At 44.5% G+C, this 57,671-nt stretch carries 48 protein-coding genes (2 of these 48 only partly in view); 15 read left to right on the forward strand and 33 right to left on the reverse strand.

All coding sequences use genetic code 11. The features are described from left to right. From pgmB to ACN6KS_RS29030, 5 genes are all read right to left on the reverse strand, one after another. On the reverse strand, positions 1–70 hold the 5' portion of the coding sequence (gene pgmB, locus ACN6KS_RS29010; protein WP_440960995.1) for a beta-phosphoglucomutase. The gene continues 2,936 nt to the left of window position 1, outside the view; the window shows 70 of its 3,006 coding nt (coding positions 1–70); the start codon lies at positions 68–70; the stop codon falls past the left edge of the window. A gap of 35 nt (positions 71–105) precedes the next feature. After that, positions 106–1,197 (reverse strand): carbohydrate ABC transporter permease, encoded by a 1,092-nt coding sequence (locus ACN6KS_RS29015; protein WP_094868352.1) that lies wholly within the window; start codon positions 1,195–1,197, stop codon positions 106–108. After that, positions 1,197–2,315 (reverse strand): carbohydrate ABC transporter permease, encoded by a 1,119-nt coding sequence (locus ACN6KS_RS29020; protein ID WP_094868353.1) that lies wholly within the window; start codon positions 2,313–2,315, stop codon positions 1,197–1,199. Before ACN6KS_RS29020 ends, ACN6KS_RS29015 begins: the two co-directional genes overlap by 1 nt. 106 nt (positions 2,316–2,421) lie before the next feature. Next, complete coding sequence (locus tag ACN6KS_RS29025; RefSeq protein ID WP_094868491.1) at positions 2,422–3,846, reverse strand: ABC transporter substrate-binding protein; 1,425 nt, start codon at positions 3,844–3,846, stop codon at positions 2,422–2,424. Positions 3,847–4,178: 332 nt separating this feature from the next. Next, positions 4,179–5,183: a LacI family DNA-binding transcriptional regulator gene (locus ACN6KS_RS29030; RefSeq protein ID WP_440960996.1), complete on the reverse strand. Its 1,005-nt coding sequence runs from the start codon at positions 5,181–5,183 to the stop codon at positions 4,179–4,181. A 255-nt stretch (positions 5,184–5,438) separates the two neighbouring features. On the opposite strand from ACN6KS_RS29030, the gene ACN6KS_RS29035 reads away from it, so the two are divergent. The 4 genes from ACN6KS_RS29035 to pepT all read left to right on the forward strand — a co-directional run bounded on the left by ACN6KS_RS29035 (position 5,439) and on the right by pepT (position 9,988). Further along, a complete protein-coding gene (locus ACN6KS_RS29035; protein ID WP_094868355.1) occupies positions 5,439–6,452 on the forward strand; it encodes an LLM class flavin-dependent oxidoreductase in 1,014 nt (337 codons plus the stop codon). A 473-nt stretch (positions 6,453–6,925) separates the two neighbouring features. Next, positions 6,926–7,975, forward strand: a complete 1,050-nt coding sequence (locus tag ACN6KS_RS29040; protein WP_440960997.1) for a hypothetical protein — start codon at positions 6,926–6,928, stop codon at positions 7,973–7,975. 31 nt (positions 7,976–8,006) lie between these two features. Then, positions 8,007–8,660 carry a sortase gene (locus ACN6KS_RS29045; RefSeq protein WP_440960998.1) on the forward strand — a complete coding sequence of 218 codons (654 nt, stop codon included), beginning with the start codon at positions 8,007–8,009 and terminating at the stop codon, positions 8,658–8,660. A gap of 95 nt (positions 8,661–8,755) precedes the next feature. Beyond that, positions 8,756–9,988: a peptidase T gene (gene pepT / locus ACN6KS_RS29050; protein WP_094878634.1), complete on the forward strand. Its 1,233-nt coding sequence runs from the start codon at positions 8,756–8,758 to the stop codon at positions 9,986–9,988. 93 nt (positions 9,989–10,081) lie between these two features. Here the strand turns inward: pepT and ACN6KS_RS29055 are convergent, their stop codons facing one another. The 3 genes from ACN6KS_RS29055 to hxlA form a co-directional block, all read right to left on the reverse strand. Further along, complete coding sequence (locus ACN6KS_RS29055; RefSeq protein ID WP_094878633.1) at positions 10,082–10,459, reverse strand: winged helix-turn-helix transcriptional regulator; 378 nt, start codon at positions 10,457–10,459, stop codon at positions 10,082–10,084. A gap of 148 nt (positions 10,460–10,607) precedes the next feature. Beyond that, positions 10,608–11,165 carry a 6-phospho-3-hexuloisomerase gene (gene hxlB, locus ACN6KS_RS29060; protein WP_440960999.1) on the reverse strand — a complete coding sequence of 186 codons (558 nt, stop codon included), beginning with the start codon at positions 11,163–11,165 and terminating at the stop codon, positions 10,608–10,610. 7 nt (positions 11,166–11,172) lie between these two features. Beyond that, a complete protein-coding gene (hxlA, locus tag ACN6KS_RS29065) occupies positions 11,173–11,805 on the reverse strand; it encodes a 3-hexulose-6-phosphate synthase (protein ID WP_094868359.1) in 633 nt (210 codons plus the stop codon). A gap of 263 nt (positions 11,806–12,068) precedes the next feature. Between hxlA and ACN6KS_RS29070 the strand changes: the two genes are divergently transcribed. The 6 genes from ACN6KS_RS29070 (at position 12,069) to ACN6KS_RS29095 (ending at position 17,681) form a co-directional block, all read left to right on the forward strand. Beyond that, a complete protein-coding gene (locus ACN6KS_RS29070) occupies positions 12,069–13,460 on the forward strand; it encodes an MATE family efflux transporter (RefSeq protein ID WP_094868360.1) in 1,392 nt (463 codons plus the stop codon). Positions 13,461–13,608: 148 nt separating this feature from the next. Next, positions 13,609–15,285, forward strand: a complete 1,677-nt coding sequence (locus tag ACN6KS_RS29075; protein ID WP_341135943.1) for a GAF domain-containing sensor histidine kinase — start codon at positions 13,609–13,611, stop codon at positions 15,283–15,285. Between the two features lie 16 nt (positions 15,286–15,301). Beyond that, a complete protein-coding gene (locus tag ACN6KS_RS29080) occupies positions 15,302–15,994 on the forward strand; it encodes a response regulator (RefSeq protein ID WP_256989662.1) in 693 nt (230 codons plus the stop codon). Positions 15,995–16,147: 153 nt separating this feature from the next. Continuing rightward, on the forward strand, positions 16,148–16,711 hold the full coding sequence (locus ACN6KS_RS29085) for an NADPH-dependent FMN reductase (protein WP_341135944.1): 564 nt from the start codon (positions 16,148–16,150) through the stop codon (positions 16,709–16,711). Then, a complete protein-coding gene (locus ACN6KS_RS29090) occupies positions 16,708–17,175 on the forward strand; it encodes a VOC family protein (RefSeq protein ID WP_094878629.1) in 468 nt (155 codons plus the stop codon). Before ACN6KS_RS29085 ends, ACN6KS_RS29090 begins: the two co-directional genes overlap by 4 nt. A gap of 44 nt (positions 17,176–17,219) precedes the next feature. Then, a complete protein-coding gene (locus ACN6KS_RS29095; RefSeq protein WP_094878628.1) occupies positions 17,220–17,681 on the forward strand; it encodes a VOC family protein in 462 nt (153 codons plus the stop codon). Positions 17,682–17,785: 104 nt separating this feature from the next. Here the strand turns inward: ACN6KS_RS29095 and ACN6KS_RS29100 are convergent, their stop codons facing one another. The 3 genes from ACN6KS_RS29100 to ACN6KS_RS29110 all read right to left on the reverse strand — a co-directional run bounded on the left by ACN6KS_RS29100 (position 17,786) and on the right by ACN6KS_RS29110 (position 18,871). Then, positions 17,786–18,016 carry a cold-shock protein gene (locus ACN6KS_RS29100; RefSeq protein ID WP_042131520.1) on the reverse strand — a complete coding sequence of 77 codons (231 nt, stop codon included), beginning with the start codon at positions 18,014–18,016 and terminating at the stop codon, positions 17,786–17,788. 117 nt (positions 18,017–18,133) lie between these two features. Beyond that, the gene (locus tag ACN6KS_RS29105) at positions 18,134–18,334 is read right to left on the reverse strand and encodes a cold-shock protein (protein WP_019914790.1); all 201 of its coding nucleotides are present in this window, start codon (positions 18,332–18,334) and stop codon (positions 18,134–18,136) included. A gap of 258 nt (positions 18,335–18,592) precedes the next feature. Further along, entirely contained in the window at positions 18,593–18,871 is a 279-nt protein-coding gene (locus tag ACN6KS_RS29110) for a hypothetical protein (RefSeq protein WP_094868365.1), read from the reverse strand. A gap of 239 nt (positions 18,872–19,110) precedes the next feature. Between ACN6KS_RS29110 and gdhA the strand changes: the two genes are divergently transcribed. After that, the gene (gdhA, locus tag ACN6KS_RS29115; RefSeq protein ID WP_094868366.1) at positions 19,111–20,496 is read left to right on the forward strand and encodes an NADP-specific glutamate dehydrogenase; all 1,386 of its coding nucleotides are present in this window, start codon (positions 19,111–19,113) and stop codon (positions 20,494–20,496) included. A gap of 102 nt (positions 20,497–20,598) precedes the next feature. Here the strand turns inward: gdhA and ACN6KS_RS29120 are convergent, their stop codons facing one another. Then, the gene (locus ACN6KS_RS29120) at positions 20,599–23,166 is read right to left on the reverse strand and encodes a DUF2339 domain-containing protein (protein ID WP_440961000.1); all 2,568 of its coding nucleotides are present in this window, start codon (positions 23,164–23,166) and stop codon (positions 20,599–20,601) included. Between the two features lie 192 nt (positions 23,167–23,358). Here ACN6KS_RS29120 and ACN6KS_RS29125 point away from each other — a divergent pair, with 192 nt between their 5' ends. After that, positions 23,359–24,399 carry a stalk domain-containing protein gene (locus ACN6KS_RS29125; RefSeq protein WP_440961001.1) on the forward strand — a complete coding sequence of 347 codons (1,041 nt, stop codon included), beginning with the start codon at positions 23,359–23,361 and terminating at the stop codon, positions 24,397–24,399. A gap of 100 nt (positions 24,400–24,499) precedes the next feature. On the opposite strand, the gene ACN6KS_RS29130 is transcribed toward ACN6KS_RS29125, so the two are convergent. From ACN6KS_RS29130 to ACN6KS_RS29225, 20 genes are all read right to left on the reverse strand, one after another. After that, on the reverse strand, positions 24,500–27,220 hold the full coding sequence (locus tag ACN6KS_RS29130; protein WP_440961002.1) for a CHASE3 domain-containing protein: 2,721 nt from the start codon (positions 27,218–27,220) through the stop codon (positions 24,500–24,502). Positions 27,221–27,465: 245 nt separating this feature from the next. After that, positions 27,466–28,173: a DNA alkylation repair protein gene (locus tag ACN6KS_RS29135; RefSeq protein WP_094868493.1), complete on the reverse strand. Its 708-nt coding sequence runs from the start codon at positions 28,171–28,173 to the stop codon at positions 27,466–27,468. Positions 28,174–28,191: 18 nt separating this feature from the next. Further along, positions 28,192–29,766, reverse strand: a complete 1,575-nt coding sequence (locus tag ACN6KS_RS29140; protein WP_440961003.1) for a diguanylate cyclase — start codon at positions 29,764–29,766, stop codon at positions 28,192–28,194. A 92-nt stretch (positions 29,767–29,858) separates the two neighbouring features. Beyond that, positions 29,859–30,380 carry a YcxB family protein gene (locus ACN6KS_RS29145; RefSeq protein ID WP_094868371.1) on the reverse strand — a complete coding sequence of 174 codons (522 nt, stop codon included), beginning with the start codon at positions 30,378–30,380 and terminating at the stop codon, positions 29,859–29,861. Positions 30,381–30,512: 132 nt separating this feature from the next. After that, positions 30,513–30,761, reverse strand: a complete 249-nt coding sequence (locus tag ACN6KS_RS29150) for a type B 50S ribosomal protein L31 (protein ID WP_094868372.1) — start codon at positions 30,759–30,761, stop codon at positions 30,513–30,515. A gap of 207 nt (positions 30,762–30,968) precedes the next feature. Continuing rightward, positions 30,969–31,823: a diguanylate cyclase domain-containing protein gene (locus ACN6KS_RS29155; protein WP_094868373.1), complete on the reverse strand. Its 855-nt coding sequence runs from the start codon at positions 31,821–31,823 to the stop codon at positions 30,969–30,971. Continuing rightward, the gene (locus ACN6KS_RS29160; protein ID WP_440961004.1) at positions 31,813–33,909 is read right to left on the reverse strand and encodes a cellulose biosynthesis cyclic di-GMP-binding regulatory protein BcsB; all 2,097 of its coding nucleotides are present in this window, start codon (positions 33,907–33,909) and stop codon (positions 31,813–31,815) included. Before ACN6KS_RS29160 ends, ACN6KS_RS29155 begins: the two co-directional genes overlap by 11 nt. A 52-nt stretch (positions 33,910–33,961) precedes the next feature. Beyond that, entirely contained in the window at positions 33,962–35,212 is a 1,251-nt protein-coding gene (locus ACN6KS_RS29165; RefSeq protein WP_094868374.1) for a glycosyltransferase family 2 protein, read from the reverse strand. A gap of 28 nt (positions 35,213–35,240) precedes the next feature. Then, positions 35,241–36,797, reverse strand: a complete 1,557-nt coding sequence (locus ACN6KS_RS29170; RefSeq protein ID WP_094868375.1) for a hypothetical protein — start codon at positions 36,795–36,797, stop codon at positions 35,241–35,243. Further along, on the reverse strand, positions 36,794–38,344 hold the full coding sequence (gene wsfD / locus ACN6KS_RS29175; RefSeq protein ID WP_440961005.1) for a glycan biosynthesis hexose transferase WsfD: 1,551 nt from the start codon (positions 38,342–38,344) through the stop codon (positions 36,794–36,796). The genes ACN6KS_RS29170 and wsfD overlap by 4 nt, the downstream gene beginning before the upstream one ends. Before the next feature lie 31 nt (positions 38,345–38,375). Then, positions 38,376–39,515, reverse strand: coding sequence for a glycosyl hydrolase family 8 (locus ACN6KS_RS29180; RefSeq protein WP_440961006.1), 1,140 nt, complete (start codon positions 39,513–39,515; stop codon positions 38,376–38,378). A 172-nt stretch (positions 39,516–39,687) separates the two neighbouring features. Further along, the gene (locus ACN6KS_RS29185; RefSeq protein ID WP_440961007.1) at positions 39,688–41,736 is read right to left on the reverse strand and encodes a catalase; all 2,049 of its coding nucleotides are present in this window, start codon (positions 41,734–41,736) and stop codon (positions 39,688–39,690) included. A gap of 157 nt (positions 41,737–41,893) precedes the next feature. Next, positions 41,894–46,948 carry an S-layer homology domain-containing protein gene (locus ACN6KS_RS29190; protein WP_440961008.1) on the reverse strand — a complete coding sequence of 1,685 codons (5,055 nt, stop codon included), beginning with the start codon at positions 46,946–46,948 and terminating at the stop codon, positions 41,894–41,896. A 182-nt stretch (positions 46,949–47,130) separates the two neighbouring features. Further along, on the reverse strand, positions 47,131–48,144 hold the full coding sequence (locus ACN6KS_RS29195; RefSeq protein WP_094868378.1) for a potassium channel protein: 1,014 nt from the start codon (positions 48,142–48,144) through the stop codon (positions 47,131–47,133). A 143-nt stretch (positions 48,145–48,287) separates the two neighbouring features. Further along, complete coding sequence (locus tag ACN6KS_RS29200) at positions 48,288–48,680, reverse strand: DUF350 domain-containing protein (RefSeq protein ID WP_042192771.1); 393 nt, start codon at positions 48,678–48,680, stop codon at positions 48,288–48,290. After that, positions 48,677–49,270 carry a hypothetical protein gene (locus tag ACN6KS_RS29205; RefSeq protein WP_179283576.1) on the reverse strand — a complete coding sequence of 198 codons (594 nt, stop codon included), beginning with the start codon at positions 49,268–49,270 and terminating at the stop codon, positions 48,677–48,679. Before ACN6KS_RS29205 ends, ACN6KS_RS29200 begins: the two co-directional genes overlap by 4 nt. 39 nt (positions 49,271–49,309) lie before the next feature. After that, positions 49,310–50,512 carry a glutathionylspermidine synthase family protein gene (locus ACN6KS_RS29210; RefSeq protein ID WP_440961009.1) on the reverse strand — a complete coding sequence of 401 codons (1,203 nt, stop codon included), beginning with the start codon at positions 50,510–50,512 and terminating at the stop codon, positions 49,310–49,312. Then, positions 50,509–51,195: a hypothetical protein gene (locus tag ACN6KS_RS29215; RefSeq protein WP_094868381.1), complete on the reverse strand. Its 687-nt coding sequence runs from the start codon at positions 51,193–51,195 to the stop codon at positions 50,509–50,511. The genes ACN6KS_RS29210 and ACN6KS_RS29215 overlap by 4 nt, the downstream gene beginning before the upstream one ends. 27 nt (positions 51,196–51,222) lie before the next feature. Beyond that, entirely contained in the window at positions 51,223–51,438 is a 216-nt protein-coding gene (locus ACN6KS_RS29220) for a hypothetical protein (protein ID WP_042192779.1), read from the reverse strand. 67 nt (positions 51,439–51,505) lie between these two features. Further along, the gene (locus ACN6KS_RS29225; RefSeq protein WP_440961010.1) at positions 51,506–52,861 is read right to left on the reverse strand and encodes an MFS transporter; all 1,356 of its coding nucleotides are present in this window, start codon (positions 52,859–52,861) and stop codon (positions 51,506–51,508) included. 268 nt (positions 52,862–53,129) lie between these two features. Between ACN6KS_RS29225 and ACN6KS_RS29230 the strand changes: the two genes are divergently transcribed. From ACN6KS_RS29230 to ACN6KS_RS29240, 3 genes are all read left to right on the forward strand, one after another. Continuing rightward, positions 53,130–54,296, forward strand: a complete 1,167-nt coding sequence (locus ACN6KS_RS29230; RefSeq protein ID WP_094868382.1) for a sugar diacid recognition domain-containing protein — start codon at positions 53,130–53,132, stop codon at positions 54,294–54,296. Positions 54,297–54,455: 159 nt separating this feature from the next. Further along, positions 54,456–55,724 carry a GntP family permease gene (locus tag ACN6KS_RS29235; RefSeq protein ID WP_094868383.1) on the forward strand — a complete coding sequence of 423 codons (1,269 nt, stop codon included), beginning with the start codon at positions 54,456–54,458 and terminating at the stop codon, positions 55,722–55,724. Between the two features lie 41 nt (positions 55,725–55,765). Further along, on the forward strand, positions 55,766–56,902 hold the full coding sequence (locus ACN6KS_RS29240) for a glycerate kinase (RefSeq protein ID WP_094875392.1): 1,137 nt from the start codon (positions 55,766–55,768) through the stop codon (positions 56,900–56,902). Positions 56,903–57,074: 172 nt separating this feature from the next. Here ACN6KS_RS29240 and ACN6KS_RS29245 read toward each other — a convergent pair whose 3' ends face one another. Beyond that, positions 57,075–57,671, reverse strand: the final stretch of a protein-coding gene (locus ACN6KS_RS29245) for a nucleobase:cation symporter-2 family protein (RefSeq protein ID WP_094868385.1). 723 nt of this gene lie beyond the right edge of the window; the window shows 597 of its 1,320 coding nt (coding positions 724–1,320); its start codon lies beyond the right edge, outside the window; the stop codon is at positions 57,075–57,077.

Genomic DNA, 57,671 nt, shown 5'->3' on the forward strand with positions numbered 1-57,671 from the left:
TCTCCTCATCAAGACTCCACTCCCGGTAAGGATACACCGCAGCCGGATGTACGTATGGTTTCATCTTCATCTCTCTATGCTCCTCCTGACACAGTTTTGTTCAAATCAACCTTTTATTGATCCACCCATAAGCCCTCTGACGAAATACTTTTGCAGCAGGAAAAAAATCGCGAGCGGCATCAGCATGGAGATAAATGCAGCCGAGGTGAGTAAATGCCAGTCGTTGCCTCGTGAACCTACTAGGTCGGCGATCTTCATCGACATGACCTGCACTGACGGTTGATTGCCGATAAAAATCAGCGAGACTAAATAGTCATTCCACACCCATAGGAATTGAAAGATTCCGATAGAAGCCAGTGCGGGCACAGATAACGGCAGAATCAGCCTACTGAAAATAGTGAAATGGCTCGCCCCATCCATAAAAGCCGACTCAAACAAATCCTTAGGAAGCTGACTGATAAAGTTATACATAAAGTAGGTAACTAGCGGTAATCCAAAGGCCGTATGCGCCAGCCAAATGCCCAAGTAGCTTCCGTTCAGTCCAAGAGCCGTATAATCTTTGAGTACTGGAATAAGTGCAACTTGTATCGGAATAACGAGCATAGCAATAATGATGACAAAAAGTGTGCGGCGCCCAGGAAAACGTAGCCAAGCAAAAGCATAGGCGGCAAAAGAAGCGATCAACACCGGAATTACCGTCGCCGGAACAGCAATCGTCAGTGTATTCCAGAAGGCCTGCGACAATCCGGTACCCTTTTGCACCGTTTCACTGCCATCAGCTTGCTTGAGCTTGTATTCCTTGCCCGAAAGCACGTTATTATAGTTATCCAATGTAAGATCCGGTGTCATTTTCCAGCCTTGTTCTTGTTGATTTATGGTACGCGCTCTACGGTTCTCCCACATCAAACGACTGCCATCGGCCTTCACACCCGCCTTCAGCTGCTCATCGGTATAAGTTTTACCGTTCACCTCGATCGGCTCCCGCAAATCCACATCCTTCGATAGCTGAAGGGTCTCTCCAGCCTTCCACTCCTGATGGGGAAAAGCTTTCCACCATCCAGTCTGCAGAATATCGGCAGCGGGACGGAAGGAGGAAATGAAGAGCCCAAGGGTCGGAAGCAACCAAATGAAACAAATCACACCCAGCACGATATTAACAATCGTCTTGCTGCCTTTTCTCTTCTTTTTCCCGGCCATTAAAATCCCCCTTGCTTACGGAACTGACGTAGATTAATTATGATCACAGGCAACACCGCGATCAGCAGAACAATAGCCAGCGTGGAGCCATAACCGAAATTCCGGTACATAAAGAACTGGCGGTAAAACTGTGTAGCCACTACCTCTGTATCGTATTGACCCCCAGTCATCACCATGACGACGTCAAATATTTTCAACGTAAAGACGATAATGGTTGTTGTCACAGTCAGAATGGTTGCTGAAATGTAGGGAATCATGATTCCAAAGAAAATCTTCACCTCATTTGCACCATCCACTCGCGCAGCTTCCAATATGTCATCAGGAACTCCCTTAATAGCTGCTGAGAATATCACCATCGCAAATCCAGTCTGCATCCAGATCAGAATGATGATGAGGAAAAAGTTATTCCACGGCTGAAGCATACTCGTCCACGCCTGTGGTTCTCCCCCGAAATAAGTAACGATGGCGTTCAAAAGTCCAATTTGTTCATCGCCGGGTTGATAGTAATATACAAACTTCCAAATAACGCCTGCAGCTACAAAAGAAATAGCCATCGGCATAAAGATGATCGATTTGGCTAGCTTCTCATAGCTGCTTCTGTCGGCAAGAATTGCGATCAAGAGCCCAAAAGCTACACATGCCAATGTACCAACGAATACCCAAAGTAAGTTGTTACGCAGTGCCGTTGCCATTAGATGGTCGCTAAAGATCGCTGCATAGTTGCTGAGACCCACAAATTTCTCTGAAGAAGCATTAAAAAAGCTTAAATACAGCGTCCGCAGCGCAGGCAGCACCAGTAGCCACCCCAATATAATCACTGCCGGACCAATAAAAATATAAGGCAATACCTTCCTGCGTACGTAATCAGGATATTGCTCGACTGCCCAGGTAAGTGTGTAATAGATCAGATAAACACCCAGAACCCCCCATAGAACAGCCAGAACCGCCGTTAGTAGCGGATTTAGCGTCGAATCCCGAAAGAATAAAAAGATCGAGCCATTAACAACAACATTGGCTATTAATACTAAAAGAGACAGCAATACCGCTCTAAGACTTACCGTCTGCTTGGCTTTTAATTGTGGCTTCAATTGTGGTTGTAGTTGTGATTGTCCACCCATATTAGCTCCAGCTCCTCCTATACTCGCGCTTTGGAAAACAAAAAGAGGGGCAGAGAACCTTCAAATCCCGCTGCCCCTCTTTTAACTGTGTGCTTTCAATATTAGGTTAGTTGTTCCAGCCAGACTGGATTTGTTCCAACGCCTGATCCAGCGTCGCAGTACCACTTACGTAGTCGGTCATGCCCTTCCAGAAGGTACCTGCGCCCACTTTGCCCGGCATCAGGTCAGAGCCATCAAAGCGCAGCGTGGAAGCATCCTGAACCAGCTTCGCCATCCGGCGATCGGATTCTGAGGTATACCAATCCAGGGAAGCATCGTTCATTGGAGCAATTACGCCGCCCGATTGTACCCAGCTCTTAATGGATTCTCCTGTAGTAAAGAATTCCATAACTGCACGCACTTCAGGACGATCGTTGAACATCGCGTAAATATCGCCAGCAACTAGCACTGGTTTACCATATTGAGGATCAATAGGCGGCAGGTAGAACCAATCATAATCTACATCAACCTTTGCCGTTTCAGGGAAGAAGCTTGTAATAAAGTTGCCGAGCATATTAAACCATGCTTTAGGAGGATTATTGAACATTGGCGCTGGGGCATCCCCGAACGATGTCGTCACGATGGATTTTGCACCACCATAGACATAATCCTTGTTGAGCCATATTTTGGACATGGTTTCAACTGCATTTTTCACTTCTGGAGAGGTAAATGGCAGCTCACCCTTTACCCATTTATCGTAATTCTCAGGTGTGGTCGTACGAAGCATTATATTTTCTACCCAGTCTGTTGCTGGCCAGCCTGTTGCAGCACCACTCTCGATACCAATAGCCCAAGCAGGATCACCGTCTTTCGCAATTTGTTCCGTCAGAGCCATCATCTCATCCCATGTCTCAGGAACCTTGTAGCCCGCTTCGTCAAATTGCTTTTTTGGATACCAGACCAAGCTCTTTACATTACTGCGGTTCCAAATCCCCGCCATGATCTTGCCGTCTTTCCCGTCCATATTAGACATATCAAGCCAGCTCTTGTTGTAATTAGCCGTCAATTTGGCTTGATCCAGCACGTTAGTTAAATCGATAACCTTACCAGTCTTAGCAATTGAGGCTAGGAGTCCCGGCTGCGGGAAATCAGCGATATCCGGAGCATTTCCACCGTCTACTCGAATGTTTATCGTAGCTTCGAACTCTTTTGAGCCCTCGTATTGAATATCAATTCCTGTCTTCTCTTCAAACTCTTTAATACTATTCTCAAATTTCACTTGGTCAGCATCTACAAAAGGACCGAACATCGTTACTTTAGTTCCTTTATAGTCGCCTTTCATGGCTAACTCTAACGGCGATCCCGAAGGTTCGGTGCTAGGAGCTGTTGTTGCTTTTTCGGTGTTATCTGCTGTTGGGCTGGAAGTAGCCGCAGGCGGATCTGTAGCCGCTGCGTTGTTGTTATTGCCTCCGCCGCATGCGCTCAGCATCATAGTGAAGGATAAACACAGTACTAATGCCAATGACTGTTTACGTCCTGAGGTTTTCTTCATCTTTTGTACATCCCCTTTAATGGTTTTAGAGATTGCTTCTGACTCAATCATCCGGTACCCTGGCATGTATAAGCAGCTTGTAGCAGATCACCCCCTTGCAAAGCTTTTCAGAATCTAAGGATTTATACTAAAAAAGAATCGAATCACCAATTCCAATTAATTGTAGCGCTTACATTTGTTATAGTATCACATAAAGTAAGCGTTTCCAATCTGTATTTGAAATGTTTTGGTAAAAATTATTTTGATTGTCCAATCAATTATTCAAATGTTGCCTAAGACGAGCGCCGAATTCTGAAAAGCTTTTCAGAGGGTGGTACAAAAGTGAACTACTCCTATTTTTCTCGTGTAGATTCTCGCACAATCAGCTTATGCTCCATCTTCTCATTCAATACCTGCACTTCACCTGTTGTAAGCAATTCATGCAGCTTCTCGGCCGCACGATACCCTAACTCATAAATCGGCTGTGCAATCGTAGTTAGCTTCGGGATGAACATACCCGACATCCTTAGATTATCAAACCCAATCACGGATACCTGACCTGGAACAAGAATATTGCGATCCTTCAGATAAGAAATCGTCCCCATCGCGAATTCATCTGCAACACAGAAAATAGCAGTTAGCTCAGGGTTATCCGTAAATAGTTCATGTGCAGCTTGATAAGCATGTTCAAACCGATGACTGGCATATTTGCTCTTCACAATATTCTGCTGTAGCCCTGACTCTGTTAGCGCTCTTGCAAATCCCTCATAGCGCGGTGGTCCTGATACGGAATTATCATGGTTAAAACCAATCATACCAATGTCTTTATGACCTAAATCAATCAGGAACTTTACCGCATCATAGGCAGCCGCTTCATCATCCACTTCCACACTCGGAATGTCGAACTCATCGGAATGCGAGGACACTAGCACAAATGGAATTCTACAACCGACCAATTTATCATGATACTCAGGGTAAAGGACATCACTGGCAAATACAATTCCATCCACCTGTTTCTCGTGGAAGTTATCAATATAGGACAGTAGTCGTTCTTTGTCGCGGTCCGTATTGCAGATCATCAGACTATACCCAAGCTTGATGCAAGCATCCTGCATTCCCCGAATCACTCCTGCGAAATACAGGTTCTCAATATCCGGAATAAGCAGGCCCAGTGTAAAGGACTTCTTGTAAATCAAACCACGTGCAAATGAATTAGGTTGATACCGCAATCGTTCTACAGCCTCCATCACTCGATTCCGTTTGCTCTCCACTACCGAATTCGGTGCATTCATAACACGTGACACTGTGCTAATCGACACCTCGGCCATTCTGGCAACATCTCTTATGGTTGGCTTCATAATGATAACTTCCTTTTTTAGGGAACTTTTCGATGTGATTATAGCAAGCCCGATTGGAAATAACAATAGTTTTTTTGAAGCGCTTACATTATTTTAAAAAATTCATCTTTTCCTCCTTTTTCTTACTCGGAAGACAAACAACTTACTTAAAGTGTGTATATAGTTTTATTACATGGTATACTAATCGAGTAGCGATATTCGTAGCTACAAATACTGCTCTATGAGCATAGAGCATTTATTATAGGAGGGATAACATTGAAACAACCTCGTGACATTCGATTCTCCGTACTGGACCTGGCTTCTATTGTGGAAGGAGGGACCGCGGCAGACTCTTTTCATAACTCTCTAGATTTAGCCCGGCACGCTGAGAAGTGGGGCTATCATCGGTATTGGTTCGCTGAACATCATAATATGATCGGCGTTGCCAGCTCTGCTACCTCACTCTTGATCGGACATATTGCTGGTGGCACCCAAAGTATACGTGTTGGCTCTGGCGGCATCATGCTTTCCAACCACGCGCCACTTGTGATTGCCGAACAGTTCGGGACTCTCGAATCTTTATATCCGGGACGGATCGATCTTGGACTGGGCAGAGCACCCGGATCTGATCAACCAGCTTCCCGTGCGCTACGTCGTGGCCTAGGAAGCGACGGTAGTGAATTCCCTGAGCAGCTAAGTGAGTTAAGAGCTTACTTCGACCCTGCAGGAGCAGGATCGCGCCCAGCCGGAGTACGCGCGGTTCCTGGGGAAGGCTTAAATGTTCCCATCTGGCTCTTAGGCTCCAGCGGCTTTAGTGCTGAGCTAGCAGCCAAGCTAGGGTTGCCTTTTGCCTTTGCCAGCCATTTTGCACCTGAGTATTTACTTCAGGCGCTGCACATATACCACAGTAATTTCCGTCCATCAGAAGTACTAGACAAACCTTATGTTATGATCGGACTCGGGGTTACAGCAGCCGATAGTGTAGATGAGGCAAGAAAGCTGGCTACCTCGCAGCAGCAGCAGTTCCTCAATATCATCCGCGGGCGGACAGGCAAGCTACAACCACCCGTTGAGAGTATGGATGGGCTATGGACGGTACAAGAAAAAGCAATCATGCTCGATAAGCAGCGTTATTCCTTCTCTGGCGATAAAGCAGCGATTAAAGAACGACTTCAAGACATTCTGAAAGAGACACAAGCTGATGAATTGATTATCTCCGCAGGGATTTATGATAATGAGGCTCGTCTTCGTTCCTATGAAATTGTAGCTGAGGCTATGAAAGAACTGTAAGATTGCAGTCCTAACAAGGCAGGACGTTATCTGAGTATCGGGAGTTCTCCCGTTTCAGATATCCGTCTTGCCTTTTTTGTTTTGTTTTTGAAACCGTTCTTAATAAAATACTACTTAGAAATGAAAAAACATAAAAATAAAGAGATATAGAGAGAAATCAACAGATAAACGGACTATACTCTTATTATTTAAGCAAATATGATCTAATTAGTTGTAATACATCATTTTTCTTTGGATATCATTTTGATTATACTTTATATATTCGCTATAACGAACGATTTGTATTTTGGATACGCCCTCTCCTTCGTTCTTTCGGAAAGATTCCACCCATAATTGAAAGAGTGGTACTTCACAATACCACTTATTTCGACAATGTATAATGGAATAAGTGTTTAAAACGGAGGATTTTGCCGGAAGCCCGCAGATTTTGTTTTCAACAGCTACAAGCGGCTCAGGAGAAAGGAGCAAAGAAAGTGAAGAAGAAATACCATTCGGTCTTCATAGCTGCTTACGTTCTGATTATTCTGGTAGGAGTAATATGGCACGCTGGAGGGGTAAGCGCTCAGGATACCATTAAACTTACTGTGAATTCTCATACCACGAGCACAGCCACCATGAACAATATGAAGCCCGGTGACGAAATGAGCTCAGAGTACACGATTATTAATGATGGCACAGAAGGCTTCGATTACTTTGTGGACTTTAAATTCATCTCTGGAGACGTAGAGCTGTACAATATTCTCCAAATGACACTCGAAAAAGAGGGAGTAATCATCTATTCGGGAGTGATGAGCGAGGCAGCCGGCAGAGTAACCATCGGTTCACTTGCTGGAGGAGAGAAGAGTGTAATTCAAATGGATGTAACCTTCCCATGGGAAGCCGGCAACGAATATCAAGGAAAGGCTACGACCGTAGCTTTTGAATTCTCTGCTTCCGGAGAACCAGGTCCATCCGCCGAACCTACTTCAACGCCAACGCCAACAGCGACGGTTGCACCTACACCTGATCCATCACCTACAGCAACGCCGGCAGCTACAACTGAACCGACTACAACACCTACGGAAACACCACCAGCTACACCTGAAGCTTCACCAACACCTACGGTTGCACCAACTACGACACCTACGGATTCACCAACGACTACCGCTTCACCTACAGCTGTCGTAACACCTGGTCAATCGGTGCCACCAACTGCTACACCAACACCATCGCCAACACCTACAACTTCACCGCCTGCTGTCGATGAAATAAGCGTTACTGAAGAACCGATTCCAATGGGCGGAAGCAGTAATGAGCCTACACCTGCAGCTTCAACAGGTGCTGGTAGTCAAACCACCAGTGCAACACCTCGGCCAAGCGATGAGGTAGCCTTACCTGACGGCGACATTCCTTTGGGCGCACCAGAGGCAGGCAACGCGCTTCCAAATACCGCCGAGCCTTGGTATAACTTAATTCTTGCCAGCTTAGCTATTGCGGTACTCAGCGTGATCATCATGCGCAGATTGAAATCGAAGAAAGAATAACGTTTAGTAATATAAGTCTGGAGGAGAGAGTATGAAGAAGCGTAATGGTGTCTTATTAACCGTGAAGCTAATCTTCATACTCTCTTTAGTTGTGCTGATTTATTCGATCGTTCAAGTCGTCAAAGCGCCCATCGAGGCCAAGCAGGCCCTAACTGATTGGGCAAAAAAGAGGGAGGAAGCCCTCGCCCTGCCCCTTCCAAATGAAGAGAACCCTCTCCCCAAGGGAATGGTCAGTTCTCCAAAAGAACAACCCTCTTCTTTTCCCTCCTATAAAGAGGGTGAGGTGATTGGAGAAATCCGCTTCCCCACCTTAAATAAGAAGGTGGCTATTCTGGAGGGTACGGAAAGCCCAGAATTAAAAAAAGGAGCTGGACACTATATAGGTAGCGCAACTATCGGTGCAATCGGTAATAGTGTGCTTGCTGGACACCGTGATACCGTATTTCGCAGTATAGGAGAACTTGTCGCAGGAGATCTGATCGAACTGGAAAGCATGGACGGTACGTTCACCTACGAAGTGACCGGCAGCACGATTGTAGACGGGAATGAACGCGGTGCAATAAAACCAAGCGATAAGGCTATTCTTACCTTGATCACCTGTTACCCTTTTTCATACGTAGGGTCAGCACCGGACCGGTATTTACTTTCAGCAAAGCTAGTGAAGCAAGAAACATCACCTCATTAAAGTTAATCTTACTCTTAATCTTCCTCCTCAGGGATGAGACCGGATATGGAAAGTGATACTATATAGATACAACAGTAATGAGGAGATGACCCACAGTGAAAAAAGAGGTTATAGAACGGTTTATTTCGTATGCTCAAATGGATACCCAATCGAACGAGGATAATGAAACTTGTCCGTCCACTCCGGGGCAGATGGTGCTGGCCCACAAGCTGGTCGAAGAGCTCAAGGAGATCGGCATGAATGAAGTGCAGGTGGACGAGCATGGGTATGTCATGGCTACACTCCCAGCCAATACGGAGAAGGATGTTCCAACCATTGGTTTTTTGGCGCATCTCGATACAGCAACTGATTTCACAGGAACGAATGTAAAGCCGCAGATCGTGGAGAACTACGATGGCAAAGATATTCTTTTGAACAAAGAATTAAATGTTGTATTGTCTACAACGAGCTTCCCAGAGCTGGCAGAATATAAAGGCCATACATTAATTACAACCGATGGTACCACCCTGCTTGGCGCAGACAATAAAGCCGGTATTGCCGAGATTATGACTGCCATGCATTATCTCATTCAACATCCAGAAATCAAGCATGGGAAGATTAGAGTCGCCTTCACACCGGACGAAGAAATTGGCCGCGGACCTCATAAATTTGACGTAGCTGCTTTTAATGCTTCTTACGCTTACACTGTGGACGGAGGCCCACTCGGTGAACTAGAATATGAAAGCTTTAATGCTGCATCTGCCAAAATCTCAGTTTACGGAGTCAATGTACATCCTGGTACTGCCAAAGGAAAAATGATTCATTCTGCAAAAATAGCTATGGCGCTCCATCTTAGACTCCCTGCTGAGGAAGCACCTGAGTACACAGATGGTTATGATGGCTTTTATCACCTAAGCTCTATTGAGGGCACACCAGAATTCAGTAAACTCCAATATATTATCCGTGACTTCGACCGTGAGAAATTCGAGGCACGTAAAGCCTATCTTTCTGCCATCGTAGATGAATTCAAGAGCATCCATGGTGAAGAGAACATCGTACTTGAAATGAAAGACCAATATTACAACATGCGCGAAAAAATCGAACCGGTGCGTCATATTGTCGATATTGCCCATGAGGCGATGGAGAATTTGAGCATCACACCGATCATCCGCCCGATTCGCGGGGGAACAGATGGCTCACAGCTCTCCTATATGGGCTTGCCGACACCTAATATATTCACCGGGGGCGAAAATTTCCACGGCAAATTCGAATACGCCTCTGCTGACAACATGGAAAAATCGGTAAACGTAATCGTCGAGATCGCCAAGCTGTTCGAACAAAAAGCCTAAATCATAATTTACATCACTCTATATTAAACACAAAAAATCCCTGAAAAGGTCGATTCAGACCTCTCAGGGATTATTAATGTTCACAGTCTATTATTAGCATCTATCTTCCGGCGGTGTGTCTTTCCAGATCACATTTTCCCCGTAATTCTTACCCCAATCATACATCAATCGAAGGACGGGAAGCAGACTCTGCCCATATGAGGTCAGGGAATACTCAACTTTTGGAGGAACCTCGGCATACACTTTCCGAAGCACCAACTGATCTTCTTCAAGCTCTCGAAGCTGATTAGTCAACATTTTTTGTGTAATATGAGGAATTAACTTCTTCAGCTCACTGAACCGCTTGGTCCCTTCAAGCCCAAGATGCCACAGAATTATCAGCTTCCATTTGCCTCCAATTACCGCAAGCGTCAGTTCCTTCTCGCAGTTAATTTCCTTCAAGTTGATGCGATCTTTAATCTCGGTTGCCATAACTAAAGCGCCTCCTCTCTCCTATTGTCATCCTACACACACCTATTAATTAGCTTGGAACGTTATTATTTCTATGCAGCTTGTAAACTTTTATATTAACACAAAAACGAATAACCTCCTTTCTAGGAAGGCATTCGTTTCTGTACTCTCACTCTAAATTAGCATGTTTGCCGAACATCATCTTAGTCGTCTGCCCCGTTTTCTCCATCATTCGCAGAATAACCGCATCATAGAAGACCAACATCGTCTGTTCAAATAAGGATGCCATCGGCTGGATTGTGTTGTAGCTTCCATTCGCCTGATCTTTTGGAGATCCTGGCAGCTTCACTGTATAGTTCGCTAAACGCCCTACAGTCGAATCTGGCGTGATCGTAACGGCAATAACCTCCGCACCCACTCCTTTGGCCTTCTCGGCCATAGAGATCAGCCCCTTCGTCTCACCTGAACCGGAACCGAGCACAAGCACATCACCAGGCTCGATACCCGGGGTTACCGTTTCTCCCACGACGTACGCTTCTTTACCGACATGCATGAGTCGCATTGCAAAAGCTCGTCCCATTAATCCTGATCTACCAGCCCCGGCCACAAATACCTTATTCGACTGAAGAAGGAGTTCAGCCATTCGCTCAGCCTCTTGATGATCAAGCTGAGAAATGGAGCGCTGAAGCTCCAATATAATTTGCTGCGCATATTTCATTGTGTCCATTGTAATCTTAAGCCTGACTAACTAGGCGTTTCATTTCTGCCGCAGCAGCCTTTTGATCAGTCTCGCCTGTGATGCCGCCACCTACAATTACAAGATCAGGATTCGCTGCGATAACTTCCGGAAGTGTACTTAGCTTGATTCCCCCTGCGATAGCGGTTTTAGCCTGCTTAACCACACTTTTAATTGCATTCAAATCTGCAAAGGAATTTTTACCTTCCGCTTGATGGTCATAGCCAGAGTGTACGCAGACATAGTCTACACCAAGTGCGTCTACTTCAGCCGCTCTAACTTTAATATCCTTCACATTAATCAGGTCAACCAGAATCTCTTTATTGGTTTTTTTCGCTTCCTCCACTGCACCTCTAATGGTAGCATCATCAGAAACACCAAGTACTGTAACAATATCCGCGCCTGCTTCCACAGCCTTCATCACTTCATAACCGCCTGCGTCCATGATTTTCAGGTCAGCCAACACTGTCAAAGAAGGAAAAGCTTCTTTGATAGCCTTCACTGCGTGCAGTCCTTCATTTATAACGATAGGCGTTCCAATTTCAACAATATCTATATATTCAGCAACCTCTGAGACAATCTCTTTCGCTCCCGCAATGTCTACAAGATCTAACGCTAATTGCAATTTCATATTTATGTGCACTCCCTATTTATATATTTTTGTAAGTCATGTACAAATTGTAGAGCCTTACACTCCTTAAGGGAAGTAGGCACTTTATTGTGATGTAGTTACCTGGAGGATACTAATGTACTCCTACTGACTTTATTTCTGCTCTAATCCATAACCTTTTGTCATATTTTTGTAAAAGTACTGCATTTTCATGAAAGCTGTGCTAACATTACAGTTTGTTTATGGAATAACAGGAATTTAATCATGATGTAAGAAGGTGTACAATGAAGCACAATAATCACCAAGAATTTAACCTTGTAAAACTAACTTGGCCGATATTCCTGGAACTGTTCCTATTTATGCTCATGGGCAGTGTGGATACTTTTATGATTAGCTCCGTATCGGACGATGCCGTATCAGGCGTTGGCGCAGCGAATCAGATTATCACAATGGCTATTTTAGTTCTCAGTGTAATTGGTAACGGCGCAGCAATTGTGGTCTCCCAATACCTCGGTTCCAAAAAACCTCTGGAAGCCGCTCAAGTGACCGGCAATGCCATTACCCTAAACCTGTTAGTAGGAATTGTCCTAAGTACGTTTTTGCTAATATTCGGAGGAACTCTACTAACTGCTCTGAATGTAAAAGGGGATATTCTCGTTTACGCTAAATCCTATATACATATTGTCGGGGGCGGTATTTTTCTCCAAGCATTAATCAATGCTCTGGCGACCACAATCCGTACGCACGGTTTCACTAAACAGACCATGGTCGTATCCTTGCTGATGAACATCATTCACGTGGTGGGTAACTACTTACTCATCTATGGTCATTTCGGACTTCCAGCGTTAGGTGTCGAAGGCGCAGCTATCTCAACGGTTGTCAGTCGGTTTATCTGTCTTATTATTTTCTTCTTACTGCTCTACAGAGTGATGGAGGTACGGGTAAAGTTAACCTACTACATTCATCTTTCCAAAAAGTATGTGCAGCAAATTCTCAAAATCGGCATCCCGTCCGCGTTTGAGTCGATTATTTATCAATCTTGTCAGCTCGTATTCACGCTGTATATTACCTATCTGGGCGCCGAGGCTATGGCCACTCGTCAATACGCGCTCAACATTTCCAATTACATTTATTTATTTAGTGTAGCCGTCTCCATGGGAACCTCCATTATCGTAGGACATCTGGTGGGAGCCAGGCGCCCCAAGGAAGCCTATAAGCGTGTATTCACCAGTGTGAAGTGGGCACTTCTGGTCACAGTAGTAATAGATGCTCTTGTGATCGTCTTCCGGGTACCACTATTTGGTCTCTTCACAGACAACGAGAACATTATTCTGATGGGGGCTCAGGTTATACTGCTTAGTTTCTTCCTAGAGACCGGTCGCACAACTAATTTGGTCATCATTAACTCACTACGCGCCTCGGGCGATGCGAAGTTTCCAGTATATATGGGACTGATCTCCATGGTCTGCATGAGCTTACCCCTTGGCTATTTCCTGGTATTCCAGCTTAATCTGGGATTGGCCGGTGTGTGGATTGCCACTGCGGCTGATGAGTGGACAAGAGCTGTCATTATGTATTTCCGTTGGAAGAGTCGAGCTTGGGAGAAACATGGACTGATTCAGCACGATGATGTAGAACATGTCACATCTTCCAATACCCCTGCAGCTGTAAATTAACGAATTTATTTAGGTGGTTCTCTAAGGTCAGACCAGATCTTAAGGGTCCACCTTTTTTAACGCTTCATGATTACATAAATTTTAGAATGAACAAAGCATTCTACGTTACAATAGATAGAACCTAATTAATTTAAAGGGGGAGAACCTCATGCCGGAAGAAACCGGAATCCACGAGTTATTGACGCTCAAGACGATTGCGGAGACCTTAAACAGTTCCAATGAGCTCAAACCGATGCTCGATACAGTTATGGGCAAGCTGTTAGATCTGACAGGAAATACGGCAGGCTGGATCTTCCTGAGTGAAGAGAATATGGAGTATGAATTCGCCGCAGATCGGGGTTTACCGCCAGCTCTGCAACGGGACAATAAACAGCCGATGCAGTGTGGAAGCTGCTGGTGCTTAGATCGCCTATGGGACGGACGGCTAGAGCAGGCTGTTAACATTCTAAACTGCAAGCGGCTCAGTAATGCCAGGCAAAATAACTGGGGTGATACATTAGGGATCACCCACCACGCCACTATCCCGCTGCATTCAGGCAATCGCTACTTAGGACTTATGAATGTAGCTGCACCGGGCAAAGCACATTACCCCGACAGCGAGCTGGCTCTACTGCAATCCGTGGCCTTGCAAATCGGCAGTGCCATTGAACGCATGCAGTTATATAGCACCGAGCAGCGCCGTGCCAATCTGTACGCCAAATTAGGTGAATTCAGCGCCGCTTTGAATCTAACGGCTAGTGAATGTACCTCCCCAAGCATTTTGGCGGAGAAAACCACCGCACTGATTGCCCAATATTTCGATTGGCCTTTTGCAGCGATTATTGGACAGCATGAGGGCAAATTCGAAGTACACGCAGCCGCTCATGCAGCTAATATAACACCTGAACTAGCTCCTTTTGAGCTCTCGGATTCCTTTAAGAATCGTCTAAGGAATATTGCGAAAGGACAGCGCTTCGAGGCATTAACCTCTGACGAAGAACAGGAAATTACGAACTCATGCTGTTCCGAACAGCCTGTTACAGAGCGAGTTATAATGCTTGCCGCCCCCTTTCGGCAGATTACTGCACATGGCTCAGCCATTCTACTTATCACCTCGCCTAAAGCACTCGCCTCCGCTACCGCAGATGGAGAAGTACTCGAAGCGATTGCCGAGCACATTTCAGCTACACTGGAAAGTGTACAGCTCGGAGAAAAGCGCCGCGAAATCGCGCGTCTGGACGAGCGGAATCGACTGGCCCGTGACCTTCACGACTCGGTGAACCAGATTCTGTTCTCCCTCTCGATGACGGCTAAAGGTGTAGAAAGGATACTAAAGCAAGAGCACACCTCCCATCCGGCTGCTGAGGCTGTCCGCGATATTCAAGAGCTCTCTCAATCTGCACTCAAAGAAATGCGCGCTTTAATCATGCAGCTTCGCCCTGCAGGACTGGAAGCCGGGTTATTGACCGCGCTGCAGGCTCATGGTCAGCAACTAGGGCTGTTGATACAGAGTCAACGCAGCGGTGTACTTGAACTTCCCCGCAATGTGGAAGAAGGACTCCTGCGCATTGGTCAAGAAGCACTTAATAATGTACGTAAGCACTCCGGAGCTTCTAAAGCTGAAGTATCTCTACATTTGAACGCTACCGAGGTGATACTGAGCATTTCCGATCAGGGTAAGGGCGGTGCCAAACGGCGCAGTAACACAGACACCAATGAATCTCTCGGCCTACATATTATGAAGGAAAGAGCTGAGGCACTCTACGGCCATATTCATATCCAGAGCGAAGAGCATCAAGGCACAACGGTTGAGGTAACCATCCCTTTCCCCCTCCAATCCACATGAAGTCGGGTGATCACAAATGATAATAGGTTTATTACTGGTTGACGATCATGCAATGGTTCGTCGAGGGCTCCAAGTGTTTCTCTCGACACAACCGGACATTAAGGTTATCGGAGAAGCGTCGAACGGCCGCGAGGCACTAGAGAGAACGGCTGAGCTCCAGCCGGATATCATATTAATGGATTTGCACATGCCCGTTATGAACGGCATCGAGACAGCTAAACAGCTGCGGATCTCCCATCCACAGGTCAAAATCATTGTGTTGACCTCCTTTTCTGATCAAGACCATGTACTCCCTGCTATCCGTGTAGGGATCAAAGGATATTTGCTAAAAGACATAGAACCAGAAGCGCTGGTTGTCGCCATCCGCAAGGTACACAGTGGTCAAGTTGAGCTGCATTCCGAAGCTGCCAGTCAACTGATGAATCTAATGGCAGCTTCTACACCAGAACAACTGGATGTTAGCAATCCGGATCTGAACGGACCCAGTACAACATCAGCTACAATCACCGCATCTGAGCTTCTTACCCCGCGTGAGCAGGAAGTGTTAGACCTTATTGCATTAGGTATGAGCAACAAAGAGATTGCCAGTAAGCTGGTCATCACCGAGAAGACTGTTAAGACTCATGTCAGTCATGTACTTGGAAAGTTGAACTTATCGGATCGGACTCAAGCTGCCATTTTTGCATTGAAAAACGGCTACAATTCATAGCGCCACAGCTCATCTACAACTTTAGACTTAGACGCTCAGCACAATGGCTGAGCGTCTTTGCTATGCAGGTTCATCCCTTGTGCTGATGTTAACAGAGGTCGATTCAATTATCATTGGTTTATAGCAATTGACCTCACATAGGAGTGGATACCGATGAAAGTCATGATCCTGACAGGCAGCAATCGAAAAGAAGCGACCAGCACGAAGCTGGCAGAGCATGCCGCACATTTTATTAATCAGCAAGGCGAACAAGTTACCCTGTTTAATCTCCATAAACGCCCACTGCCCTTTTATTCACCAGATGAGTCTTACTCGGAGCATGAGCATCTAAGCGCCCTCCAGCAAGAGATGCTAACTGCGAACGCAATCATCCTGATTACCCCGGAATACCACGGCTCCATGAGCGGCGTGATGAAAAACGCTCTCGACCATCTAGGCCAGACGCACTTCAACGGCAAAGTGGTATTGTCCGGTAGCTCTGCAGGTGGAGCTGTAGGTGTAAGCTCATTACTTCAATTGCAGGCGGTTGTACGCAACCTACATGGGATTAATACGCCAGACTGGATCTCCATCGGCGGGATGCAGCGCAAGCGGTTCGAGGTTGAATACGACGGGTACGAGGGTGGTCAAGAAATTGAAGATCGCATTCGCCTAGTCTTAGAATCATTCCTAAATTTAGCTCGCAAAATCAGTAGCCCGGCAGGTGCCGCCCTATGATCAAAGGACTGTTTGAAACCCATCTGAACGTGACTAACCTAGAACAATCTGCTCATTTCTATGAACATGTTCTGGGACTACCCTTAGCCCATTCGGAGAATACTGAAGGCCGTAAACGGCGATTTTACTGGATTGGAGAAGAACGTAATCAGGCCATGCTGGGGATTTGGGAGAAGACACCTTCCGAGGTTGTGCGTCAGCACTTTGCTTTCCAAGTAACGCTTGAGGATTTGAAGCAGTCAGTATCCTACCTTAGGGCAAAGGGGATTGAAGCCTCCAACTTCCTCGATGATGATAAGGGACAATTGTATGTATTTGGCTGGATGCCAGCCGTATCCGTGTATTTCAGTGATCCAGACGGTCATTCCTTAGAGTTCCTAGCTGTACTGCCTGATCCGCCCAGACCTGAGCTAGGAATGGTACCCTGGAAAGAATGGGAACTGATACACGGAAGAACCTGGTAGTTATTGATAAAATTCAGGCTAAGCCTGCACGAGGAGTCGAGAATATGATAAAAGGACTATACGAAGCACATTTACCAGTAAGTAATCTTGAGGTATCTATCGAATTTTATGAGCGATTGGGATTAAAAATGGCCTGGCGGGATGAGGAAACTGCATTCTTCTGGATTGAGAAAGGCCGGAGTTGGATCGGCATTTGGGAAGGAAAGGAAGTAGAAACGCCATACCACCCATCTTTAAGGCATATTGCCTTCCGCGTAACTTATGACGATCTGAAGCAATCACTGCAATGGCTGGAATCTATTGGGGTAGACGCTGTACCGTTCCGTAATCGAACTTCTGTTGAGCCTTTTATTCGAGCTTATCAAGGGAATGCTTCTGTGTACTTCAATGACCCGGACGGAAACAGCCTGGAATTAATGTGCCATGTAGAGGTTCCTGAACATTTGAAACATCTTTCAGAGAACACCATCTTAACCGAGTGGGAAAAATTGCTCGAACAGAAATAAAATACTCCAACAAAAAAACAGCTGCCCACCATCAAGGGTCCAGCTGTTTGAGTATGTTAGCTGCTTCTATTTAACCATCTCTAGCATGGTTTTAGTAAAGGCTGTTACTTAATCGTGATGCCTTTCTTCATAGCCTTCATATCTGAATTCGTGTTCACAAGCATTGGCAGTATCTTCATACTTCTCGTCATGGGAGAGTTACATTGCCAGCAGGTAGGTACATACTGAAATGCAAAATTATCGCGCATCCAACCGGTGCAACCTTCCTTGGTACAAGACCAAATGGCTGTGTCTTCCTGCGGAAGATCCTCCAGTGCTTTTTTACGAAAATACATAAGTACCCCTCCTTGGATCGAATCGAGACGATTTCGCCACCCTATTAGGGGCAGATTCATAAGATGAAAATAAAAAAGCTGCCCTCAACTTGAGTTAAGGGCAGCCTAATTTTCGAATTACAGTTTTACAACGTTTTCGGCTTGTGGTCCACGAGCGCCTTGAGTTACGTTGAACTCAACGCGTTGGCCTTCGTCCAAAGATTTAAATCCGTCGCCTGTGATTGCGGAGAAGTGTACGAATACGTCGCTTCCACCTTCAACCTCGATAAAACCAAATCCTTTGTCTGCATTAAACCATTTAACTGTACCTGTTTGCATGATATTACCTCCAATATTTTATTTAACACATGTCCTTTTATTCCTACGTAGTGTACGAACAAATAAAAATTCACACATTGGAAAAGGACTCATACGCACAAATGATAACCTTTTACAATATGTGAATTAAGGGTTAAATTTATGATTAACTTCATTGTACCACACTAAATCATTGAATGCAATGTAAATGCCTACTTTTTTAATTCCGGCTCTATATCCTCTTATATTAAAGGCTTTAGAGCCGGAAATGTGCAAGGGTTAATCGATGTATCCTGCCAACCCTTTATCCATTAAATAATCCATCTCCGCATCAAGAATCGTCTCCACTGTGATTTCATCCAGCTTCACATCACGCTGGGCAACAACATAGTCAACTAGATCATCATTGTCGATGTCTACCTCGCCTTTGGCATTGGCCTTGGCGTTATTGATAAAGGTCTGTTCATGCTTCAACACTAAACGAATTAGTTTAGGATCTAATTTGGTTTTGGCAGATAATACGGTTACTAATTCCTGCTCGTTTAATTTGTCACTCATTTTTTAAATTTCATCTCCCTACAATGATTACACATCCATTGTAGCATATTTCGCGCTTTAACGCGTCATTACGCGAAGTATACCACGGTTTGTTCACACTTTTCTTGCTACCACAGGCTCTACAACATTCCACTTCAAGTAAGTTATTTAATAAAAACAGTTGTGAGGAACATTGACTTGTGCCAAAATATAAAAAAAGTGTTGGACCAAATTGAATACTAGAAAAGGCGGTTGAATTCATGAGCTCTGTATCTACCCAGCAATTAGACACAAACAGCAACAAGGCACATCGTTATATTGAAGACGTATACGCACAGGTTGTTGCGCGTAATCCTTTCGAGCCCGAATTCCATCAGGCTGTAAAGGAAATCCTTGAATCCTTGCTTCCAATCCTGGCTGCTGAACCTAAGTATCAGGAAAATGCCATTCTGGAAAGATTGGTTGAACCAGAACGTTTGATTATGTTCCGTGTTCCTTGGACAGATGATCAAGGCAAGGTCAGAGTTAACCGTGGATATCGTGTACAGTTCAGCAGTGCCATTGGACCTTACAAAGGTGGACTTCGTTTTCACCCATCCGTTAATGCTAGTATTATCAAATTCCTCGGCTTCGAGCAAATCTTCAAAAACGCTCTTACCGGCCAACACATCGGCGGAGGTAAAGGTGGATCCGACTTTGATCCTAAAGGAAAATCCGAAGGCGAAATCATGCGTTTTGCACAAAGCTTCATGACTGAATTGCAAAATTACATCGGTCCTGACCAAGACGTTCCTGCAGGAGATATCGGTGTAGGTGGTCGTGAGATTGGCTACATGTACGGACAATACAAGCGGATCCGCGGAGGATATCCGGCTGGCGTATTGACTGGTAAAGGTATTGGTTACGGCGGAAGTCAGGCTCGGACAGAAGCTACTGGTTACGGTACAGTTTATTTCGTAAACGAGATGCTAAAAGCAAAAGGCCTTTCCTTTGAAGGAAGCCGCGTTGTTGTTTCCGGTTCTGGTAACGTAGCGATCTATGCAATTGAAAAAGCTGTACAGCTAGGTGCAACAGTCGTAGCTTGTAGTGACTCCGCTGGATATATCTATGACGAAAACGGCATTAACCTCGAAACTGTCCGCCGCCTGAAAGAAGTCGAAAGAAAACGGATTAGTGAATATGTGAATGAACACCCTAACGCTGTGTATACCGAAGATTCCACGCAAATTTGGACTATTCCTTGTGATATCGCCCTTCCGAGTGCTACTCAGAATGAGATTGATGAAGCCATGGCATTGAAACTGATTGAAAATGGTGTTAAAGCAGTAGGCGAAGGCGCCAACATGCCATCCACCCTTGAAGCTATTCACCAGTTCCAACAAGCTGGCGTGCTATTCGCACCTGCCAAAGCAGCTAATGCTGGCGGTGTAGCTGTATCTGCACTTGAAATGGCACAAAACAGCATGCGTATGTCCTGGAGCTTTGAAGATGTTGATACGAAGCTGCATGAGATCATGGTTTCCATTTATCAACAGTCTGTAGATGCATCCGAGCAGTATGGACAGTCCGGCAACCTCGTTGCAGGAGCAAACATCGCTGGATTTAAAAAAGTAGCCGATGCTATGTTGGCTGAAGGCGTAATCTAATCAAGTATAAACAAACGGCGTTGTGATCATACGAAGTCCCCGTAACCGGAGAGTAAGCAGCCGGGGACGGGGACTTTTTAATTCAACTATGAGTTCTAACCTCTACCCCTTAGTCACATTCTCCGTCGCTGCCTGCCCCTCCTCCATTTTGTTTGATACCTTTTGATAGAGATAGGAGATCCCGAGCAGGCAAATCCCAAAGCTGGCATAGGCGATAATCTTACTTCCGGTATTCAGTAGTCCCAGATCGTATAGCAGCAGCTTACCTGTCGCCAGAAGCGTTAATCCAAGGCCGAAGCGCCGGATATACACATATCTTTTGCGGAAGCCGTACATGATGAACAGAACTGCTATCAACAGATACACAAGACTAAATATTAATCCCGCATCACTTAATTGCAGCTGTACCCCCAGAAAAGCGGTGATGATTCCGAGCAGATATACCCCCATGAAGACAGGATAAATTTCCATACTTTTATACTCACGTTTAAGCAAGGTGATCAGCAGATCACGTCCGCTAAACCACACGAAAATATTGAAGATAATGAGTATACCCAGTGCGATATAATCAGCCCCGGTATTACGTGAAAGATCATTCTGCAGGCTTGGCAAGCCTACTGTAATCACCAAACAAATAGCATATCCGATCCCAAAGAGAAGTCTCACAAAATACTTAACAATCGTGTCATAAAGCACCTTCACCTTTGGCAATACATAGGCCAGAATAATAGTTAACAGAGCGGACAGCAGCAAATTATAGAAGGTTCTATGCGAGAAATCCTCCGGTACAGCGAGACGATACAGTCTTCTCGATTCATATAAACCATAGATCCAAAAATTCAATAATGCTGCGTATTTAAACCACAGGGCTAAGGTGATTTCGTAAGGCTCACTGCGCTGTAGGACATCCTTTCGATTATGCTGAACGGCGTACCATACGGCGATAATCAGCATGCCTGCAGTAATGAAGACATATTTTAGCGGAAAATAGGCGTCTGTGGTATTGAGCCATTCATTGGCTATACTGAGCTGTATCGGTACATTTAAACCGAAGAACATCACAAGGCACAATGTCAAAATCCCCCAGCCCGCTCTTTCCATCCCCTTAAACCGATTTAGATTACCAAACAGGGTAAGAACGACGCCTTCGATCAACCAGCCTATGGACCACCAAGCTGCTCCGAATTGGAACGGAATCATCAGAATACCGAAGGTCAGCGAAGTAGCGTAGAACAGAAGCATGCTTTCTTTTTCCTGTGGCATAAGCTTCTCAATTCCTCTTCCAAGACCCAGATACAGCAGACAGAATAGCAGCGCCAGCGCACCATTGTAATCCTTGAGCCCTGCATCGAGAAATAGAAGATACAAGGTAAGACAGCTAATAAACGTATTGCATCCCAGTAGAGAGAAATCCCACCAAGACAACTTGGAGCGATACTTGAACGGGTACCATAACGTAATACCCAAATACATCGCAAATGTCAGCACCGCATAAATCATATTCATGCTGTTGCTATCCGATAACGCTATTAATATCAGCATAGAGGGTGTATTAAATAAGTAGCTGATGTAATTAACCACGTTCCAGCGTTTGCGGAAGGAGATTAGTAGAATGAATAAATTCAGAAGAAACAAGTAGCCCATTGCCACATAAACTGCATTGCCCGAAAGACCGAAAGCCCCCAGATAAGAATATAGTGGCAGGTACCCTCCGATTAAGCCCAAAGCACAAATACTTCGTGATTCATACCTTAAAGACAGGAGCACCGCAGTCAAAGTGACGAGCACCGATAAGGAAAGCCCTACATAAATACTGATAATATCCAGTAAAAAATAGCTATAGAAAATAGAGCCGTACAGCACTGAAATTCCGCCGCCAAGCAGCCCTAAAGCGAACGTCCCTTTTCCTTTGCGATATAGCCACTCCCCGCCCCCTAACATCAGTAAACCCAGTAGGAAAAAGGCTCCTCCTTTCATATACCCGGTGAACCAATTGGAATAGGAGTATCTGAATGCCGCTCCCACGGCCAAGATCAGTAGCAGGATCCCAAGCTTGTTAATCCAACCTAGTCCAATTTTCATTTCGATCTGATTTTGTTTTCTTCGGCGTTCCAATACTTCTTCACTGATCTCTTCTGAGGCAAAATCATGTAATCCGTTATCCATTCTGGAGTTCAGAGCAATCTCGGATTCCCTCAGTCTTTGTCGCTGCGCTAGTACACGCTCATTTAACTCCGCCGACAACGCTCCAATCTGGCTGGATAAATCCGCTTTATCCTCACCCAGCTGCCTCGCGGCTGTTTGATACAGCTGCTGAATATGACGCTTCGTCTCCATCTCAAAAGCCGTCAGCCGGTCCGTATGGGTAAGGCTTTTAGAGGAAAAATAAGTCTGCAGCTTCTGTCTCGACAAGCTAAGAATACCAAGTTTCTCATTTAAGATTTGTTCCGTTAGTGTAACTTTTAGCTCTACATTCTCTTCTTGAAGCTTCCCTACCTGAGTCTTTAAATCTACTAGAGCAAGCTTATGTTTCTCATATTCCTTCTTCAAGTGTTCATTCTCGTTGACCAGATCGTGACTTTCATATTCCGCAATCAGAGCTTCATATTCCTTAATAAGCCCGTCCTGCTGGACCTTCATGAATCTAAGTCGATCTTTGAATGACTCCATAGCGCCTCCTAATGTGAGCGATTGTTAATAATTACATATTACTACAATTGGAAGGGTCTCTTATTCTTTTTTTAGGATTTGGGTAAATGAATATCACGAGCCAATTATAAAAAGCTGCAACATATTGGAGGGATGTCCCGTCTGAATAATAACAAGACTAACAAAAGTTTTTTAAAAAAGGAGCTTACAACTATGAACAACATTTTAAAAACAAGCACAGTTCTTTTAACTTTGTCCCTAGCACTTTCAACTGGAGCAGCCTATGCTGCACCTACCACAACTTCCGCAAAAAATAATGCTGCTCAAACTACGGTTAGCGCTAACCCAAAAACATTTGCGATTGAAATCAACGGTTCCGCCCTGAAAGAAACAGGCTTCCAAACTACAAATGGCAAAGAGCCTATGGTGCCACTTCGTTCGGTTACTGAAGCACTGGGCTTTGAACTAACTTGGAATGGACAAACTAAATCCGTTGATCTTATCAATGGTGCTGTGTTCACTACAGTGAAAGCCGGAGAAGATCGCTATAGCATTAATAAAATGAATACTACGCTTGGAACTGCACCACAATTGGTTGACTCCATTTTATATGTTCCAGCTTCCTTTGTAAGTGAAATTATCCACCATAACATGACAGTGAAGGGAGATTCCATCGTGATCACTGCTGCTAATCAGGAAGAGCATATGACCAAGACTGGCGTGATTACAGCTGTCAATAATGAGGGCAAATACCAATCCGTTCAGATCCAGGGTGTAGGCACAGATGGCATCGTACTGAATGTAGGTGAGGATACGACTATCGAAATGGCAGACGGTACAAAGCTTGCGCTGAAAGATCTTCATATCGGTATGACCGTAAAAGCAGAGCATTCCATGATCATGACCATGAGCCTGCCACCTCAAACTCCAACTTACAAGATCACTGTTTTAGATGAGCAGAAACAGAATGATCTTTTGGGTACTGCAGGTACCATTGAAGAAGTTCAAAAAGACGATGAAGGAAACATCAGCATCACCGTTAAAGGCAGTGGCCTGAACGAACAGTCACAACAAGAAGTAGTACTTCGCATTAGCAAAGATACCGCGCTAATCAATACCTATGGCAAAGCTGTAAACAGCAGCGAACTTGTAAAAGGTGCAAAGGTTATAGGATTCTACAGCCCTATGCTGACTAAGAGCCTGCCACCAATCGGTACAGCTGCTAAAGTCGTAGTAGATTCCGTTCAACAATAAGAAGAATAACGTTATTAATGGACATTTGTCATAAACTAAACAAGCGCGCGCCAATGAAGTATTGGCGCGCGCTTGTTTGATTTTTCTAGAATCTATCACTCTATGAATCACTAGTTAAGAGCAATTGCATCAAAGCTAATAAACGGTCTAAGTTAATCGGCTTGCTGAGATAATCTGTTGCTCCCGCTTGTAAGATTTTCGCCTTATCTTCCTTCAGCGCTTTCGCAGTCAGCGCAATAATTGGAATTTCCTTCTTTGTTGGTATTTCTCTGATTCGATTGATAGCCTCATAGCCGTTCATTACCGGCATCATGATATCCATAAGAACGATGTCTACGGATGCAGATTGCTCCAGCGCATGTATGCCTCTCTCTCCATCCGCAGCTGTAGTCACTTGCAGTCCACGCTTCCTTAACATGTTAGACAGCGCGAACAGATTCCGCTCATCATCATCCACAATTAGAACATGCTTATGATTTAGCGAGGTGAAATCGCTACTAATATTCTCACTGGTTGCAGCGGCAAGAGCAACCGAACCTTCTTCCTCATGACTAAGATCTACTACTTTCTCAGTGGTTTCTTCAAGACTAGGATCCTGAAGCTTCAATGGCAAATACACCGTAAAGACACTACCCATTCCTACCTGACTCTCCACTGTAATTCTACCGCCGAGCAGGATTGCCAGTTCTCTGGATATGGATAACCCAAGCCCAGTTCCACCATATTGACGTTCTGTATTTCCATCCGCCTGTTGAAAAGCTTCGAAAATAATGGACTGCTTCGCATAGGGGATCCCAATTCCAGTATCTTTGATGGCGAAAGCAATAAATAGCCCTGTTTCCAAATTGCCTAATTTCACTAACTCGTCTTTAGTCGCTAAGCGTATTTCAAGAATTACTGAGCCTTTAGCTGTAAACTTAAACGCATTGGACAGCAGATTTATAATAATTTGCCGTACCCTTTGAGCATCCGAATAAAATAGTGTAGGCAAGCCCTCCCCGATTTGTATATGGAAAGGAATCTCTTTTTTTCGAGAAAGCTGGTTGAAGCTCTGAAGCATTGCCTCCGGGATCTCCGTTAGATTTATTGCTTCAATTTCAATATTCAGCTTCCCTGCCTCAACCTTGGACAAATCCAAAATATCGTTAATCAGCCTCAGCAGATCTTGTCCAGAAGAATGTATAGCTTGTGAAAATTCAATATCCTCCTCGCTTAAAGCTCCCGACTGATTCTCCATGAGAAATTCGGAGAGTAACAATATGCCGTTAAGCGGGGTTCGGAGTTCATGAGACATATTGGCCAAGAACTCCGATTTATATTGAGAGCTTTGCCGCAATAACTCCGCAGATTGAGCAAGCTCGATTTGAGCTTGTTCAGCCTCAAATGACTTTCGCTCGGCTAAGAGGTTCTTCTCCTCCAACTTTCTATTCGTTGCATGTAGCGACTCTGTCTGGATTTGCAGCTCCTCAGATTGGGTTTGTAATTCTTCGGTATACACCTGAAGTTCTTCATTTAAGCGCTGGGATTGTTCCAGAAGCTGATCAATCCTCATACTGCTGATCGTACTGTTGATTGCAGCGCCGAATGCATCTGAAATAGAATCCAAAAATTCAATCTGCCGCTCCGTAAGAGGAGAGAAGGTCGCAATTTCCACCACAGCAACTACTTCATCTGAAAAAGAAACCGGAAATAATAAAAGAGATTTCGGCGCAGAAACGCCCAGCCCAGACTGAATATTGATATAATTCTCCGGAAGATCCTGTATATGCATCAAGCGCGCCTCTTTAGCACATTGACCAACCAAACCTTCTCCGATTTGAAATGTCCGATGATCTGTAATGTTGCTGCTTCCACCAAACGTGGAGGTTCTATTTAACAAGTCTTGATCATGTTCTTGTGTCCGTATATATAAGGCACTGTATGGATAATCAATAACTTCTGCCGTTTTACTTAAAAAAATGTCCCCCAGTTGTGAGACAAGTGTGATGCCCTGATACCTTGACAATAAATCGTTAGCATGATCCTGAATCCATATCCGCTCTTGTTGCATATCTATCAGATGATTCGTAGCGACGCTGAGATCCCTGATTTCATCATTCGTGGTAATCTCCACTCTTGTCTTCATATCAACAGAGGAATCTAAGCCAGCAATCGTATGGGTAACCTTGCGAATCGTACTAACGATAGCACGTGAAATGATCCACGAAGCGACCACTGAGGTAATAGCAATAATCGCCCAAGCAATATAAAGGAACTCTAGCAGCAATTTGTTTCGATCTGCCTGTTCAGCTATCAGAGTATTAGTGTTCTCATTCATCGTCTCACGGTAAGTACTGAACTGACTACGAATCTGGTCCATTTGATCCTTGCCATCATCCGAATTGAAATATCGTAAGATTTCCGCTTCCTGTCCCTCTTTTTTCAATTCTATTACATAATCCCCGGATTGCTTGATCCAATGCTGGATACTATTTTCGATGTCCACCAGACGCTGGAGTTGCAAGGAATCATTAGCATTCAGCAAAGAGAGCTTATCATAGCTCGCCTTCCATTGTGCTTTTCCTAAATTATAGGGCTCCAGATATTTGTCATCGCCGGTGATAATATAACCTCGTTGTCCTGTTTCCATATCAAGAATGTTCTTCTCGATCTTGTTAGCCAAACTAGCTATCTCTCGGTCCTGATGGGAAATAAAGCTGGTTTCCCGCTGTAGCGTATTAATTCTATCATGCATGATCATAACAAATCCTAATAGACAGATCACAATCAACACTGTAACGGATAGTATTTTATACTGCAAAGTAAATCGGTGTTTTTTCACAAAGTGCCTCCGTCCTGTCATCTAACTAGCTCTTTGCCTAAATCCTTGTATTAATAGCTCTTTCTCCTGCTCCAATACCCTATCGAGACATCTATGTGAATTTTTACTGCTTGTAAATTAAACACTTTTGGATACCATTGAAACACTTTTTATTTGCCATAAAAAGCCTCCAAGTTCACTCGCTCCTCAATAGAATATGAGGGGAAATGGAGTGACTACTTGAAGGCGATACTACACTAGCTAAATTAACAAATACAAGTCTTCTTCTTCACACCAAGCTTTCCAGCCTGTTCAACCTTAGCAATATAATCTACAGCCAGCGGTACTTTACATGCGGTTTGTCCCATTTGTACCTGGACCTTTCCAATGCTTGCAGCAATCTGCGTTGCCTCATCATGCAGTTCGGTTACGCTGCTGCCGGAAATAATTACAAACATATTCATAGTGTAACGAACTCGATTCTGTTCCTGATGAATGGTAGATTGTATTTGTTGTAGCAGCTCTCTAATCTCAGCGATATCTAGCAGATCATCCGGCGTAACTGAAATGTAATTCCCATAAGTACTCCAGCCACAGGCGGCCACCATTTCATCTGATGAAGAAATCCATTCTCTTGCAAGTTCTAGAGCGTAAGGGCTCTCTGCAGCGACAGACGCTACCGTATATTCCGCCAAAGCATAACAGTAAGCCGCTGACACCCAGTTCTGAAGCTCTTCCTTCGTAAGATGCTTAGGATCAACCGTAATTCCTGCCAGATACATTGCATCATAATTCCCCGTCTGGTACAAAGCCTTAACCAGACTCTGGTCTTTCTTCACGATCTTAACCAGCTTCTTCAGATCGCCTACCTTCACTCCGAATAAAGGCTCCTCAGCACCATGTCGTACGAAGGTGCGTTTCGTCTGCTCTGTACCCATCTCTTCAAGCTTACTCATCACTTCATCAATTGTCAGATTCATTAGAACACCTCTTTATCCCTTCACCGCTTCTCTTAAAATGGGCTCACGACCCAGCGTTACTCTATTCTTGCCCGATTTCTTGGAACGATATAACGCTTCATCCGCTTCCCGATACAAATCCTCGAAAGTCACCTCTCTACGCATTGTAAAAGAAATTCCGATGCTAGCGGTAAGCTGAATGCTATCGTGTTCATTCAAAATTATTTTATAATCACTCATCGTAGTGCGAAAACCCTCTGCTTCCATCAAAGCTGCACGTTTATCCTCAGCAAAAAAGCATACAGCAAACTCCTCGCCCCCGACTCTTCCGGCAATGCCCTTGTTTTGGTACACCTGAAGTATTTTATTCGAGAAATCAACTAATGCCTGATCTCCTGCTAAATGACCATAGGTATCATTAATTAACTTAAAGTCATCGATATCAAATAACAACAGTGCCAGTCCTAGTCCGTCCGGAATCGTTTGATTTTGCACCATTTGCATAAAATGCCTGCGATTATAAAGTCCCGTCAAATCATCTATCGTTGCTTGATAGACCAATTCACGTTCATACCGCTTCTTTTCACTATGATCACTAAAAACAATTAGCATCCCCTTGTTCTCTGTTGCGTGAAGTTCAGTCGCTATCAAGGAAACCCCATAACAAACCTCTCTTATTCCAGTACATACAATCTCAAACTGTCCTTCTGTCCTTTGACTATAATGAGCACCAATGTCCTTGTGAAGCCTCATAAAAAGATCAATATTTTTCCCCATCCAGGTCTCATTCGGTATCCCGGTAATCTCAAATAAAATGGAGGTTGCAGCCTCATTTATACCAATGATTCTATCATTCCGGTCTGTCAAAACTACGCCGTCTTTCATATGCTCCAGGATTTTGATTTTAGTTAAAGGATAGATCGTAGATTTGGAGTCAATGAATAAACACAAATAAGCCGCTATAATTGCGGGTAGATAAGTGAAGGCCGTAAAGCCTGTAAGCGTGATTTTCAACAAGGGAAGTAAAAAAACAGAGATGACCGGAACAAGCAGCCCAGCAAACAGTAAGAAAGCACGTCGTAAAAAAGCTCTCGGTCTATTCATTAAGGAAACAGCTAGCAAGCAGACCGCATATAGACCAAATAGCTGATCATAAGCAATAAAAGCCATGCTAAGAAGCGTAGGCTTTACAGTAATTCCACTAACACCCGCAACAGTGGCCATGCCCACTTCACTACGCATTAGATGATGATAAGTATCCGTAAAAATAAGCAGTACGTCCAAAGCAATTGGAATCGAGAAAATAGCAAGCTTTACTGGCAGACGCTCCGCGGAAGGAGTCACATATTCTTTAACGACAGCATAAGTAAATAACGCACTTAAAAAAAGCGGAGCCTGCTGCATATTCTTCCACCACAGCTTAGCCTGAAAAGAGGATGACAAAATCTCTCCCGCTGTTGCAATAAATATGAGGCTGACCAGCAGCATTAAGATCCATAAATAGCGTCTTCCTGCCGACTTTCGATGTCGATAGGAGCTGATGCCCATGTAAAAGCTTAGAACACTACCCATTAATAAGTAATACGGATATCCTTGAATCCACGGCATGCCATATTTCTCCTATTTTTCAAGTCGCTCCTATCATTATATCCTAATCAATCCTACAAATGAATCAACAAATACCAGTACATCTGTACACCTTACGATTTGAACTTCACTCGATGGGAGAACATATATTTTCTGGCCAAGTCCTTAAAGGCTGTTTTATCTTGTACCGACTGAAAGTAACGTTTAGGGATAATCAGTGCTCTATTGGAAGACACAAAAAAAACGAACAAGTTCATTGTTTCACCTATTTTATGTATCTCTTCCCATTTCACTTGCCCGGAACCTGCCTCGGATACGTATTTTATGCCCTCATCTGATATGGAATAACTCTGAGGCTGCTGAGCCAGGCTGTCTGTAGCGAAGGCTTTTTTAGATTTTTTGGTCAAGCTTGATTTGGTCATATACCATAAAACAGCGGCAAGAATCACAGCAGTCCCAGCAAGGATTGAAATACTTGTAGTACTGTAATCCTTAGTAATTAACAGTAAAATCACAAAATAAGCAACCACACTGAAAGAGTTAAGTATAATTCGGCTATTTAAGCTAAACCATAGGTTAAACTCCAGAACGTCCTCGCTCTTCAGGACGGTATCTACTTTTATTTCATTTTCCACTACTGATCGCTCCCCTGCCACTATCGAAATTTATCAATGCCATTTCATTCTAACATGCCTGAACACAAAAAAGGGACATCCCTGAAGCGATCGCTTCTAAATGGGTTGTCCCTTTTTAAACCGTATGAATGCTTATTTCTTTTGTGCAAGACGTTGTTTGAACTTGTCAACACGGCCGCCTTGTTCTGTATCTCTTTGTTTACCAGTGTAAAATGGGTGGGATGCGGAACTTGCGTCCACGCGGATAACAGGATAAGTGTTACCATCTTCCCATTCCATTGTTTCATTGGATGATTTTGTAGATGCACTCAAGAATTTGAAGCCTACGCTTGCATCCATGAAAATAACCTTGTTGAACTTTGGATGTATGCCTTCTCTCATTCTGATCGTCCTCCTTCTGAACAAATTAGTGGAGCCTTTATGGTAAATTAACCAAATGATCTGTAGGTTTATCTATAAGTATAACCTAATAAACGTAGGAAAATTCGTAAATCTTACGATTTAGACCACCACTCCATCATACGTGAAATCGACATGTAAAGTCAACTAATATCCGATATTCCTTATATTCCCTTACGTTCAACTGACTTATACATCATACTCTAATTGTTTTTTAGCCTGAACAATAAAATCTAACGGGTTCTCAATAGTGCTGGCTTGATATTCTACAGCACCTATTTTGAGACCAAGGCTGACTTTATACTTTTTGACAAATTCAGTGTCATTAAGCTCTTGAAGCTTCAATTTAATCCGCTCAATTACAATTTTTGCTCCATCGCTGTCGGTGAACAGCAGAAGGCCCCATGTTGCGTCATCTTTGTCCAGTAAATACAATGCATCATTGGTACGAATGCTGGCCTGACTGAGCTGAGATACGTCATGAATGGCCTCAGCCAGCTTATCTTCGGGAATAATACGTCTAATCTCATTCCAGTATTTCACTTTCACTACAAGCAGTGTGAGCGGAATCTGATATCGAGTCGAAATGCCTGTAAATAAGGCAGCATCCTTCTGAAAAGAAATACTGTTACGCAGATCTGTGTTCTCGTCGATGATGGCCATATTGGCAGTCTTTTTCTCCAAACGCTGATTCTCAGCCTGCAGCTCACGATTACTTAGTGTAAATATCCACAGTACCACTGTTAACAATGGGGTCATAATTAGCCAGAAGTAAGTATTCAGTCCAATTGTCTCTCCCAAAGATATCGTCTGATACATCGTGTAGAAGCCGTAAGTAAATATAAACACCAGGTTCAAGACCAGCCCTGCAGTTACCGTTGTAAAATAGGTAACAATCGCCAGAATAAAGGCCACATTTAAAATGATAATATTCTGGATATAATCATCGGGTGCCCCTGAAATGAAGACAATACAAATAAAAAGAAGCACCAGGAACGATAAGAGAGCGATATCTGAAACTAACCCGCTGCGATTACGTCTCACGCTTATCACCACGTTTCTTCATATGTTTACGAAGCAGCAGGATCAGCGATAGAATCACCAGTGCCAAAACCAGCATAATTACGATTATGAAACTCAGCACGTCCGTTCGTTCCGTTATTTTTTTGACTACGGAATCCTCTGCTGCTCCAGTAATGATCTTGAAACGATGCGCATTGACATTACCGTCCTTATCAACGATTACCCCATCGCCAAACACCTTCCATTTGTCCCGCTCTGTTGCAATCAACTTCGACGCCAAATAGTACTCTTCAGAGCCCACTCCCGTAACAGCAAGCAGCCCCCGTCCCGCCTCAAATGGCGATTCAATCAGCTGCAGTGTACCGATTTGAGCACCGTAATGATCTTCAATACTCATCTTCTCATTGGAGCGAATCGCTGTTCCGTTCCCGTTATATTGAAAATAGAGCTTATCATTATGATCACGGATGATCTTATTATTCTTATACGTGCCTATGGCGATAACATTATTATTCTTCAAATGATCCGCGCTAATGTTATCCGTGTAGAACTGAATGTTGCCTATATTTCCGCTAGCGTATTTTCCCAGAAGATTAAATACATTAGCTAAACTCAAATATGCGTAATCATCCATTTCTTGCGGCAGCACAACTGCTACTTGATTGTAAAGCCCGTCGCGTATGAACGGATACGGATAGTTATTAAACAAAAGATCCGTACGATCCTTAGTATTAAGACGCATTACAGAATCTTTACTGATATACGCCCACGGCATTTGTTCCTTATCTAAAGTACATTCGGCTCCCTTCAGCTCCAAATCAAAGGCTACAGTTACCGTGAAATTACCAGAGATATTCAAGCTTTGGGGAACTGGAAGATCCAGCTTATCGCCATTCGCCAGCTCTTTGGTCAGCTTCTTGCTGCCAATGGGTGTGTTGTTGATGCTGACAGTCACTAATGAACGGTCGAAATCTAAATTCTGTGCATAACGGAAATCCAATCTGATTCTGCCTGAATCTGCAATCGAGCGGTTAGAGGGCAGTGAAACAAAGTATGTCTGCTCCTGATGACGTGCCCCAGTGAGTTTATCACCCGTTTCTGTAAACGTAATATTGGAGCTAATCGAAAGGGGGGGTGCAGATACTTCTGTAGCATCATCGACCACCTTTAAATCACTGCTGATTTGACCCAATAACTCTTCATTCGCAACAAAACGGCCTGCTTTAATCAGTAAGTTCTCATCCTTCGAGGTTACGACAAGTGTGGGCTGAGTATCCTTATTCACTAACTGCAGCAGTGCATGTGTACTTAAATCTTCAGAGGTGCTTAGCTGAGCCTTTAGCCCGCTTGGTACTCGGTCATACATAGCTACCAGTACAACCGCAGCTTTATTCTTCACCGCATCTGACCGGTAGGGAAGCATTGGAATCGTTCTATTGTCCAATGTATTCCCCTTCACAAGTCCGGAAAGCGCATAAGTAGCCGACTCCAATTCTGCCCCTGTGCTTTTATCCGGTACGGTCAGAACACTATGATTCTTCGTTAAGGTATCAACGCCAGAGAAGCGCTCGCTAAAGTCACTAATCCCCCCAGTCAAGGGCTTCGGCGTATACATCACACTAATACTGGATGTATTAAACAGATGCAGCCAATTATCAAAATCATAATCGACAGAACAAGATTGTTCATCTGAATAGTTTGACTGCAAATACCCCTGAATGCCAAGCGTATTGGTTCCTTTTTTTAGAAACCCTTTAGGTGCCTGAAGGACCAGCTGTTGCTCGCCGTTATCTTTTAGAGAAGGTCTAAATGTGTAGAATGGGCTGCCATTTAGCGTTAAGGTAACGCTAGACATCTGCTCCTTGGTAATTTGCGAAATTTGAAAGTGCAGGTTAATTCTGATCTCATTCACATTCCAATAATCCATGACCTCAAAATATTGCTGCTGGGCACTTGAACCCTTTAACGCAGTATCTGTTCCTGTGAAAGAGGTTGTGTAGGTTAATCTAGTATCCTGAGACGGAGCCTCGGCGGCTGCAACATTCAATTGAATTAGAAAAAGAGAGAGGCAGGTTAACAGTATAACCATTTGTTTTTTCATCATCATGTTCTGTTTCTCCTGTGATCACATATTTCTCATAGTACTTCTTTGTTCGTTATTAATAGCGTTCAGTCTTATACCACTTTGCTTCTCTTTTGAAGATGAGATCTTTGGCGTAAAGATATAATCCGTAAGCCGCGACAACCATCCACAGCTGACAATAAGAGATGTACATCAACATTACGATCCATAAATTGGACAAGCTCATCTCGCCCTTCTCTGTCGTCAGCGTTATGAAAGTACCTACAACGAACAGAATGATGGCGAGCAGCCAGAGAAAATTGCTAAGCCCAGCAATAGTAGTATGTACATAGCCCAAAGCATGCAGGATGAGCAGCACATCCGAGGTGATTAATGACATCAGCAATAAGAAATAAATAGCTAAAAAATAAAGAATATCGAACCGGACTTTTGCGGCGGATTTATCGAACAGCAGGGGGATATTTTTGACAATGACATAAATGTTGCCCTTAGCCCAGCGCGTTCGCTGCTTGAACCAGACTTTTAAGGTCTGTGGCTCTTGCTCCCATGTGACCGATTTCGGCTGGAACTTGATCCGATAACCCATCATATATATTCTGAAGCTGATTTCTGTATCTTCGGCTATCGCTTTAACATCCCAGCCACCGATACTTTCTACGATAGACCTGCGCATAATAAAATTAGTGCCGGGAATGGTGCATAACTTGAACAGCTTCCAGCGTCCCGCTTGTGCCATCCATTGAAAGGACAACGTCTCAATATTAATAAACCGGGTAAGCAGGCTTGCGTTACGGTTACGGGTTCTAAACTTACCGATTACTGCACCTAGGCTAGAATCATTCATGATCTCAGCGACCAGATAACGTAAAGCCGTTTTTTCAGGCGTATTGTCTGCATCATAAATCGCAATGAACTGCCCTTTGCAATGGGTGAAGCCTATATTCAGTGCATTCGATTTCCCTTTGCCACCAGTAATCGCATCCGTATTTATGACGATCAGCTGACGCCCCGGATTTCGGTTTTGGATACCGGCCAGCAGTTCAGCACTGTTATCAGAGGAATTATCATTAATCACAATAATCTCATATCGATCTTCCGGATAATCAAGCGCTAGTAGAGACTCCACCGTCTTACAGATTACTACCCCCTCATTGTGAGCAGGAACCATAATTGAAACCAAAGGATATTCGCCCTCTATCTCTGGTATGTCCTCATTTTCAGATTTAATGTAATATAAATAGCCTGCGATAATGAGGGTTACATTCACCAGCAATAAAGACCAGATACAGATCACTGCAATTACCATCAGTATGTCTGAAATCGTCATAGGATCCTCCAAATCACGATTAGTTGTCTCATTTCAAATACTTTTTCCTATACATTCGGTATCCGATGATCATTAATCCGCCAAATAGCAACAGAGAAATCATTATCGCAACTATAAAGAACTGATTCTGTATATTAAAAAGCGTCGTAAAGCTCTTCTTCTGCTCTTCTGTATACCGATAATCGCTATTCACTGTTTCTGGCGTATAATTCAGACTCAGGGGTTGTCCATTAATAGAAATCACTCCTTCTGATGAAGTGATCGTATTGACGTCTGTAACAACCTCATGCCTTTCTTGTTTATAATCCGCAAAAGAAACCCAGTATTGTGCCAGCATCTTCAGCATTTCCTCAAGTTCTTCCTTATCCTTAGGCATATCCACAGTGATTACCGTGTCCATCGGCAGTTCTGGCATCACATTATTGGATGTTTGCAAATCCTGCAAAAAATTAATCGGCACACTATATAAAGAGGATGGAAAGGACTTGGAGGTGTCGCTCTGCTCCATATAATCAACATTTTCATCCGGATACAGGATCACAGAATCGAAAAACCCCATCCCCGCCTCCGAGTATTCCTTGTCATACGCCCAGTGCATTTGTGCTCCGATTCCAAGCGGCCCAATCTTGTTGTGTACCAGCAGATTAATGAACGCGTCCATCTTCGCCTGAAGTGAATGATCCTTATTACTAGTACTCGTTGAATGCATCGCAATAGGGGCATTGACCAGAATGCTGCCATTATTCGATTGCACTCTTTTGATGGCTACCAGATAACGCTGCATGGCCGGATAATCGGTATTGCTGAACACTGGCCGCACACTTGCGAGAAAAGGAACCCCCATTTGATACAGCCGCTCCGCAGTCTCTGTCAGCAATCCCAGATCAGAGAAGGGATAGATCTCTTTGATCGCAAGATACACTTTAGGCGTTGCGTTGATATGAAGCCAATCCTTCAAAACATACCCCATCGCTAGTGCACTGACATTGCCTTGTTCAAAATACGGAACATAAGCAGCACCCTCTTTACTCACTGCATAAGGTGCTTGCAGGCTATCATCCTGGAAGGTCAGCTTTCCAAGGGACTGGGTTCCCTGACTTCCGGCTATATAGAGCATATCCTGTACCTGAAGTGAAATTCCCGAGAACTGTCCGATCTGGATAGATGGATTCGCGTCATACATGACATCTGTGGTTAACTGTAGTTTCTTTTTCAGCGAGGCTGGAGGGCTGTACCCGATGTGCAAATACTGTCCCTGATAATGCTCCCAATCCTCATCATAGATTGGATTAGTCATCACAATGTCCGCTGCATTACGGACCATAATCACCTTGGAGTAATGCCCCAGCATCCCTTGCTCATATTGATCCAGACTTCTAAGTGTGACCTTCATGGAATAAGCCGCCAGCAGTCGCTGGAGTTCAATCACGTTACCTTCCTTCGTTGTCCCCTTAGCGAGGCTGTCATAGAGTAGTAGAACCTGCTGTGGAGAAGCAGCAGATTGGACAGGTGTGACGGGAATCAGAAGGGTCGTTAGGGTCAACGTCAGTAGCAATATACCGTTTAATACTCCTCTGATACTCACACACTCACATCCTTTTGAGGCTTTGTATACGGGCTAGAAGGGGTGCTTTTTCTAACCTGCTTAACCTGATTACTGTTTTTAGAAACTCTACGCCCAATCACACTGGATAGGGTCAGAAAAGTGACTAAGTCAAAGGATAATGTAAATAAGAACTCATGCTTGGAAATATCGGCATCGCCTGCCCCGATAATCGATACAAAAATACCCGAAAGCCCAATGCCAATCGAAGCGACAATCAATACCATTCGCTGCATACCTCTGAAATCACGGGACATGATCGCTTTTACAAAGGAAGGCATGTAGAGACCGATAACAAGCACCATCCAGAGAAAGATGAACCCGAATGTTCGCGGGGCCAGCGTTTGTTTCAGTTGGCTGTATCCGGTGAAAAAGTGACTCTGTGCTCGAAACTCCTTACCAACGGAATGCTCGAAATTCCCCATAGCCGCAGGCTTAATCGAGAATGCACTTTGAGCAGCTACATTAAGAATCGAATTAAGCTGGTCTGGGTTCGTTAAATAATATTTAAGGATGGATACAAATCCATAACGACTGTAGAAATTCTCCTCGAGAAGTGGTGAATTCACGTCTATGGTCACGTACTTCTCATAGTGAATGCTGTTCTTCAGAATGGCGAATTGCTCATCCATCCCTAACGCTTTTAAAGCTGCTTCTGGATCAGGTGATTCCTTCAGCACCCCTCGGGTCATGGCATGAAACTGGTTAATGTTTACGAACTCGTTTGAGATATTCAAATACGTGAACACACCTGCGAACAGCATTAGAGCAAGAGACGCCATTGTCAGGATCCGAAATATCCTGTCTCTACGAATCCAAAGCAGTGAACATGCCAGAACAGCAATGATCATCCCCACTGGCGCATTCTGCTGCTTAGAAGTAGTCAGGATCAGCGTGCTAATTACGAATAGGGCCAGCATCGCGTAGTCATTGAATCTTTTTCGATATAACATCAGCCATGAAGCGAACATGAAGATCGTCGTAATCATCACAACGCTCTCGCCGTAAAAGGAGTTAAAATAAGCCGTATACCCGGTATCTCCGAATATAAAAACGGCAACACCTGCAATGATGAATCCCTGTGTTCGGGACATCTTCCATGTAATAGCCTCTATTAATAAGTAAATTGCGATTACATATAGAATCGTATAAATTGCCGCTTGAAAGCGGATGTCGAATACCTCACTACTGAAGAACAACTTGTTAAGTCCTATAGCCAGCTTGATAAATAAGGACTGAGAGGAAAATAACATTGCACCATTCTCATTAAAATATTGAAAGATCCCATATTGCTTCACAAAATAACCAAAGTACTGACTATCATAATCCGGCAGATTGAAATAGAGTCCATTACTATAAATGCTACGGAAAAAGTCACCGTTATCCGCCACTCCGACATACGGAGCTGTGAACAGCGCGATGATGGTAATAAGCAGCACTCCAAATGCAGCAAGAAATGCAGGAGAAACTGAAAAATTAGCAAGTGTTATGCTTTGCCTTAGAGGTGTTTTCACCGTATTGTCCATCATGCAGGTTCACCTTCAATACATTAAGTTTAAGTTAATAGACATAGGCCAGTAATGCCATCAGGTTGTCAAAAGAATAAGCTTGGCCGCTAGCCATATCACCGAATCCTCCGTACAGTGGGCTATCCACATCTGTTACTCTGAACTCGTTCATTCTTTCAATGCTTTTGTGGTGGAGAGATTCATCGCCGATTTCTGCGCCGATCATAGCCGTAATGGCATAAATGGCTGTGGACCGGATATCGCTCAATGGCTTACCTTCTCTCGAATATTGCCCATACAACGTTCCAGCTTCGACCTGCCTTTTGATAAAATCAATGCTGGTGGCTTTCTGCTGGCCCACCTCAGCTAAGGCTAGAATGGATAAAAGCGACTCTACTGTATTGATGTTTTCCGAACTATATTTTCCGGTCTCATAATTAAACCGTGTCTCATAAAAGGGGAATTCATCCGATAAATATCCGTTTTCCAATATTACGTTCATATCATTCGTCAGTTTCTTACTAAATTGGCTAGGAATCGACAATTTTCGCAAAGTGCCCAAATTAATATAACACAAAGTGACGAATGTGTTTGTTGAAGAATATTCCATATCGTAGAAATCATAAAGTTTTCCGTCTTTTACATTATAATCATAAAATCTTTGGCCATATTTATCCGCTTCAGCTGTATAGCGTTTATCGCCGAACTTCTCCCCTGCCTCATAAAGAGCTTGAATCATGCGCAAATCATCAACGGCAGCATTCAAGGGGTATAGCTTCTGCTGTTTAGGACTATAACGGTAGCTGAAACCGCTCTTGATATCAAAGGTTTGCTTGGCTAGTTGCCATTGTTCTGCAAATCTCTCTTGTTGGCCGCTACGCACAGCTGCCAGCATCCGGAGAGATGCCGATTCACTCAGAACTTCGTATCCACTCGCCGCTTCCGCCGACTGATCTGTTTCAATATGATTAGTATATAAACCGTGCTCACCTGTGAGTTTCGAGGTAATAAACTGCTCTAAGTCAGTTACTTCCTGCGTCTGGGTTACCTTGGTATCATTTTCTGAATCTACTGGTGCTGGAGAATTAGTATGAGCACTATTGGACGGATTCGGTGCTGCCGTTTTTTCGCATGCCGTTAACCCTATAATGCCTGCAAATATCGCTAGTGCAGCAATGATTATTTTCCTCAAGTGATCACCTCCTTTTAATATTCTCCTATTCTGTTTACTGCCTAGTATTATCTATAACGGTAATATACAACAAAATGTTAAATCAACTGTAAGCGTTATGTATCTATTCTTGGACAAAAAAGAGATATCCTTACGCCTTTGGCGAACGGGATATCCCCTCTGTATCAGTTATTTATTCAATCATACGTTCCCAAAAACGATGGGCAGTAATTGCCGCGACAAGGCTGGCAGCAAACACCTCTCCGCCATCTCCAATGATTACACCCGGACTGCTTCTATGCTCGGCCGTTTCAAGTAGTTTAGCATTCTCAGTAGTCACTGCGATGGGCTTAAAGTGAGAATAGGCTTGGTTCAGGAATTGCGCCGTATCCTTATGGAATTTCTTACGTTCCGAATTTCCACCAGCTGCATAAATCGCATCAAAGAGGACCGAATCTGTCGTGGATAAGGTATGAATGACTTCAAGCTCTGTCCCCTTTGAGCCTTTAATAAATCCAAGCTTATCGCTAATTATTTCCGGCTGGATCCCGGCTCTCATAAGCGTATCCAGGACAGGCATCACCAAGACTTCATCAAATCCGTCGCCTATAATCACCCCTATTTTACGTGTGTTTGGGTGCTTCTTCGTATTTACCTGACTTAGTGCCGGGGAGGCTTGAGTCACCTCGGAACCGCCTGTTATCGAAGGCTTCGCCCCAATAGCCTTTGCTACAGGCACAGCAAGCTCTAACGTAACGTTCCCGAGCATATCTACAACCTGCTGCCGGACTGACTTACTCTTTACCTTCCCGAGCTCGAATGAATAGGCTTCAATAATATGCGTTTTTTCTGGAGTACTCATGCTGTTCCAGAACAGCTTGGCTTGTGAAAAATGGTCTTCAAAGCTTTTGCTCCGGCTACGCACCTTACGACCTTCCACCTTCTCCTGATAATGTACATAACCACCTTCAGCCTCTGTTGCAGGTGCGGGCGTATTGTTAGCAAGCGAATTATTATGATAGCTCACTGAACCCTGATTAATCGTCTGCCGTCCATACCCGTCACGCTGGTTGTTATGGAAAGGACATACCGGTCTATTGATCGGCAACTCATGGAAGTTCGGGCCGCCAAGCCGAATTAGCTGAGTATCCGTATAAGAGAACAATCTGCCCTGAAGCAGTGGATCATTGGTGAAATCGATGCCTGGAACCACATGTCCAGGGTGGAAAGCTACCTGCTCCGTTTCGGCGAAAACATTATCCACGTTGCGGTTCAAGGTCATTTTCCCAACAATCTGTACAGGTACATCTTCCTCTGGCCATAGCTTTGTAGGATCCAGCACGTCAAATTCAAACTTAAATTCATCTTCTTCACTTAGAAGCTGAATGCCCAGCTCATATTCCGGAAAGTTGCCGGCTTCAATCGATTCCCATAAATCACGGCGATGAAAGTCAGGGTCCGCACCCGATATTTTCTGAGCTTCGTCCCACACCAAAGAGTGTACACCGAGCACCGGTTTCCAGTGGAATTTAACAAAGTGGGCTTTTCCTTGCTCATTAATCAACCTGAAAGTATGCACCCCAAACCCTTCCATCATTCTGAAGCTTCGTGGAATAGCACGGTCCGACATCAGCCACATTGCCATATGGGCCGATTCTTGGTTATTGGCTATGAAATCCCAAAAGGTATCGTGAGCCGATGCGGCCTGAGGCATTTCATTGTGCGGCTCAGGCTTAAGCGCATGTACTAAATCTGGGAACTTGATCGCATCCTGGATAAAAAAGACGGGCATATTATTTCCGACTAGATCGTAATTCCCTTCCTCAGTATAAAATTTGGTAGAGAATCCGCGGGCATCCCGCACCGTCTCGGCTGATCCCCGTGATCCGGCTACCGTCGAGAACCGGACAAACACCGGTGTCTTCACGGAGGGATCTTGAAGGAATTTCGCCTTCGTATATTCTTTCAGTGATTTATATAATTCAAACTCACCATGAGCAGCAAATCCACGTGCATGCACGATTCGCTCAGGGATTCGTTCATGATCGAAATGCGTCATTTTTTCCCGGAAATGAAAGTCTTCCAATAAGGTTGGGCCCCGATCACCCGCTTTTAAGGAGAACTCGTCCTCTGATACTTTTAAACCCTGGTTCGTTGTTAAGGTGTGACCTTCATCCTTACTGCGAAACTGTTCCAATTGCTCATTCTTGCTGTTTCCGTTCACTTTTTGATGTTCACTCATTAACAATGGCTCCTTCCAAAGGTAAAGTAGATATTATCATGTATCTCTTACCCTTAAGGAAAGATTGGCAAACAAAAAAAGGTCGTATCTAGCACCCACTTGGCACTAAACACGACCTTGTCTCAGTGAATCAGCTTATTTCCTATTTTTGTACTTCTTATTTCACATCGTCGCTAAGAGATCTAAGCCATTTCTCGCTTCCATCTCCATTACGAACCGCTTCATGAGAGAACGTAGCTTCCTGTACATCACCGAAGCCCCAATGGTCTTCTGCAATATCCGGGAATAGCGGTGCCAAACCTTTCAACGGTCCGCGATACAGCATACGATTAATCAGGGTTACCGCTTCGACACGAGTGATTGCATTCTTCGGCTTGAAGGTTCCATCCGGATAACCCGTTAGAAACTTTCCGTTATACAATGCTTCAATCGCATTGCCTGACCAATGACCAGAAGTATCCGTGAAATGTGTCACCGCCGGTGTGCCTGTCTCAAGTTTCAGGAAACGAGCCATAACCGAAGCTAACTCTCCTCTGGTTACAGGTGCGTCCGGACGGAACAACCCGCTCGGATCTCCTGTGAAATACCCGTTCTTCACAGCAATGCGGATATAATTGGTTGCCCAATGCCCCGCACGGATATCGCTGTAAGGAAGAGCATAAGTAATAGTCTCATTCTCCGTTAGTCTAGCCACAATTGCAGCCAGTTCTGCCCGTGTTAGAGAGCCATTTAGCTTAAACTCCTTATCCGGGTATCCTAAAATATAACGGTAATGCTTCAGTTCTCCAAAACGATCGGAGTATATATTTACCTTCACCAATGCCTTAGCAGAGGATTGCCCGGAGGTAAACTCTCCCGGTACCGTTAAGGCGACCTCTGCAGCATCGATCAATGGCCACTTTACAACAGGAGTAAAGCTACCGCCCTTGCCCACACCTACGTTTGTTACTTTCCATACGATTACGTTACCCGTAACCGTTCCGCCAGCAGCATCTACAACAACTACCCCATCAGGAAGAGTAATCTTTACCTCACCTGTTGCCGATACAGCGGACGAATCGTTCTTGTAAACTACTGTAATCGGTGACTGCTCATTCTCCTTCACTGTGTTCTTCTCTACAGAGAGAGTAAGTGCTACTTTTACGGCCAGATCAGTCGAAGTCGATGGAGTAGCACCAGAAGTGTTAGGCACTGGCTGAAGCTGTACATCATGCCGCACAATATCTGTACCCACAGAAAGAACAGGACTCTTATAATTAATATATCCCTCATTCGTCACCATTAAGTAATAATCCGTATCTGGATAGACCATGTAAGCATAAAAACCATTACTATCGCTCAACTGCTTCGGACTCGCATTATCATTCGGTGCAAATCCTGCAATCACAGGCAATGTAACCTCCCCATTCGGAGTCAAACCTTTACTAGCATTCCGTGGAGTATCCGCGTAATGCAGCATCACTTTTGCACCCTCAATGACATGACCTGTTACAGCGTCAGTGATCGTACCATAAGGATCAACCAGAGACTGTGAAATATTCAATTCACCAGCGGCAGTTACAGCTACTGTATTACGGCTGACTACAATAGATTTTCCAGATTCCAGTTCATAGCGCACTTCAAGCTCATACTGACCTACAGCAAGGCCCTCTGCATTAAATACGCCCTGCGCCTGTAGTGGGAAAGCCTTAGGTTTACCATTCTCCGATACATAGCTGCCATCTTGCTGTTTTAAAAATACACTAGCATGTCCAAGCCATTCGGAGTTCAGCAAGGAAGATTGACCGTTCGTCTGTTTAAAGAGCACCAGACCTGTCAGCGTCTTCTCCGATTCGAAGTTCTCGTCTCCTGAACCCGTTACTTGTCCCACTTTTGCATACTGTTTATACGTAACTGCCGTAGGTACACCGCCCACGTCAACCGTTTGTGTAATCTCCAGCTCATATTTGGCATCGCCTTTAGGCACGACTAGATAATACGCACCCTTCTCATCGGTCACGATATTCTCAATGAAGTCCACACCAGGCTCAATTTTGCCATCACCGTTCAAATCAAGGGTAGCTCGCACTTGAGCACTGGCTACAGGAGTGTTAGATCCCCCCGTTGTAATAAAGCCCTGAATCGAAGCTGGCAAGAATGTAATAGTAATCTCACTCTTAGCTAATAGACCATGCTCGGCATTGTTCACATTAGCTTGAACAGGTATATTCTGCTCGCTAACCCCTGTGATTTGTGCAGAATGATAAGTTACCTTCGCAATACCGTTGTCATCGGTTACTGCGCGATCATTACCTACAAATCCGCCAACAGCTGCAGTAAAGACCACTTCAATCCCCTTGATTGGGTTTCCATTACTGTCTTTGAGGACGGCAGTCAACTCTGTTGTAGCCTTACCGTCACCCAAAATGCGTTCTGGATTTGCACTCAGTATCAACTCCGTTTGAACCACCTGATAGTTGTTGTCTATCAGCTTATCCGCCGCTTCACCAGCTAACGGAGCATCACCTGCACCCCAAGCGCTAAATGAAACTGCATAGCTATTCGCTGTGGTATTCAAAGGCAATACAAACGTGGTGTATTCCCATTGCTTAAATCCGTCAGTCTCGTAAGTAAGCGGATTAGCTAAAGTCAAAGTCACGGAAGTATCAGCAACATTCGCCGTTACCTTCTCAGCCGCAAGCGAGCTCACTGCCGACAGTTTAAGCGGTTGACCCGGTATCGCTTTTACGATAGTTGGATCACCTTGTTTCTTATTACCAACCCATCCATTCAGTGCTTTATGAAGTTCAATCTTCACGGTTGCTTCAACAGGACTTGTTTGTCCGTCAGCATCGGTCACAACATAAGTGAAGCTGTCTTTACCCGAAATAAAATCAGAGTTTGGCGTGTAAATCCATGTATCCCCTGCCGGATTGCCTGGATCAGCAGGTGTTAATATTCCTTTCAGTGGAGGTGTAGCAATGCCGTACGTAAGACCTGTAACCGTTTCGCGGTCAGTCCCCTTCAGTACAACAGTAAGGGAAGGCACACCCTCGTTTCCTTCTACGCTCAGTGCATTAGCCACCGGCAGTCCATTATAAGTAATGATGACCTCGGCAAGATTCTCAGAGTATACCTGACCATCATACCCTTCCCACTTGAATTTCACTTCTGTACCTTCTGCCAGTTTAGTATCTGGAACAAAGGTAAGACTGCCAAGATCAGCTTTACTCAGAACTGCTGGAATACCTGGCTCAAGATAGACTGCTTCTGTCACCGTATTGTTATAATACAGCTGCCCATTAGCAGCAAAGTCTGCTGGAAGAGTGATCCTTACCGTGCTCAGATTGCTATTATCATCCTTATAGACATTTGCGAAATCATCTGTTGTAAAAGGAATAGCAGCTCCATGAGCACCTGTCTTATGAATATCTGCAACTACTGGTGGCGCATTGATGGTAATTGTAACATTCTTACTTTCCTTCGCGTATTGCTTGCCATCAGTGCCATTCCATTGGAAAGCCACTGTACCCGTGGTCTCCGCTGTCGGAATAAAGGACAGACTGGCCAGATCTGCCGCGCTGATCTCAAGTCCCGGAGTCACCGTCTGTTCAGGTCCATTACCTACACGGTAAACAAGCTTACCTTGACCTTCCGCTGGAACAGTAATGATCTTGACCTTAGTAAGCGGATCGTGCTTGCTATTTACGAATTTATCCGTGAAGTCTTTAGCAATAAAAGGAACATTATTTCCTTTCTGACTCGACTTCTCAATATGACCCACTGTTGGTGCTGCCGTTGCTGTAAGCGTAACCACAGCATCCACCGCCCCGTATTTCGAGCCATCATACCCATTCCATTTAAAATCAATATTCCCAGTAAAACCGGTAGTCACTGGAACAAAGGTTAATTGCCCAAGATCATTCACCGAAATTTCATCACCGGCTTTTACTGCCGTTTCATTTAATACTAATTGGCCTTTTTCAGCATCCGGCAATGTAACGATCTTTACCTTCTGCAGTTTAGAACCATAGGCATTACCATTAATTTGATAGTATTTGCCGGAAAATTCATTGGCATTAAAGGCTGTTGGCTCATATTGGAACCCTGCCTTGGTAATATCCTTCGCCACCGGATCGAAGGTTGAAAAAGTATAAATATGCTGAGCTTCGCCCGGATTTGTATATTTTTCTCCGCTAGTTCCGCCTCCACGGTCATCAAACAGAATCACATTTACCGTGTATTCTTTAGACGGACTAAACGTACTGTCCGTAAATTCAGTTTTCCAAGTCTGCTCTTGTCCAGCAGTTGGCTCTTCAAACAGCTTTTTATCGAGCCCTACATTCTTATCGATTAACTCGCCGTCAAACTCTCTCTTCTCAACAACGCTTACTTCCATGGAATAATCTTTACCCGGTAGCTTAGGAATAAAGCTGGCATCCAGAGTGATCTTTCCATTCTCCACCTTAATCCCTACATTATCGATCTCTCCGGTCTGCCGTTCACCACCATCAATAACAAGCTGGGCCCAATCCACCTTCATGGTCCAGTTTGTATTAGGGACCACTGAATCCCGGCTCTCTTTATCATTAAAATAATGATGAATCGACAAGCCCACATAATTGTCGCCTAGAGCAATTCTTCCAAGATCCTCTTTCTTGAAGGGTAAAACCGTTGTATTCCATTGCTCATTTTGCCCAGAAAGCGTTCCCAAGTAGGCGCTTCGAGTAAGTTCTTTCAGATAACCCTGTCCACCGGTACCTACACCGGAAGCGGCGACGGATGTTTTCCATTTCCCACTGGTCTGCCAAGCTGTATAAGGGTTTACAAGTGCAATATCAGCAGGATTTTTGGAGAAATATACTCTATCCCATTCACCATTTGAACCCGTTTTTGTTAGTGATGCGATCTCATCCACATCGTAAGCCCGAATCAGCATATTAGCGCTCTGCGTCGGAAGCTTAGCAACATCCTTGATCTTAAACTCAATCGGATACTTACTATAGTTATCCGCGGTTGTTTTGTTCTGATTCTTAATATCCACGTCCATGTCACCATCGGCTGCTTCCGTGCCTAACGGACCCCCACCCCAATTATCGGTGTCCGTAAAATAAGTTTTACCAGATGATGCATCGGCAGCTTGTACTATGCCGAAAGTCTGTAGCATTGGGCCTGCCAACAGCACTACAGACAACAAAATACCAACTATTTTCTTAAATATTTTTTCATCCATTCTGTATTTATCCTCCCTAGTATAGTTCTTAGGACATAATAAACCATAATAAGGAGGGGATCTGAACAAAATCTGAACAGAAAACAATTTTAACAGTGAAATAAGTCACATTTTATCAAAAAAAGACAGAATTCCGCGAAGCCTCAGCTCCCGAAAATCCGCCTATTCCATCTAATTCTGACCTAACCCTTAATCCTACGATACGTCGCTTCATCGGAAACAACATACAATCTAGCATCCTTAGGAATAACCTGATCCAGCTTTCGATTGATACTTAGATCGCTACGATCCGCCAATAAGGTTGCACCTTGCAGAAGCAGGTTCTGAAACGCGTCCCCATAAGTCTTCCACGCAGTATTCACTGGAATCTCATAAATATCATCACCATATTTACGGCTCAGCAGTTGCGTTATCACCTCAGAGTTACCCTCTTGCAGTGCAGAACGAACAGCCAGTCTGGAGATGGCATCATGCGAAAGAACGAACTCGTTTACCTGAACATGCCTGAAATTCTGTATATTCTTCTCTTGCATTATTTCTACAGTCGTATGTACTTGTGGCGCAATGCGCTCAATGCTAGAGGCAATTAACAAAGATTTGCCGTCGATCAGCGATGCTTCATCAATCCTTGTGTCCCCGAACACAATGGCTGCTCTTGCTTCATGGATGTTAGCCTTAAGCAGAATGTCATCACTGGAGGCATCACCACTTATAAAGTGGACTTGCTCCATATGCTCCAAGGGATGCGCGCCTACCTCATCAATGATAACAATATGGCATTTCGGCGAATAGCATAGAATCTCCTCTACGGCAGCTTGTGCTTTCTTACTCCAATTAATTAGAATCACATGATCCTTTCCCCGAAAGCTCAACGTTCCCGCTCCTCTCCTTCTCTGCACCTCCGCAATGGAGTCAATGACCTTACCAATAACCAAGCTGAGGAGACCGATACCAAAGATATATAGAAACATGGTAAACAGCTTTCCAACTACGGTCTCTGCAAAATAATCCCCATACCCTACAGTCGCCATCGTTGTCATGACCCAATAAAATGCATTAAACCAACTATGAAACGTACCGGGTTCGATCAGGTAAGCAATCGACGCACTAAGAATTATAAAGATCAGAATGATTAACCCTATCGTCCGTTTACGTAACCGCATCATCTTGGTGGAAATTCTCAGAAACAGATGCATCTGCCCACCCCTTCTTCACATCAAGCTAACATGCCTTCGGCGTCCTTTAAGGACAGTAAGCAAGCGTTTATGCGAGAAATATAGGCTGCCGCTCGACGGATGGATCGGGGCAACCTTTGTCATTATCCTTTTTCAAGTTGAAACTAAACAATCAAACTGCTAATCGCAAATGCAGTCCCAATAAATACCAAGCAAAGCATAGTGCCTACAGCCACATTCCCTTTCTCCAGATGCTCTGAAATCTTAAAGGTTGGGGTTGCCAATTCAAAGATCCAATAAGCCGCTATCAAGCACACATAACCTACCGCAAACCAAATGATCATGTGCAGAATGGAGGTATTCGTATACGCCGCTACACCAATAATAATAGCCGTTGCCAGAAACTTGCCGCCTAAAGCCAAAGCTACAGCCACATTGCCTTTCTTCAGCTCCTCCATATCTTTAAACGGAGTCATCAAACCAAAGATCACCATGCCTAACACTTGCAAAAGAATAATCACAAACACACTCACTACCAAATTAACCACCATCGTCACTTCGCCCACCCCCGAAATTTCGCATACGCCGAATCATAGTCGGCAAAATCATGTACTTCCTCAAGGACTACGGAAGCGGTCTTCTTTTTCTCTAATGCAGTATAGCGTTCATCATCAATCGGCTGCTTAATCCGATTACCTGAAGGGAGCTCAAGCACCGCAAAGTTTCTTGTCTTATCCTTATACTTAGTCTTGTATACTCCTACAAGATCAACATCCGTGGTTACCGATACTTTAAGATTAGTAAGATCCTCTGCTGCCGTTTTTTCATCTGCATAAGACTTAATCGTGCTCCATGAAGACAGGCGAACTTCATTTTTCTGATCAGCATCCGTGATTAACTCGGCGTCCATGAACTGAAGTGTCCAAATTTTATCGCCAGTAGCATAATTCCCATCATTCGGGAGCAGTTCATTATCCGGCAAAACCGTCATGTCACTCCCAATTAAATCCCCTACGGTACTCTCTACCACCCGATAGTCCCACGGTACCCGTGCTACACTATCTGAGGTTCCAGCTGTTCCTGAATCAAATACACTGCCCTGATTACTGGAACATGCGCTTAGTAACAGTACCGTCAAAAGCATCATACATAAGACTCCGATTCGGGCTTTCTTGCTCTTATCCAATTATCTCACTCCCAACGCAATAAAATGACTGGCATTGCCTGTAATCAATCCGCCCGCTCGGCCGAGCATACCACAAGGCTCCCCGTTAATCACGAACATGCCTGTCAGCAGATGAAATTCACCCTTTGAAGTCGTTATCCGTGCTAAATCGGCTCTTTTTTGATACACAGTGGGGAAGAGCTGACTACTGTCATAACCGTCTTCATCTTCAAGCTCTAGCGCACCGCTATCATCAAACATGCGCACCGAACCCCCTTCACGACCAAAAACAGATTTGGACACAAAGTTCCCTGAGAATACAGGCTTATTATAAGTAGGTAAAATATAGCGCGAGATCGTCTCCCGCTCTTCCTTGTCGAATAACAGGCCCAGCTCATACATTCCCCACACCGCTGCAACCAGCCCCTTGGATTGGAGCAATATACTATGAGGACCATTAAAGAGCTGAAGATTTCCTTGCTCTACCGCATAGGCGAGGGCATCCCCGCCTTCATCAACAGCCATCCACTCTTTAGGATATAAGGCGAACATCCGCTCAATCACGCGGTCTTCCCCATCCTTGAGAATTCCATTATCGACCCATAAATCAAGGCAATCCACACACTGGATATCGAGACCACTGTGCTTCACTAATGCTTCGATCGTACCTGAATCTTCAAGATGACACCCATAAGCGACACAAGCTGCGGTATCCGGACGTTCTACCTGCCAGGCTGCCGCAACCTGTTCCTTCATCCCTTGATTAGGACTCTGCATTCCAGCTTGCTCACAGATCCATGGTGTAGCTATCGAGGCTTCCACATAACCTGTTGGGGTATCCGCATTCAGTTCGAGCAGCTTAATCGTCCCATCATGGGCTATGGCAAAGTCGAATCTGGCATACCGACTAATGAATCCTTCTTCTGGCATCGGACAATCGTCAAGCATCTCCCAAAGTACAGGGGGAATCCCAAGCAGTTCATACAAATCGCGCTTTAGATGAACATAGCGAACCGCTTTATCGAGGATAGCCCAAAGTTTTGATGAGGCTTCTTCAAGCTCCTTATAAGTGTCCCTGTGCATTAGAGCAATCGCATCCAACCAGTACTCTTCATCCTCAAGATCCGCCCAAGTGAACCCAAGCTCATACAACGCTTTGACCCGAGGACCTCTTTCAAGCTCAGACTGATCTAGAATTTCAAATACACTCTGCTGCTCACTCATCCGCCAAAACCACTCTTACTTGAGCCTGATCTCGAAGAGGACTTCGATCCTGAGCTGGATTTAGAGTTCTTCGATGAGTTTAATCCGCTGGAAGTGCCACCGATTCCATTTTTTGAAGAAGAACCTCTTCTCGTAATGGAGCCTGTGGAGGAAGTCGATGTTTTGGGCTTTACAACAGAACCCGGAACCTTCTTATTCTGGAACTTCTCACTGCTATAGGTAGGTGGCTTATAAGTTGTTCTCGTGCCTCCATAATAAGTTGGGCGGTCCTTAGACCATCCTCTGGAAGAGTAATTGCCACCACTGTTAAACAGCATGTGATACAGCAGCAAGTCATCCCATCCAAAACCTGAATGATATCCACCATAGTTATTCACTACCGTCGTTCCATTATTGGTTACAACACCTTGGCCTTCCTGTTCTACCTCTTGTGCACCTTCCGGATATGGAATATTCCAATCCACATTTTTGTCAAAATAGGCTTTAACCTCTTCGGTAGACCAGGACACTAGCTGTGGTTCATCTCCAGAAGTATTTGCGCTAGCCCCTGCGCCGCCAGGAATAAACATAGCGTTCGCTAACAAAGCTATGCCTAGCGAAGTAGATAATACTCGAATGGGCTTACCCTCAGAGGTGAATAATTTGGATACCGCTAATTCCTTATCCTTTTCATCTTTAGACATCGTAAGGTTCTCCTTCCCTTATCTCAATCATTCGTTGTGCATCGGAACAAGTAAAAGCTCCAGCTTACCTTCATCTACATTCAGCCGTCCTTCAACCGTTTCATATTCAACACTGCCAACCACAATATAATTGACATGCTCTAGTGCTGCGATCATATTCATGCTCCACGTGCGTTCCTCAATGACTCGCAGCCCGCCTTCCGGCATTTTTTCAAATAAGATTACATTCATCCCATTGTCCATTATTACCATTCCTTCCTTAGTTCTGCTATAGCATCTGATACGTCTTTATTACCTTTTCGTTTCAGTTCTAGGCGTGCGTAGACTGCCCAACCTTACTCTTGGCGTTAGAACGTCTATATAAAAGAAGAATTCCTAACGAGCACAAGCTAACGAGGAGCAACACGCCGTATACATGCTGATATGCTTTTGCAGGGGAGATATCACGCTGAGCATGCAGTAAAAGCCCGCAGACTGCAACAGATACAGAGCCTCCGAAGAATTGAACCAGTTGTAAAAGCCCCATGCCAGAACCAATCCAAGTCCTTGGAAGAACGATAGAAGCTTCATTATTTAAGGATGCCATCGTAGCTGAGAAGGCGGGAGAGAAGCATAGATAACCTAGCAGTAGTACTTTAGGTGATACAGAAAGATTCATAGCAAACACAGCCATAACGACTGCAAGTATACAATGTCCAATCAATAAGAAGCGGATATTACCGTAACGATCAATAAAACGTCCCAGATACCGGGTCAGAAATGCAGATAATAGCGCTCCCGGTGCGATATACAAACCAATCATCAGCGCTGATTTACCGAACAGATTAGCGAGCGCAAGCGGCATCAGGAACAAGTTCCCCAGGTTCAGCACCAGAATACAAAAGCCTACGGCAACCAGTTTCAAGTAACCTGGCATGGCAAGCAGCTGCGGATTAATGAATGATTCCTTGGCCTTCTTCAGATGTACGGCATGCACGATAATAGACGCTACACCCACCGCTAGCCATACAAGCGACTGGGTAGTTACAGCTACCAGTAAACTTGCCGCATTTACAACGGTCAGCGCAGCTCCCAGGATGTCAAAGCTTGCAGGCTGTGGCTTTTCCTTAGGCAATAACCGCAGCAGCACCGGCAGCACGATAAGCACTAGGCAAGTAATTCCGAACAATCCATTCCAGCCAAAGTACTGGCTGATCACGCCTCCGACAATAGGACCTAAACCAAAGGCCATTGCACTACCCGCCGAGATCATCGCAATAGCAGCGCCGCGTCTTTCAATCGGAACATAGCGGCTGGCCAGTACAAGCCCCAATCCTGCCATAGATCCGGCGCCTGCAGATTGCACGATTCTCGTAATTAATAGCATATTAAAGTCATGTGCGAACAATCCAAACACTGACGCCGTCCCAAGCGTAATTAAACCAATGGTCAAGAGCTTGCGAACCGGCACCAAGTCGGATAACCGGCTATAAATCACCGTCGACAACGCATATCCAATCGAATAGCTGGAAATGACCCATGAGCCTAGGTCAGCAGAAATTTTGAGATCCTGAATAATAGATGGAAGCGATACATTAAACATCGTTGTGTTCATCACTACAATAAAGAGGCACATCGTCCATAATGGCATGACAATTTTATCATTCATTACTACTTTCTCATTCATTCCTACTCCATCCCTGTCCTAATTTATCTATACCTGCTCAACTAATTTTATGCCTATAAAAAGAGGTTGGCAATTAGAATAGGGGTTTATTTCCGCCACATCATTCCACATACCAGTTCGATTATGATCTCCATTCTCCGCAATATATACTAGTAGTGTTTCAATCAAGCTCATCTTGTGCTAATGATAAGATCTTAAAGGTATATTATATCGCACATGAAATTAACAAGGACTCGCATAGAGACTTTCTAAATAGGGGGTAGTAGCCATGAGGGGCTTGACCAAAGAAATTGCGATGGAAATTGTTCGACGTACGATGCATGTGATTGGGTACAACGTCAATGTTATGGACAAGCGAGGACGAATTATTGGATCTGGAGATGGTAAGCGATTAGGGCAATCACATGAGGGAGCATTACTCGCGATCGAGCGTCGTGGCAGATTCGAGATTGATCAGGAGAGCGCTGCTAGATTGCAGGGGGTATTGCCTGGAACGAACCTGGTTATTGAGTTTGAGAATGAGATTGTTGGTGTTATCGGGATTACAGGGGACCCCAAAGAAGTGACGAAGTATGGTGAATTGGTGAAGATGACGGCAGAAATGTATCTTGAGCATATGAAGCTGTTAGAGCAGGCACAATGGGACAAACGAATGAAGGAGAATTTCCTGCTCGCGGTGATGAATGGCGCTGAGGCGAACGTGCAGAACTTGCGACATCAAGCACAGCAGATTGATTTTCAAGTGGATAAACCACATATCGCATGCATCATTGAATTCATTGATCGTAATGAAGAGGAGCTCATGGTGACAATGAAGCGGGTAGCTGACGTATTGGAAGGACGCCCGGCTGTTCAATTGATTACCATTCGTAATGCCAGACAAGTTATTCTGATCAAGGACCATCTCCACGAGCGGAAGCCACATACAGATATATGTGAAGGCATTCACCAGATAAGACGTTGGTTAGATGTAAAGGAGATTTCTCCACTACGTATCGCTGTAGGCAAACCTTTTACAGGGATTCAAGGGATGATGAAGTCCATTCAATCCGCAGAAGATACGATGCGTGCAGGCTATGCAATATATCCGGATGAGCCGGTTTATTATGCAACGGATCTGCAACTGGAGACGATGGCCGTTCCAAGTGTGCAGAATTGGATGTCGGAGGAGCTGCTGCAGCTATGGGCGCATTTTATGGAGGAGGATCGTAGTGGCGAGCTTCAGCAGACATTAGTTCTATTTTACCTCGAAAATGGAGAGCAACAGCATATAGCTGAACGACTGCGTATTCATCGGAATACCTTACGTTACCGACTCCAGCGTATAACCGAGCTCACAGGGAAAGATCCAAGAAATTATCAGGAGCTATTCCTACTCATGAGTGCGCGTTGGTTATATTTGTTGGATCATTCTGGTATGTCCCGTGATGAATAGGAGGCAATATGTTCATTTGCACAAAAAAAGACATTAACCATTGCGAAATGTTTATTTGTCCGCCTAATGAAACGCTTACAAAATATCGCTAAAGTATAGGTATGAGCTCAAACCACATATCTACCTATACATTCTGTGTAAAACTGGGAGGAATTACTCATGACAGTGAGTGTAAGCGTTTTAGGTGCTTTAGCTGCATTGGTTGTAGCAATCGTTCTAATATTGAAAAAAGTACCGCCAGCCTACGGCATGATGATTGGTGCGCTAGTAGGTGGTTTAATCGGCGGTGTGAGTATGGTGGATACCATTACGCTGATGATGGATGGTGCCAAAGGGATGATTCCTGCCGTGCTTCGTATCTTGGCAGCAGGTGTGTTAGCAGGTGTATTGATTGAATCAGGCGCGGCGAAAAAGATTGCAGAAACGCTGGTTCAGAAGGCCGGCGAGACACGAGCATTACTCGCATTAGCCTTAGCAACAATGGTTCTTACAGCGGTCGGTGTATTCGTGGATGTAGCAGTTATTACTGTAGCGCCCATTGCATTAGCTATTGCACAACGTGCAAATCTTTCGAAATTGGCAATCCTGATCGCTATGATTGGTGGCGGGAAGGCCGGTAACATCATGTCACCAAACCCGAATGCAATTGCAGCATCAGATGCACTTCACATTCCATTAACCTCGTTGATGGTAGCAGGTATAATTCCAGCCGTGTTCGGAATTATCGTAACGTACTTCATCGCAAAGCGTTTAAACAATAAAGGTAGTAAGGTCGAAGCCTCTGAGGTGACGAATAATCCGAATGAGCAGCTTCCAAGCTTCTTTACAGCCTTTCTAGCTCCACTTGTAGCCATTATCTTGTTATCCCTTCGTCCAATTGCAGGCATCGTCATCGATCCAGTAATCGCACTTCCAGTTGGAGGTATCATAGGCGCCATTGCAATGGGAAGATTTAAGAAGTTAAATGAGTTTGCTATATTTGGTCTTGGTAAAATGACTGGTGTAGCCATCATGTTAATCGGGACAGGTACACTAGCTGGTATCATTGCGAATTCGCAATTGAAGGATGTTATTATCGATGGTCTTACGGCATCTGGCCTACCGGCATACTTGCTTGCTCCAATCAGTGGTGCATTAATGTCTCTTGCAACAGCATCGACAACAGCAGGTACAGCCGTAGCGAGCTCTGTGTTCGGCTCCACCATCATGGGACTTGGCGTAGCTTCACTAGGAGCGGGGGCAATGATTCACGCGGGTGCGACTGTATTCGACCATATGCCTCACGGTAGCTTCTTCCATGCAACAGGTGGTAGTGTGAACATGCAGATGAAAGAACGTCTCAAATTGATTCCCTATGAAACTGCAGTTGGTCTAACACTAGCCATCGTATCGACATTAGTATTCGGTGTATTCCAATGGTTCGTATAACAAGTATTGGAGCATGAACAACACAAAAGGAAGTGGAGAGCATGAAGTTTGTATTGGCGCCAGATTCATTTAAAGAAAGTATGACCGCAATGGAAGCCTGTGAGGCCATAGAACGAGGACTCCGCTCCTCTTTTCCCGATGCAGAATATATTAAGGTTCCGATGGCGGATGGCGGCGAAGGTACGGTTCAATCGCTCGTCGATGCGACAGGCGGACGAATTGTACAATGTAACGTAACAGGGCCGCTTGGTCACCCTGTGAATGCATTTTATGGCATTATGGGAGATGGAAAAACCGCGATTATCGAAATGGCAGCTGCTTCTGGACTTGAACTTGTAGCGAAGGAAGATCGTAATCCGTTGATCACCACAACAAAGGGTACCGGGGAGCTCATCGTTCATGCGCTGAATGCAGGCGTACGTTCCATTATTATGGGTCTCGGTGGCAGTGCGACGAATGATGGTGGTGTAGGCATGGCACAAGCACTTGGATTCCGCTTCTTGCGAGAAGATGGAACGGAGATTGGATATGGTGGAGGGTCGCTGAGTGAAGTTACTCGTATTGATAGTGCTCATATAGATCCGAGGCTTCAAGGTCTCCAGGTAGTAGCTGCATGTGATGTGGACAATCCGTTAACTGGGGAGCGTGGAGCATCCGCCATCTTCGGCCCGCAAAAGGGGGCAACACCTGAGATGGTGAAGCAATTGGATGCAAATCTTGCACATTTCGCAAACATCATTGCACGCGATCTCGGTAAAGAAGTGAACGATACAGCAGGTGCCGGTGCAGCAGGTGGACTAGGTGCTGGCGTGATGGCCTTCCTAGGAGCCCAGTTGAAGCGAGGCGTAAACATCGTCGTCGATGCCATGAATCTTGCGGATAAAGTGAAAGATGCGGATTATGTCATCACAGGCGAAGGGGGGATGGATAGCCAAACCGTCTATGGCAAAACACCGATTGGTGTTGCCAAGGTAGCACAAGCCGCTGGTGTACCTGTTATTGCCTTAGCGGGTTCTCTAGGTACTGGCGTAGAAGCTGTGTACGAGCATGGTATTGATATGTTCTTCTCCATCGTTCCAGGGGTTTGTACGCTTGATAAAGCGCTCACCGATGCTTCCTTCAACATGGAGCGCACCGCGCGTAATATAGGGATATTAATCAAACATAGTAACCGTTAATCGTTTCCGGAGAAAATTTAAGGATTTTTTTAAGCGTGGAATAATATATTATTATATTTAAAAAAAGATCTGACCCGTGCATGAAGCCGGGTCAGATCTTTTTTTTCGTTTTTGCAGGTAGTCTAGGTTTGTACTTCACCTAGTCTGAGCCTTTTCATCAATCCAATAAAGTTTAGGAGACTTGAGACTCCTTAGCGAGTACGGGTACAGTATTATCCTCTACCTGCACCTCATCCTTTGTCTTGGAGAGCACAATGTTTAGTAGAATCGCCGTAAGCGAACCGGATACGATACCGTTCTGCAGCAGCATCCGAGCAAATTCAGGCAGCTCTGCGAACATAGCTGGAAGTGTCGCTGAGCCTAAGCCAACAGCAATACTGCAAGCCGCAATCAGTAGATTACCGTCCTTACGCAAATCCACATCAGATAGAATGGATATTCCGGAAACGGCCACCGAACCGAACATGACAATCATAGCTCCACCAAGTACGGCATTCGGTACAATCGTCGTCAAGGCAGCCAGCTTAGGCAATAGTCCTAGTACAATCATGATCCCGCCAGCGGCAAAAATAACATTACGAGTCTTAATGCGAGACAGCGAAATCAAGCCTACATTTTGAGAAAAAGCAGTGTATGGGAAGGCATTGAAGATTCCACCCAGCATGATAGCTACACCTTCGGAACGTAGGCCGTTCACGATCTGCTTCTGTTCAACCTTCTGATCAATTACTTTACCTACGGCAAAATAAACCCCAGTAGACTCCACCAT

Origin of the sequence: Paenibacillus nitricinens (genome assembly GCF_052056485.1) — a bacterium.
In the GTDB taxonomy this organism is placed as follows: Bacteria; Bacillota; Bacilli; order Paenibacillales; family Paenibacillaceae; genus Paenibacillus_AQ; species Paenibacillus_AQ nitricinens.

What these genes read in the sequence shown, in the direction of transcription:
- ACN6KS_RS29020 (WP_094868353.1), bottom strand. Translation starts at nt 2,315, where the DNA reads ATGGGTGGACAATCACAACTACAACCACAATTGAAGCCACAATTAAAA.
- ACN6KS_RS29165 (WP_094868374.1), bottom strand. Translation starts at nt 35,212, where the DNA reads ATGACGATTTCAGACATACTGATGGTAATTGCAGTGATCTGTATCTGG.
- ACN6KS_RS29055 (WP_094878633.1), bottom strand. Translation starts at nt 10,459, where the DNA reads ATGGCAACCGAGATTAAAGATCGCATCAACTTGAAGGAAATTAACTGC.
- ACN6KS_RS29210 (WP_440961009.1), bottom strand. Translation starts at nt 50,512, where the DNA reads ATGAGTGAGCAGCAGAGTGTATTTGAAATTCTAGATCAGTCTGAGCTT.
- ACN6KS_RS29090 (WP_094878629.1), top strand. Translation starts at nt 16,708, where the DNA reads ATGATCAAAGGACTGTTTGAAACCCATCTGAACGTGACTAACCTAGAA.
- ACN6KS_RS29215 (WP_094868381.1), bottom strand. Translation starts at nt 51,195, where the DNA reads ATGTCTAAAGATGAAAAGGATAAGGAATTAGCGGTATCCAAATTATTC.
- ACN6KS_RS29240 (WP_094875392.1), top strand. Translation starts at nt 55,766, where the DNA reads ATGAAGTTTGTATTGGCGCCAGATTCATTTAAAGAAAGTATGACCGCA.
- ACN6KS_RS29045 (WP_440960998.1), top strand. Translation starts at nt 8,007, where the DNA reads ATGAAGAAGCGTAATGGTGTCTTATTAACCGTGAAGCTAATCTTCATA.
- gdhA (WP_094868366.1), top strand. Translation starts at nt 19,111, where the DNA reads ATGAGCTCTGTATCTACCCAGCAATTAGACACAAACAGCAACAAGGCA.
- ACN6KS_RS29015 (WP_094868352.1), bottom strand. Translation starts at nt 1,197, where the DNA reads ATGGCCGGGAAAAAGAAGAGAAAAGGCAGCAAGACGATTGTTAATATC.
- ACN6KS_RS29095 (WP_094878628.1), top strand. Translation starts at nt 17,220, where the DNA reads ATGATAAAAGGACTATACGAAGCACATTTACCAGTAAGTAATCTTGAG.
- hxlA (WP_094868359.1), bottom strand. Translation starts at nt 11,805, where the DNA reads ATGAAATTGCAATTAGCGTTAGATCTTGTAGACATTGCGGGAGCGAAA.
- ACN6KS_RS29190 (WP_440961008.1), bottom strand. Translation starts at nt 46,948, where the DNA reads ATGGATGAAAAAATATTTAAGAAAATAGTTGGTATTTTGTTGTCTGTA.
- ACN6KS_RS29100 (WP_042131520.1), bottom strand. Translation starts at nt 18,016, where the DNA reads ATGTATTTTCGTAAAAAAGCACTGGAGGATCTTCCGCAGGAAGACACA.
- ACN6KS_RS29160 (WP_440961004.1), bottom strand. Translation starts at nt 33,909, where the DNA reads ATGATGATGAAAAAACAAATGGTTATACTGTTAACCTGCCTCTCTCTT.
- ACN6KS_RS29220 (WP_042192779.1), bottom strand. Translation starts at nt 51,438, where the DNA reads ATGGACAATGGGATGAATGTAATCTTATTTGAAAAAATGCCGGAAGGC.
- ACN6KS_RS29205 (WP_179283576.1), bottom strand. Translation starts at nt 49,270, where the DNA reads ATGATGCTTTTGACGGTACTGTTACTAAGCGCATGTTCCAGTAATCAG.
- ACN6KS_RS29080 (WP_256989662.1), top strand. Translation starts at nt 15,302, where the DNA reads ATGATAATAGGTTTATTACTGGTTGACGATCATGCAATGGTTCGTCGA.
- ACN6KS_RS29140 (WP_440961003.1), bottom strand. Translation starts at nt 29,766, where the DNA reads ATGCCGTGGATTCAAGGATATCCGTATTACTTATTAATGGGTAGTGTT.
- ACN6KS_RS29070 (WP_094868360.1), top strand. Translation starts at nt 12,069, where the DNA reads ATGAAGCACAATAATCACCAAGAATTTAACCTTGTAAAACTAACTTGG.
- ACN6KS_RS29225 (WP_440961010.1), bottom strand. Translation starts at nt 52,861, where the DNA reads ATGAATGAGAAAGTAGTAATGAATGATAAAATTGTCATGCCATTATGG.
- hxlB (WP_440960999.1), bottom strand. Translation starts at nt 11,165, where the DNA reads ATGGACACAATGAAATATGCGCAGCAAATTATATTGGAGCTTCAGCGC.
- ACN6KS_RS29105 (WP_019914790.1), bottom strand. Translation starts at nt 18,334, where the DNA reads ATGCAAACAGGTACAGTTAAATGGTTTAATGCAGACAAAGGATTTGGT.
- ACN6KS_RS29125 (WP_440961001.1), top strand. Translation starts at nt 23,359, where the DNA reads ATGAACAACATTTTAAAAACAAGCACAGTTCTTTTAACTTTGTCCCTA.
- ACN6KS_RS29030 (WP_440960996.1), bottom strand. Translation starts at nt 5,183, where the DNA reads ATGAAGCCAACCATAAGAGATGTTGCCAGAATGGCCGAGGTGTCGATT.
- ACN6KS_RS29120 (WP_440961000.1), bottom strand. Translation starts at nt 23,166, where the DNA reads ATGGAGTCATTCAAAGATCGACTTAGATTCATGAAGGTCCAGCAGGAC.
- ACN6KS_RS29150 (WP_094868372.1), bottom strand. Translation starts at nt 30,761, where the DNA reads ATGAGAGAAGGCATACATCCAAAGTTCAACAAGGTTATTTTCATGGAT.
- wsfD (WP_440961005.1), bottom strand. Translation starts at nt 38,344, where the DNA reads ATGATGGACAATACGGTGAAAACACCTCTAAGGCAAAGCATAACACTT.
- ACN6KS_RS29185 (WP_440961007.1), bottom strand. Translation starts at nt 41,736, where the DNA reads ATGAGTGAACATCAAAAAGTGAACGGAAACAGCAAGAATGAGCAATTG.
- ACN6KS_RS29075 (WP_341135943.1), top strand. Translation starts at nt 13,609, where the DNA reads ATGCCGGAAGAAACCGGAATCCACGAGTTATTGACGCTCAAGACGATT.
- ACN6KS_RS29230 (WP_094868382.1), top strand. Translation starts at nt 53,130, where the DNA reads ATGAGGGGCTTGACCAAAGAAATTGCGATGGAAATTGTTCGACGTACG.
- ACN6KS_RS29110 (WP_094868365.1), bottom strand. Translation starts at nt 18,871, where the DNA reads ATGAGTGACAAATTAAACGAGCAGGAATTAGTAACCGTATTATCTGCC.
- ACN6KS_RS29195 (WP_094868378.1), bottom strand. Translation starts at nt 48,144, where the DNA reads ATGCATCTGTTTCTGAGAATTTCCACCAAGATGATGCGGTTACGTAAA.
- ACN6KS_RS29025 (WP_094868491.1), bottom strand. Translation starts at nt 3,846, where the DNA reads ATGAAGAAAACCTCAGGACGTAAACAGTCATTGGCATTAGTACTGTGT.
- ACN6KS_RS29085 (WP_341135944.1), top strand. Translation starts at nt 16,148, where the DNA reads ATGAAAGTCATGATCCTGACAGGCAGCAATCGAAAAGAAGCGACCAGC.
- ACN6KS_RS29235 (WP_094868383.1), top strand. Translation starts at nt 54,456, where the DNA reads ATGACAGTGAGTGTAAGCGTTTTAGGTGCTTTAGCTGCATTGGTTGTA.